At 72.9% G+C, this 57,671-nt stretch carries 47 protein-coding genes (2 of these 47 running past the window's edge); 22 read left to right on the forward strand and 25 right to left on the reverse strand.

What is annotated here, in order from left to right:
* The 5 genes in view from ACWED2_RS13560 to ACWED2_RS13580 are tightly spaced (at most 38 nt apart) and all read left to right on the forward strand, a layout consistent with a single transcriptional unit that may run on beyond the window.
* Window positions 1-402 carry the final stretch of a PLP-dependent cysteine synthase family protein gene (locus ACWED2_RS13560; RefSeq protein ID WP_449690753.1) on the forward strand. The gene continues 648 nt to the left of window position 1, outside the view, so the window shows 402 of its 1,050 coding nt (coding positions 649-1,050); the start codon falls outside the window, past its left edge; it ends in the stop codon at window positions 400-402.
* The gene (locus tag ACWED2_RS13565; protein ID WP_449690754.1) at window positions 399-1,934 is read left to right on the forward strand and encodes an argininosuccinate lyase; all 1,536 of its coding nucleotides are present in this window, start codon (window positions 399-401) and stop codon (window positions 1,932-1,934) included. Before ACWED2_RS13560 ends, ACWED2_RS13565 begins: the two co-directional genes overlap by 4 nt.
* Window positions 1,931-3,193, forward strand: coding sequence for an ATP-grasp domain-containing protein (locus tag ACWED2_RS13570; RefSeq protein ID WP_449690755.1), 1,263 nt, complete (start codon window positions 1,931-1,933; stop codon window positions 3,191-3,193). The genes ACWED2_RS13565 and ACWED2_RS13570 overlap by 4 nt, the downstream gene beginning before the upstream one ends.
* 38 nt (window positions 3,194-3,231) lie before the next feature.
* Window positions 3,232-4,293: a GntG family PLP-dependent aldolase gene (locus ACWED2_RS13575; RefSeq protein WP_449690756.1), complete on the forward strand. Its 1,062-nt coding sequence runs from the start codon at window positions 3,232-3,234 to the stop codon at window positions 4,291-4,293.
* Window positions 4,294-4,330: 37 nt separating this feature from the next.
* Window positions 4,331-5,551, forward strand: a complete 1,221-nt coding sequence (locus ACWED2_RS13580) for a helix-turn-helix domain-containing protein (protein ID WP_449690757.1) — start codon at window positions 4,331-4,333, stop codon at window positions 5,549-5,551.
* A gap of 13 nt (window positions 5,552-5,564) precedes the next feature.
* Here ACWED2_RS13580 and ACWED2_RS13585 read toward each other — a convergent pair whose 3' ends face one another.
* From ACWED2_RS13585 to ACWED2_RS13615, 7 genes are read right to left on the reverse strand one after another with little or no spacing between them, the layout of a single operon-like run.
* Window positions 5,565-6,671 carry a branched-chain amino acid aminotransferase gene (locus ACWED2_RS13585; protein WP_449690758.1) on the reverse strand — a complete coding sequence of 369 codons (1,107 nt, stop codon included), beginning with the start codon at window positions 6,669-6,671 and terminating at the stop codon, window positions 5,565-5,567.
* Between the two features lie 38 nt (window positions 6,672-6,709).
* On the reverse strand, window positions 6,710-7,093 hold the full coding sequence (locus ACWED2_RS13590) for a nuclear transport factor 2 family protein (RefSeq protein WP_449690759.1): 384 nt from the start codon (window positions 7,091-7,093) through the stop codon (window positions 6,710-6,712).
* A 49-nt stretch (window positions 7,094-7,142) separates the two neighbouring features.
* Window positions 7,143-8,759, reverse strand: a complete 1,617-nt coding sequence (locus tag ACWED2_RS13595; protein ID WP_449690760.1) for an amino acid adenylation domain-containing protein — start codon at window positions 8,757-8,759, stop codon at window positions 7,143-7,145.
* Window positions 8,756-10,048 carry a glutamate synthase-related protein gene (locus tag ACWED2_RS13600; protein ID WP_449690761.1) on the reverse strand — a complete coding sequence of 431 codons (1,293 nt, stop codon included), beginning with the start codon at window positions 10,046-10,048 and terminating at the stop codon, window positions 8,756-8,758. The genes ACWED2_RS13595 and ACWED2_RS13600 overlap by 4 nt, the downstream gene beginning before the upstream one ends.
* Window positions 10,045-11,049, reverse strand: a complete 1,005-nt coding sequence (locus ACWED2_RS13605) for an asparagine synthetase A (RefSeq protein ID WP_449690762.1) — start codon at window positions 11,047-11,049, stop codon at window positions 10,045-10,047. Before ACWED2_RS13605 ends, ACWED2_RS13600 begins: the two co-directional genes overlap by 4 nt.
* Window positions 11,050-11,073: 24 nt before the next feature.
* Entirely contained in the window at window positions 11,074-12,369 is a 1,296-nt protein-coding gene (locus ACWED2_RS13610; RefSeq protein ID WP_449690763.1) for a methylaspartate mutase, read from the reverse strand.
* Entirely contained in the window at window positions 12,366-12,860 is a 495-nt protein-coding gene (locus tag ACWED2_RS13615; protein WP_449690764.1) for a cobalamin B12-binding domain-containing protein, read from the reverse strand. The genes ACWED2_RS13610 and ACWED2_RS13615 overlap by 4 nt, the downstream gene beginning before the upstream one ends.
* Window positions 12,861-13,136: 276 nt before the next feature.
* Between ACWED2_RS13615 and purF the strand changes: the two genes are divergently transcribed.
* Window positions 13,137-14,507 carry an amidophosphoribosyltransferase gene (gene purF, locus ACWED2_RS13620; RefSeq protein ID WP_449690765.1) on the forward strand — a complete coding sequence of 457 codons (1,371 nt, stop codon included), beginning with the start codon at window positions 13,137-13,139 and terminating at the stop codon, window positions 14,505-14,507.
* 26 nt (window positions 14,508-14,533) lie between these two features.
* Here purF and ACWED2_RS13625 read toward each other — a convergent pair whose 3' ends face one another.
* Window positions 14,534-15,355: an AfsR/SARP family transcriptional regulator gene (locus tag ACWED2_RS13625; RefSeq protein WP_449690766.1), complete on the reverse strand. Its 822-nt coding sequence runs from the start codon at window positions 15,353-15,355 to the stop codon at window positions 14,534-14,536.
* 421 nt (window positions 15,356-15,776) lie between these two features.
* Here ACWED2_RS13625 and ACWED2_RS13630 point away from each other — a divergent pair, with 421 nt between their 5' ends.
* Window positions 15,777-15,971 (forward strand): DUF6229 family protein, encoded by a 195-nt coding sequence (locus tag ACWED2_RS13630; protein ID WP_449690767.1) that lies wholly within the window; start codon window positions 15,777-15,779, stop codon window positions 15,969-15,971.
* Between the two features lie 94 nt (window positions 15,972-16,065).
* Window positions 16,066-18,885 (forward strand): type 2 lanthipeptide synthetase LanM family protein, encoded by a 2,820-nt coding sequence (locus tag ACWED2_RS13635; protein ID WP_449690768.1) that lies wholly within the window; start codon window positions 16,066-16,068, stop codon window positions 18,883-18,885.
* Between the two features lie 314 nt (window positions 18,886-19,199).
* On the opposite strand, the gene ACWED2_RS13640 is transcribed toward ACWED2_RS13635, so the two are convergent.
* Window positions 19,200-19,646 (reverse strand): COG4315 family predicted lipoprotein, encoded by a 447-nt coding sequence (locus ACWED2_RS13640; protein WP_449690769.1) that lies wholly within the window; start codon window positions 19,644-19,646, stop codon window positions 19,200-19,202.
* Window positions 19,647-19,867: 221 nt separating this feature from the next.
* On the opposite strand from ACWED2_RS13640, the gene ACWED2_RS13645 reads away from it, so the two are divergent.
* From ACWED2_RS13645 to ACWED2_RS13675, 7 genes are all read left to right on the forward strand, one after another.
* Window positions 19,868-21,145 carry a CHRD domain-containing protein gene (locus tag ACWED2_RS13645; RefSeq protein ID WP_449690770.1) on the forward strand — a complete coding sequence of 426 codons (1,278 nt, stop codon included), beginning with the start codon at window positions 19,868-19,870 and terminating at the stop codon, window positions 21,143-21,145.
* Window positions 21,146-21,495: 350 nt separating this feature from the next.
* The gene (locus ACWED2_RS13650) at window positions 21,496-22,146 is read left to right on the forward strand and encodes a winged helix-turn-helix transcriptional regulator (RefSeq protein ID WP_449690771.1); all 651 of its coding nucleotides are present in this window, start codon (window positions 21,496-21,498) and stop codon (window positions 22,144-22,146) included.
* Between the two features lie 282 nt (window positions 22,147-22,428).
* Window positions 22,429-23,376, forward strand: coding sequence for a DUF1702 family protein (locus tag ACWED2_RS13655; protein ID WP_449690772.1), 948 nt, complete (start codon window positions 22,429-22,431; stop codon window positions 23,374-23,376).
* Between the two features lie 121 nt (window positions 23,377-23,497).
* The gene (locus ACWED2_RS13660; protein WP_449690773.1) at window positions 23,498-25,387 is read left to right on the forward strand and encodes an FG-GAP repeat domain-containing protein; all 1,890 of its coding nucleotides are present in this window, start codon (window positions 23,498-23,500) and stop codon (window positions 25,385-25,387) included.
* Entirely contained in the window at window positions 25,384-26,385 is a 1,002-nt protein-coding gene (locus ACWED2_RS13665; RefSeq protein WP_449690774.1) for an enediyne biosynthesis protein UnbU, read from the forward strand. The genes ACWED2_RS13660 and ACWED2_RS13665 overlap by 4 nt, the downstream gene beginning before the upstream one ends.
* Window positions 26,382-31,751, forward strand: a complete 5,370-nt coding sequence (locus tag ACWED2_RS13670) for an SDR family NAD(P)-dependent oxidoreductase (RefSeq protein WP_449690775.1) — start codon at window positions 26,382-26,384, stop codon at window positions 31,749-31,751. The genes ACWED2_RS13665 and ACWED2_RS13670 overlap by 4 nt, the downstream gene beginning before the upstream one ends.
* The gene (locus ACWED2_RS13675) at window positions 31,748-32,161 is read left to right on the forward strand and encodes an acyl-CoA thioesterase (protein ID WP_449690776.1); all 414 of its coding nucleotides are present in this window, start codon (window positions 31,748-31,750) and stop codon (window positions 32,159-32,161) included. Before ACWED2_RS13670 ends, ACWED2_RS13675 begins: the two co-directional genes overlap by 4 nt.
* A gap of 67 nt (window positions 32,162-32,228) precedes the next feature.
* On the opposite strand, the gene ACWED2_RS13680 is transcribed toward ACWED2_RS13675, so the two are convergent.
* From ACWED2_RS13680 to ACWED2_RS13695, 4 genes are all read right to left on the reverse strand, one after another.
* Window positions 32,229-32,939 (reverse strand): DUF899 family protein, encoded by a 711-nt coding sequence (locus ACWED2_RS13680; RefSeq protein WP_449690777.1) that lies wholly within the window; start codon window positions 32,937-32,939, stop codon window positions 32,229-32,231.
* 20 nt (window positions 32,940-32,959) lie between these two features.
* The gene (locus tag ACWED2_RS13685; RefSeq protein WP_449690778.1) at window positions 32,960-34,708 is read right to left on the reverse strand and encodes a hypothetical protein; all 1,749 of its coding nucleotides are present in this window, start codon (window positions 34,706-34,708) and stop codon (window positions 32,960-32,962) included.
* Window positions 34,709-34,827: 119 nt separating this feature from the next.
* Window positions 34,828-36,363 (reverse strand): DUF6239 family natural product biosynthesis protein, encoded by a 1,536-nt coding sequence (locus ACWED2_RS13690; protein WP_449690779.1) that lies wholly within the window; start codon window positions 36,361-36,363, stop codon window positions 34,828-34,830.
* Entirely contained in the window at window positions 36,360-37,367 is a 1,008-nt protein-coding gene (locus ACWED2_RS13695) for an NAD-dependent epimerase/dehydratase family protein (RefSeq protein WP_449690780.1), read from the reverse strand. The genes ACWED2_RS13690 and ACWED2_RS13695 overlap by 4 nt, the downstream gene beginning before the upstream one ends.
* A gap of 133 nt (window positions 37,368-37,500) precedes the next feature.
* On the opposite strand from ACWED2_RS13695, the gene ACWED2_RS13700 reads away from it, so the two are divergent.
* A complete protein-coding gene (locus ACWED2_RS13700) occupies window positions 37,501-38,769 on the forward strand; it encodes a nucleotide disphospho-sugar-binding domain-containing protein (protein WP_449690781.1) in 1,269 nt (422 codons plus the stop codon).
* A gap of 17 nt (window positions 38,770-38,786) precedes the next feature.
* On the opposite strand, the gene ACWED2_RS13705 is transcribed toward ACWED2_RS13700, so the two are convergent.
* Together ACWED2_RS13705 and ACWED2_RS13710 are read right to left on the reverse strand one after the other, a co-directional pair.
* Window positions 38,787-39,635: an ABC transporter permease gene (locus tag ACWED2_RS13705; RefSeq protein WP_449690783.1), complete on the reverse strand. Its 849-nt coding sequence runs from the start codon at window positions 39,633-39,635 to the stop codon at window positions 38,787-38,789.
* Window positions 39,632-40,615, reverse strand: coding sequence for an ATP-binding cassette domain-containing protein (locus ACWED2_RS13710; RefSeq protein ID WP_449690784.1), 984 nt, complete (start codon window positions 40,613-40,615; stop codon window positions 39,632-39,634). Before ACWED2_RS13710 ends, ACWED2_RS13705 begins: the two co-directional genes overlap by 4 nt.
* A 132-nt stretch (window positions 40,616-40,747) precedes the next feature.
* On the opposite strand from ACWED2_RS13710, the gene ACWED2_RS13715 reads away from it, so the two are divergent.
* Window positions 40,748-41,110, forward strand: coding sequence for an ArsR/SmtB family transcription factor (locus ACWED2_RS13715; protein WP_449690785.1), 363 nt, complete (start codon window positions 40,748-40,750; stop codon window positions 41,108-41,110).
* Here ACWED2_RS13715 and ACWED2_RS13720 read toward each other — a convergent pair.
* The 10 genes from ACWED2_RS13720 to ACWED2_RS13765 are packed head-to-tail and all read right to left on the reverse strand — an operon-like array spanning window position 41,015 to window position 53,022.
* Window positions 41,015-41,557, reverse strand: a complete 543-nt coding sequence (locus ACWED2_RS13720; RefSeq protein WP_449690786.1) for an N-acetyltransferase family protein — start codon at window positions 41,555-41,557, stop codon at window positions 41,015-41,017. The genes ACWED2_RS13715 and ACWED2_RS13720 overlap by 96 nt on opposite strands.
* Window positions 41,554-42,588, reverse strand: coding sequence for a methyltransferase (locus ACWED2_RS13725; protein WP_449690787.1), 1,035 nt, complete (start codon window positions 42,586-42,588; stop codon window positions 41,554-41,556). The genes ACWED2_RS13720 and ACWED2_RS13725 overlap by 4 nt, the downstream gene beginning before the upstream one ends.
* Before the next feature lie 34 nt (window positions 42,589-42,622).
* Window positions 42,623-44,572, reverse strand: coding sequence for a KedN5 family methylcobalamin-dependent radical SAM C-methyltransferase (locus ACWED2_RS13730; RefSeq protein WP_449690788.1), 1,950 nt, complete (start codon window positions 44,570-44,572; stop codon window positions 42,623-42,625).
* Window positions 44,569-45,378 (reverse strand): sulfotransferase-like domain-containing protein, encoded by an 810-nt coding sequence (locus tag ACWED2_RS13735; protein WP_449690789.1) that lies wholly within the window; start codon window positions 45,376-45,378, stop codon window positions 44,569-44,571. Before ACWED2_RS13735 ends, ACWED2_RS13730 begins: the two co-directional genes overlap by 4 nt.
* On the reverse strand, window positions 45,375-46,418 hold the full coding sequence (locus ACWED2_RS13740) for a class I SAM-dependent methyltransferase (protein ID WP_449690790.1): 1,044 nt from the start codon (window positions 46,416-46,418) through the stop codon (window positions 45,375-45,377). The genes ACWED2_RS13735 and ACWED2_RS13740 overlap by 4 nt, the downstream gene beginning before the upstream one ends.
* Window positions 46,415-47,818 (reverse strand): M20/M25/M40 family metallo-hydrolase, encoded by a 1,404-nt coding sequence (locus tag ACWED2_RS13745; RefSeq protein WP_449690791.1) that lies wholly within the window; start codon window positions 47,816-47,818, stop codon window positions 46,415-46,417. Before ACWED2_RS13745 ends, ACWED2_RS13740 begins: the two co-directional genes overlap by 4 nt.
* 2 nt (window positions 47,819-47,820) lie before the next feature.
* Entirely contained in the window at window positions 47,821-49,191 is a 1,371-nt protein-coding gene (locus tag ACWED2_RS13750; RefSeq protein WP_449690792.1) for an alpha/beta hydrolase, read from the reverse strand.
* A 16-nt stretch (window positions 49,192-49,207) separates the two neighbouring features.
* Window positions 49,208-50,707 (reverse strand): alpha/beta hydrolase, encoded by a 1,500-nt coding sequence (locus tag ACWED2_RS13755; RefSeq protein ID WP_449690793.1) that lies wholly within the window; start codon window positions 50,705-50,707, stop codon window positions 49,208-49,210.
* Window positions 50,708-50,756: 49 nt separating this feature from the next.
* Window positions 50,757-51,887, reverse strand: a complete 1,131-nt coding sequence (locus ACWED2_RS13760) for a nucleotide disphospho-sugar-binding domain-containing protein (protein WP_449690794.1) — start codon at window positions 51,885-51,887, stop codon at window positions 50,757-50,759.
* A gap of 28 nt (window positions 51,888-51,915) precedes the next feature.
* Entirely contained in the window at window positions 51,916-53,022 is a 1,107-nt protein-coding gene (locus ACWED2_RS13765) for a DegT/DnrJ/EryC1/StrS family aminotransferase (protein WP_449690795.1), read from the reverse strand.
* A 195-nt stretch (window positions 53,023-53,217) separates the two neighbouring features.
* Between ACWED2_RS13765 and ACWED2_RS13770 the strand changes: the two genes are divergently transcribed.
* The 5 genes in view from ACWED2_RS13770 to ACWED2_RS13790 are tightly spaced (at most 40 nt apart) and all read left to right on the forward strand, a layout consistent with a single transcriptional unit that may run on beyond the window.
* Window positions 53,218-54,612: an NDP-hexose 2,3-dehydratase family protein gene (locus tag ACWED2_RS13770; RefSeq protein ID WP_449690796.1), complete on the forward strand. Its 1,395-nt coding sequence runs from the start codon at window positions 53,218-53,220 to the stop codon at window positions 54,610-54,612.
* 5 nt (window positions 54,613-54,617) lie between these two features.
* Window positions 54,618-55,604 carry a Gfo/Idh/MocA family protein gene (locus ACWED2_RS13775; RefSeq protein ID WP_449690797.1) on the forward strand — a complete coding sequence of 329 codons (987 nt, stop codon included), beginning with the start codon at window positions 54,618-54,620 and terminating at the stop codon, window positions 55,602-55,604.
* Entirely contained in the window at window positions 55,601-56,905 is a 1,305-nt protein-coding gene (rfbH, locus tag ACWED2_RS13780) for a lipopolysaccharide biosynthesis protein RfbH (RefSeq protein ID WP_449690798.1), read from the forward strand. The genes ACWED2_RS13775 and rfbH overlap by 4 nt, the downstream gene beginning before the upstream one ends.
* On the forward strand, window positions 56,887-57,468 hold the full coding sequence (locus ACWED2_RS13785) for a dTDP-4-dehydrorhamnose 3,5-epimerase family protein (protein WP_449690799.1): 582 nt from the start codon (window positions 56,887-56,889) through the stop codon (window positions 57,466-57,468). The genes rfbH and ACWED2_RS13785 overlap by 19 nt, the downstream gene beginning before the upstream one ends.
* A 40-nt stretch (window positions 57,469-57,508) precedes the next feature.
* Window positions 57,509-57,671 carry the start of a methyltransferase domain-containing protein gene (locus tag ACWED2_RS13790; RefSeq protein WP_449690800.1) on the forward strand. It continues 1,052 nt past the right edge of the window, so only the first 163 of its 1,215 coding nucleotides appear in the window; the start codon lies at window positions 57,509-57,511; the stop codon falls past the right edge of the window.

Raw genomic sequence — 57,671 nt, forward strand, 5'->3', positions numbered from 1 at the left:
AGCCTGATGCCGGCCAACCTCGACCACACGCAGTTCGACGAGGTGCACTGGCTCGGCGCGGCCGACGTCTACGCCGCGACCCGGGAGCTGCACCGCCGGCACGCGCTGTTCATGGGCCCCACCGCGGGCGCGGCCTACCTGGTCGGTTCCTGGTGGGCCCGGCGGCACCCGGACCTGCTGACCGTCGTCGTGCTGCCGGACGAGGGGCACCGCTACCACGACACCGTCTACGACGACGGGTGGCTGGCGGCCAACGGGCTGGAGCTCGGCGGCCGGCCCGACGGCCCGGCCGAGGTGGCCGCCCCGCGGGACGCGGTCGACGGGTGGTGCCGGTTCGCGTGGCGGCGTCGTTCGCTGGCCGAAGTGGGCGACGCCGTGGCGCTCGCCGAGGTCGTCCGGTGACCGCCGGACCCGGCGCCCTGCGCCAGGGCCGGTCGGCCTCGACGCTCTGCGCCCGTGCGGCCGGCATCGTGTTCGGCGCGGACACCGGTCCCGCGATGGCGGCGGAGCTGGACCGCATCACCGCGGTCGACCAGGCGCACGTCGTCATGCTCGCGGAGCGGGAACTCATCGGGACGGCCGCGGCGGCCGAGTTGCTGAAGGAGATCCAGTTCCTGCGCGCCGGCGACTTCGCCGAGCTGCGTGGCCGCCGCGCGCCACGGGGGCTGTACCTGCTCTACGAAAGCCATCTGATCGAGCGGCTCGGCCCCGAGATCGGTGGCGTGCTGCACACCGGCCGGTCCCGCAACGACCTGAAGGCCACCGTCCACCAGCTGCGCCTGCGTGCGGTGGTCGCGGGCCTCGTCCGCGAGCTGCTGCGCCTGCAGGCCGTGGCACTCGGCCGGGCCCGGCGGCACCGCGACACCGTGATGCCGGTCTACAGCCAGTTCCAGCCGTCGGTGCCGGGCAGCTACGGCTGGTACCTGCTCGGCATCGCCGAGGCGCTCGACCACGACATCGACGGCCTCGTGCGGGCCGCGGACGGGCTCCGGGAGTGCCCGCTCGGCGCGGCCGGCGGCGCGGGGACCGACGTGCGGCTCGACCCGGCCCGCACAGCGGACCTGCTCGGGTTCACCGAGCCGGTCCGCCACGCCGGATTCGCGATCGCCTCGCGGGACACCCTGCTCCGGATCCTCTCCGCCGCCGTGCTGGCCGGGCTGACCCTCTCCCGGCTGGCCACCGACCTGCAGCTGTGGAGCACACCGGAGTTCGACCTCGTCGAATTCCCGGACCACCTCGTCGGCATCAGCTCGGCCATGCCGCAGAAGCGGAACCCGTTCCTGCTCGAAGTCGTCAAGGGCGCCTCGGGCGGGCTGATCGGGGCGTGGACCGCGGCGGCCGCCACGACGAAGAACACCCCGTTCGGCAATTCGGTCGAGGTGAGCACCGAGGGCGTGGCGCCCGGCTGGGCGGCGCTGGACAGTTTGGGGGACCAGGTGCAGTTGTCGATCTCGGTGCTGGCCGGCGCCCGGCCGCGGCCGGACCGCATGCTCGCCGGGGCGCACCACGGGTTCACGGTGGCGACCGCGATCGCGAACCGCCTGGTGGCCCAGGGCGTTCCGTTCCGCTCGGCGCACACCGCGACCGGCAGGCTGGTGACCGAGCTGATCGGCGAAGGCGTCACCTCCTTCGCCGCGGTACCGGCCGGTGAGCTGGCCACCCGCCTCGGCGCCTCGCTCGGCGCCGAGGTGCGGCTGGAACCGGCCGACCTCGACCCGGCCGCCGTGGCCCGGGCCACGGACTTCGGCGGCGGACCGGGACCCCGGTCGTTCGCCCTCGCCCACGCCCGGCTGGCCCGCCGGTGGCGGGTCCAGGTGCGGCAGCTGACGGCCGAAGAGCGGCGGCGCCGCACGGCTGGGCGGCGCCGGGCGCGGGCGGTCGCCGCCCTGATCGACGGGCGGGCCCGGTGCCCGGGGAACGGAGGCCGCCCGTGACCGAGCCGTCGATCGAAACGTCCGCAGCCGGCCGGCCGTGGCTCGTGCTGGTGGAGAGCAACACCACCGGTACCGGCCGGGACTTCGCCGAGGCGGCCGTGCGCCGCGGGCTGCGGCCGGTGCTGCTGACCCGCGATCCGCGCCGCTACCCCTACGTCGCCGAGCTCGGCCTCCCGGTCCGGGTGGTGGACACCGGCGACCTGGCGGAGGTCGAGGCGGCCTGCCGGGCACTGGACCCGCCCGGGCCGGCCGGGATCCTCAGCAGCAGCGAGTACTTCGTCCCGGCCGCCGCGCGGGTCGCCGCCCGGCTCGGCCTGCCCGCGCAGGATCCCGCGGCCATCGAACGGTGCCGGGACAAGGCGGCGCAGCGGCGGTGCCTGCGCGCGGCGGGAGTGCCGGTTCCGGACTTCGTCGCCTGCGACACCGCGGCGGCGGCCGAGCACGCGGCCCACCGGCTGGGTGGACCGGTGGTGGTCAAGCCCGTGTCCGGCTCCGGTTCGGCGGGCGTGCGCCGGTGTGCCAACCCGGGTGCGGCGCGCTGGTGGGCCACCCGGATCCTGACCGACGGGCGCTCGTTCCCCGCCGCGCGGCTGCTCGTGGAACGCGAGGTGCCCGGCCCGGAGTTCTCGGTGGAGATCCTCGACGGCAAGCCGGCCGGCGTCACCCGCAAGCACGTCGGCGAGCCGCCGTACTTCGTGGAGACCGGCCACGACCACCCGGCGCCGCTGCCGGCCGGCGAGATCGTGGCGCTGCACGAGGTGGCCGCGCGAGCCGTCCAGGCGGTGGGCCACTCGGTGGGCCCCGCGCACGTCGAGCTGCGGGTCCCACCGGGTGGCGAACCGACCGTCATCGAGATCAACCCCCGCCTGGCCGGTGGCCTGATCCCGCGGCTGGTCCGGCACGCGACCGGCCGGGACCTGGTCGACGAGGTGGTCGCGGGCGCCGTCGCCCTGCCCGTGCCGGGTTCCCCGCCCGCCGGGCGGTTCGCCTCGATCCGCTTCCTCGTGCCCCCGCGCCGGGGCCTGGTGGCCGGCGTGGCCGGGCTGGCGCGGGCCAGAGCCGTGCCCGGGGTCGTCGAGGCGCACTGCCCGCTGGCCCCCGGCGCGGTCATCGCGTTCGAGCACTCCTTCGAGGATCGGAAGGGGCACGTGATCGCGGTCGCGTCGTCGCCGGAGGCGGCTGCCGCCCTCGCCGGCCGTGCGCTCGCGGAGATCCGGATCGGCTACGCGGACGAGCGGGCCGGTGCCCCGGCGCGATGACCGGTGCCACAACGTCCACAACAGACAGAGGAGGGACCGTGCGGATCGTCGAGCTGCGCAGCGACACGTTCACCCTGCCGACCGAGGCGATGCTGGGTGCGATGGCCCGGGCACCCCTCGGCGACGACGTCTACGGCGAGGACCCCACCGTCCGCGAACTGGAGGAGAAGGCGGCGGGCGTGCTCGGCATGGCGGCGGCCTGCCTGATGCCGAGCGGGACGATGGCCAACCTCGCCACGCTCATGGCGCACGCTCCGCGCGGGAGCCGGGTGCTCACCGGAGCGGACTCGGACATCCACGTCTACGAGGCGCACGGGGTGTCGGTGTGCGGCGGAGTCGCCCTCGAGCCGGTCGCGACCGACGACCGTGGGCTGCCGTGCGAGGAGGCGCTGGAGGGCGCCCTGCCGGAGGACCCCGCCGACCCGCAGTTCTCCCGCCCGTCGGTGGTGTGCGTGGAGAACACCGCCAACCGCGCCGGCGGCGTGCCGCTCGGTCCCGCCGACCTGGCTCCGGTCCGGGCGTTCGGCCGGCGCCACGGCCTCGTCGTGCACGTGGACGGTGCGCGGATCTTCAACGCCGCCGTGGCGTTGGGTGTCGGCGTGGCCGAACTCGCCGCGGGTGCCGGCTCGGTGCAGTTCTGCCTGTCGAAAGGCCTGTCGGCGCCGGTCGGTTCGGTGGTCACCGGCTCGGCCGAGCTGATCGGCCGGGTGCGCCGGGTGCGCAAGATGCTCGGCGGCGGCATGCGGCAGGCGGGGGTGATCGCGGCGGCCGGGATCGTGGCGCTGGACACCATGGTGGACCGGCTGGCCGAAGACCACGAGCACGCCCGGGTGCTCGCCGACGGCCTGGCCGGCATCCCGGGGGTCGAGGTGGACCGGGTGGCCGTGCGGACCAACATGGTCCGGTTCCGCGTGGCCGGCCCGGGGATCACGCACCAGGGACTGATCGACCTCGCGGCCCGGGACGGCGTCCGGCTCGCCGAACTCGGCCGCGGCACGCTGCGCGCGGTGACGCACCGGGGGGTCGAGGCCGGCGACGTCGGGCGGGCGGTGGCCGTGGTCGCCGGAATCGTGCGCGAGCACCGGAAGGCGGCGTCGTGAGCGCGTCCCGGCGTCCCGGAGTGCGTGGGGAGTCTCCGTGACCGAAGACTTCGGCCGGTTGCTGCGCGAGCACCGGAAGCTCTCCGCGCTGACCCAGCTCCAGCTCGCGGATCTGTCCACGCTGAGCGTGCGGGCGATCCGTGATCTGGAGCAGGGCCGGGCCCAGCGGCCGCGGCCGAACACCGTGCGGCTGCTCGCCGACGGCCTGGAGCTGCGGGGGAGCCGGCGGGCGGCGTTCGAGGCGGCCGCCGGGGCCGGGGACGCCGCCGTCCGGGCGCTGGCGGCCGAGCTGCACTGCACTGACCCGCCGGCCGCGATGAACGCCTTGCTCGGCCGGGAGGAGCAGGTGCGGGTGCTGGCCGACCTGGTGCTGGTGGACCGGCACCGGGTGGTGACGGTGACGGGGATCGCCGGGGTCGGCAAGACCCGGCTGGCGATCGAGGTGGCCGGCCGGGTGGCCGAGTCCGGGCTGCACGTGCTGTGGAAGCGGTGCGACCGCGGCCCGGTGCCCGGGGCCGAACTGCTGCGGACGGCGGAGCTGGCCGGCGACCGGGACGTCCTGCTCGTCCTGGACGGGATCGCGGTGCCCGCACCGGACCTGCCGATCCCGGAGCTGCTCCGCCGCTCCCCGCGCCTGCGGCTGCTGGTGACCTCCGACGCACCGCTGGACCAGGGGGAGGAGCGGGTGGCGCCGTTGCCGCCGCTGCCGGTGCCCGAGGCGGCGCGCTCCGGCGACCTGGTGGCCGTGGGCCGGTCGCCGTCGGTGCGGCTGCTGCTGCGCCACATCCGGGCGCTCAACCCGGCGTTCCGGCTCGGTGACGGCAACGTCCGGGCGATCGCCGAGATCTGCCGCCGGTGTGACGGCCACCCGCGGGCCGTGGAGGTGGCCGGGATCTGGTGCGCGCTGTGGTCGCCGCAGCAGGTGTGTGCCCAGCTCGCGCAGGACCCGATCACCCGGCCCCGGCCGACGGTGATGGAGGTCCCCGAACTGACCGCGGCCGTGCACCGGAGCCTGGCCGCCCTCGGTGCCCGGGAGCGGCAGCTGCTGGTCCGGCTGCTGCCGCTGCGGTCGGCGTGGTCGGTCGAGGAGGTGGCGGCGCTGACCGGCGGTGAACCGGCCGAAACCACCGCCGTGGTGCACAACCTGGTGCTGCGCGGGCTGGTGCGCGGCGGCGACCGTCCCGGCGGGACGGAGTTCGAGGTGCTGAACCTCGTCCGGTCCTGTGTGGCCGGTCGTCCCGAGCCGCTGTCCGTGTAGCCGGGCCGGCCGCTCAGCTGCCCGCGGAAACCGTGCGGCGGGTGGCCGGCGGGACGGGGTGCAGCCAGCCGTCCGGATCGGCCGACCGGCCGCGCTGGACGTCGGTGAGGGCCGTCCGAAGGTGGGCGGTCACCGGCCCCATCGTCCCGTCGCCGACCGTCCAGGAATCCCGGCCCTGGTCCACCACCCGGCCGACGGGCGTGAGCACCGCCGCCGTGCCGCAGGCGAACGTCTCGGTGACCAGCCCGGCGGCGCACTCGGTCCGCCACTGGTCCACCGAGACCCGCTCCTCGGTCACCCGGTAGCCGTGCCGGGCGGCGAGCACCAGCAGCGAATCCCGGGTGACGCCCGGCAGCAGCGTGCCGGTCAGCGGGGACGTGACCACCTCGGCCGACGAGCCGGTGCCGCGGACGAAGAACAGGTTCATCCCACCCATTTCCTCGATCCAGCGGTGCTCCACCGAGTCCAGCCACACCACCTGCCGGCAGCCGGCCGCGGCGGCGGCCCGTTGGGCCACGAAGGACGGCCCGTAGTTCGCGGCGCACTTCACGTCGCCGGTGCCGCCGGGCAGCGCCCGGCTGTGGTCGTGGCTGACGAACACCGAGACGGGCGCCACCGGGTCGCCGAAGAAGCCACCGGCGACGAAGGCGAGCACCAGGAATTCGTACTCCTCGGCTGGGCGCAGCATCAGGTTCGCCTCGCTGCCGTACATGAGCGGACGCAGGTACAGGCTGTGTTCGGGATCGTCCGACAGCGCGGCGTGATCGGCGGCCACGACCTCCTCCAGCGCCAGCAGGAAGTCCTCGGCCGGCAGTTCGGGCATCGCGAGGCGGCGCGCCGAACGCTGGAACCGCAGGGCGTTGAGCCGTGGCCGGAACATCGCCAGGTGGCCGCCGGGCTGGCGGAACGCCTTCAGGCCTTCGAAGATCACCTGGCCGTAGTGCAACCCGAGGGTGCCGGGGTGGACGGAGAGGTTCGCCAGCCGCCGCAGCCGCGGGGCGTGCCAGCCGCGTCCGGCCGTCCAGCTCATGGTGTACATGTGGTCGGTGAACGCGCCGCCGTGTCCCGGCCGGTCGGCCGGCGCGGGCGCGGCGGCCCGTTCTTCGAGTACTCGTGCCATGGTGGGGGCTCCCCGGTTCGTGGTCGGCTGGGTGGAGGTCACGTCAGTGGGGCGAAGAAGAAGGTGTCGCGCCGGGTGAACAGGTGGTCCGGGCCGACCTCGAAGAAGTCGGCGAACCGCAGGTCGACCGGGCGCCCGTCGCGGCCGACGCCGTGGAACTCGCCGCGCACCGCGACGTCGCCGCCGACGGCGAGCACCGTGGTCAGGACGTGCCGGCCCGATCGGATCGCCCGGTCGCGGGTGTAGAACCGGAGGATCCCCTCCGGGCCGGCATAGGGGTCGTAGCCGGGACGGTGGTAGGTCGCGTTCGCGGCGAACAGCGCGGCCGCGCCGGCCGCGTCCGCGGCGTCCACGCAGTCGTAGAAGTGCCGGGTCATGGCGAGCACAGCGGCTTGCCGGGTCGGTGCCTCGCTCGGGGACACGCTTGCCTCCTCGGTGGTTTCGGCTGACGGGCGGCTGATTCGGCGGAGGTCAGGTCCGCGGGCGGCGAGGCCGGGCGGGGCGGACGGGCGCGGGCAGTGCCGCGCGGTCGAGCTTCCCGTTCGCGGTGAGCGGCAGCGTCTCCAGCGGGACGAACGCGGTGGGCACCAGGTGGTCGGGCAGCGACCCCTGGAGGTACCGCCGCAGCTCGCCGGTGGTGATCTTGGCGCCGTCCACCGGCACGACGTAGGCGACCAGCCGTTTGTCGCCCGGCCGGTCTTCCCTGGCGATCACCGCGACCCTGCGCACCGCCGGGTGCCTGCCGATGGCGGTCTCCACCTCGCCCGGCTCGATCCGGAAGCCGCGGATCTTGACCTGGTCGTCGGCCCGGCCGAGGAACTCCACGACCCCGTCGGCCCGCCGGCGCACCAGGTCACCGGTCCGGTACATCCGGTCGCCGGGTGCGCCGAAGGGATCGGGCAGGAACCGGTGCGCGGTCAGGCCGGGCTCGTTCAGGTAGCCGTGGGCGAGGCCGGCGCCGGTCATGTACAGCTCGCCGGTCACGCCGTCCGGCACCGGGTCCATCCCTTCGTCCAGGACGCGGATGCCCTTGTTGGCGATCGGCCTGCCGACGGGGATCGACGCCGCGGCCAGATCGTCCTCGGTGACGGTGTGGCACAGCGTGAAGATCATGTTCTCCACCGGGGAGTACCCGTTGACCAGCCGGATGCCGGGGTACTCGCGCAACACCTTGGCGACGTGCGCCACGGACGCCGGCTCGCCACCGGTCATCAGCTGCCGCACCCCGGTGAACGTGCCGGGGTAGGCGTCCAGCATGAAGTTGAGCAGGCTCGCCGAAAGGTGCAGGGTGCTCACCCGGTGCGTCCGGACCAGCTCGTTGATCGCCGGGGGATCCGGGCGCCGGCCCGGCTGCAGCACGCACGTCCCCCCGAACAGCAGCGCGCCGAACAGCTCGAGGACGAAGGCGTCCCAGGAGACCGGTGAGCACTGCAGCACCACTTCCCGTTCCGAGAAGTCCACATAGGACTGGTTGGCCAGGGTGGCGACGATCGCCCGGTGCGGCGACGCCACGCCCTTGGCCCGGCCGGTCGAGCCGGAGGTGAACATCACGCAGGCCAGGTCCTCACCGCCGGCCGCGGCCCGCGGCTCCACGGGCGGGCCGGCGGCGATCGCGGCCGCCTGCTGGTCCAGCACGAGCAGCCGGGCGCCGGTACCGCGCACCAGCCCGGTCAGCGAGCTGCTGGTGATCACCAGGGTGCTGCCGGCGGCGGTGAGCACCTGGCCCAGCCGCCGGGCGGGGAAGTCCGGGTCCAGCATGGTGTAGGCACCGTCGGCCTTCAGCACCGCCAGCAGCGCCACGACCAGCTCCGGGCCGCGCTCCAGGCAGATGCCGACCAGCTGACCGGCGCAGGGCAGCCACCGCACGAGGTGGTTCGCCAGCCGGTTCGCGCGCGCGTCCAGCTCGCCGTAGGTGAGCCGCTGGTCCTGGAAGACCAACGCGGTTGCGCCCGGCTGCATGGCGGCTCGTGCGGCGAACAGGCCGCAGACGGTGATCGGTGGGCAGGGCCGGCCGGTGTCGCGCGCGGGGCGTCGCTGCCCGGCGGCCGGCTCAGGCGCAGCACCCGCGGTGCCGGTGGGCGGGGTCACGACACGGTCCACGGCTCGGCCGGGGCCGGCTCGGCGACCCGGAACGCGGCCGGCTCCGGCGCCCAGACGTCGTCGGGGGTCAGCTCGGCGGTGTGGTACTTGCCGAGGGCGCTGGTCAACAGCTGCAGCTCCAGCGCCAGGCAGCGGACCAGCCGCACGAGGCCGTGGTCCGGGTCCTCGTCCACCGCGATCAGCGCGGCCCGGCCGAGCCCGGCCGCGTTCGCGCCGAGCGCCAGGCACTTGGCCACCCGGACGCCCTCCCACATCCGGCCGGACACCAGCAGGCAGGACGCGTGCGGGCCGATCCGGCGCAGGCATTCGGCCAGGGGCAGTCCGACGTGGTGCAGGAAGGACGTGGGTGCCCAGCCGGTGCCCGCCTCGGCGCCGTCGACGGTGACCGCGTCGGCTCCCGAGTCCCACGCGCACCCGGCCGCGTCCCGGACGTCCCGTGCCGGGGGCAGCTTCACCCACACCCGCGCCCGGGGGTAGTTGTTGCGCATCAGCCTGATCTGCTGGCGCAGGATCTCGACGGTGAACGTGCCGGGACTGCTGCTGCGCAGCACCGTGCCGTCGCAGCCGAACACCGGGTCGGTGGCGAACACGCCGGCCAGCCGTGCCGCGGCGTCGCCTTCGAGCACGGTCATCCCGCCGAGCCCCGGCTTCGCTCCCTGGCCGATCTTCAGCTCGAACGCCAGCCGTCCGGATTCGAGCAGCGGCCGGACGTTCGGGTCGCTGTAGACCAGGTTCCACACCTCGGCGTCGGCGTCCTCGGTGCTCTGCTGCACGACCAGGCCGCCGGAGGTGTCCGGCAGCTCCTCGGCGTAGGCCCCGAGCCGGGCGAGCAGCGACTGCCCGGCGTCGTCCTCGAGCCGGCCGTACCCCTTGACGGGCACCATGTTCTCGCCGATCACCATCGGGATGCCCAGCCGGCCCGCCTGGCGGGCGGCGGCGACGCCGAGGTCGACGCTGGCCGCTTCGGTCGACCCGAGCGCGGACAGGTACAGCGGCAGCGGCGAGGTGAACCCGCCGAGCGTGGTCTCCAGCCCGACGTCGCGGTACACCGGCTCCCGGCCCAGTTCGACGAGCTTCTCGAGCCGCTGTGGCACGAACACCGGCGGCACGAGCCGCAGGGCGTCGATCGCGTCGGGGGTGCGGCGGTCGCCGGTGCGGTCGGCGCCGAAGAGCACCCGCCCGTAGGAGGCGAGGTCCGGGAAGGCTTCGGCGGTACCGGACCGGGCGCGGTCGCGGATCGGTTCCACGGGGAAGCCCGGTGCGCGCAGGCCGCTCACGGCGACACCGTCCCCGCCACCTTGGGAAAGGCGCTGGCCTCCCGGATCGAGGCGAGACCGCCGAGGTACCTCGTGAGCCGTTCGAGCCCGATGCCGAAGCCGGCGCTCGGCGGGATGCCGTCCCGCACCATCCGCAGGTACCAGGCGTACTTGGCCGGGTTCTCGCCGGTCTCCCGCATCCGGGTCACGATCGTGGCGTAGTCGTGCTCGCGCTCGCTGCCGCTGCACAGCTCGCCGTACCCCTCGGGCGCGATCAGGTCGAAGTTGCGCAGCCGGCCGGGGTCCTCCGGGTTCTCCCGGTCGTAGAAGCCCCGCGAGCCCTTGGGGTAGTCGGTGACGAAGAAGGGCTTGCTCGCCTTGCGCGACAGCAGGGCTTCGCCGGCCCAGTCGAGTTCGCCGTCCGGGTTCTGGTCGTGCCCGAGGTCGCGCAGATCGGCGACCGCGCACGCGTGGGTGCGCCGGTCGAACGCGCCGGTGAGCAGGCCGGTGAAGGCGCCGGTGTCGCGGCCGAGCCGGTCGAAGTCGCCGGGCAGCGCGGCGGTCACGGCCCGGATGGCCGACCGGACGAGGTCCTCGACCAGCAGGGTGATCTCGTCCCGGCTCGCGCCCGCCACCTCGACGTCGATCTGGTGGAACTCGACGAGGTGCCGGTCGGTGGCCGCGGTCTCCACGGGTTCGAGCCGCACATTGGGCGCGATGCAGAAGATCTTCTCGAAGGTGGTGAGCGCGGCCTGCTTGTACAGGATGGCGCTGGTCATCAGCTTGTAGCGGTGACCGTAGAAGTCGATGTCGACCTGCTTGGCGCCGCGCGCGCCCGGGTCGGTGACCGGCCCGATGACCGGCAGCAGCAGTTCGGTGAAGCCCCGTGCGGACAGGAACTCGCGGACCGCGGTCAACAGCCGGTGCTGGATCCGGAGCACCGAGCGGGTGACCGGGGACGACAGGTGCTCGCGTGGGCTCCTGGGCGTGGCGGGTTCCGCGGCGCGGTGGTTGCTGGTCATCCTTGGCTCCCTCGGTGGTGCTCGCTAGCGGGCGGCGGCGCCGACGGCGCCCGGATCCGGTCCCGCGTCGTCGAACCGGCGCTGGACGAAGGACAGCGAGGCGAGCAGGCCGGCGGCGGTCTGCTCGGTGCCCCGCAGCGGCCGGGTCTCCGCCCGCACCGGCATCGAGCCGGTCTGCGACCAGTGCAGCCGCCCGTCCCGGTCCAGGTAGCTGCGGGAGCGTCCGGCGTTGTCCGGGTGCAGGCAGTACGGGACGTCGAGGTGACCGAGCCGGAACGCGTCCGCGAGTGCGCGGCCGAGGTCGTCGCTCGACCCGGTCACCGCGCCGACCAGTTCCCTGGCCTCGGAGTAGATGCCGCTGTCGGCCACCGGCCCGTCGGTGGCCGGCGCGCACTGCCGTGCGGCGGCCGCCGCGACCTCCAGCGCCCGGAGGTTCTCGGCGACGGTGGGAATCCGGTGCGCCTCGGCGAGCGTCTTCACGACCAGCCGGGCCGCGCCCGTGCGGACCGCCAGCCCGGCGGCTTCCCGCAGCAATCGGGTGCCACCGGCCGAACTGCGGGGGTACATGCCCATGTACGTGTAGAGCACGATGTGCCAGTCGAGGTCGGGCATCAGCTCGGTGGCCAGCCGGCGCAGCGCGAGGATCGCCTCGCGGTCCTGGTCGGCGTTGCTCTGCTGGGCGTAGCTGAGCGAAATGCTGCGCAGGCCGTGCTGGCGGAAGAACAGCCCCTCCAGCACGCTGACCGCGACCAGCAGGCTCGGCGGGCACAGCATGCCGAGCAGGCAGCCGCCGAAGCTCTCGAGGTGCGGCTCGACGCCGTCGGCGCGCAGGGCGGCGAGCCGTTCGCAGCTGCGCACCCAGTTGCGGACCGAAGTCTGCACGGGCACCCGGCCGTAGGGCAGGCAGTAGGAGATCGGCCCGCCTTCGGTCGCGTGCAGGCCGACGCCGACCAGGGTGCGCACGATGTCGTCGGGCACGGCGGAGCCGTGCCGGACCTGGACCGGGAAGCCGGGGCCCGCCACTCCGTCGAGCATCGCGCGGGTGGTGGCCGGTTCGTGCGCCACGATCGGGTAGCCGTTGAGGTCGCCGCCCGACGCGAGCGCCGCGCGGGCGGCGTCGTGGTCACCGGTCCTGGTGTAGCTGTCCAGGGTGATCGTGCCGACCGTGGTCGCCGCGGCGTCGCGGGTGGCGAGCAGGCCGGCGCGCATCGCGCCCGGATCGCTGACCCCCATGCGCGGCTGGACGACGAGCTGCCCGGCGCGGTGCATGTCGGCGACGAAGCCGCCGAACCACCGCGACGCCGGTCTTGCGGTGCTCACGGTCGCACGCCGGCCGCGAGCACGCCGAGGAAGTGGCGGAACGAGGCCGTCCCGGCGCCGTCGGCCACGACCAGGTCGAACCCGGCCGCGCGCAGCAGGTCGCCGCGATCGCGGGCGGCCGGGCCGTCGATGCCCAGCTTGCCGCCGATGACCACGGGCACGGCGGCCAGCTCGCGCTCGGCCCGTAGCCTGCGGATCAGCCGCAGGCCGTCGGTGAACCCGTGCCCGTTCAGGCTGCTCACCACGACCAGGTCGGGGCGCCGCCGCAGGCATTCGGCGACCAGCAGGCCGTCCGGCACACACGCACCGAGGTTGGTCACCCGGTGGCCGAGTTCCTCGAGGAGAAGCTGGACGTAGACGAGGTTCCAGGTGTGCGAGTCGGATGCCACGGTGGTCACCACGACGTCGAGTTCCGCCTTCCCGGCCGACGCCGGGAGCCGGTCGGTACGCCCGGCGCGGGTACCGCCGATCGGCGCGGCTGTGCTCCGCATCCGGGGACTCCCTTTCCAGGATTCGATTTGTGCGAAAAATGCTCTTCGGCGAAGGGTAGCCGCCGCACACCGCGCCGATCGGCAACTCGACCGGCAAAATGGCGGCAGTTTGCGCTCCGATTTCCGTCGGTGCGGTCCGGATCGCCGAACAATAGCTCGCCGATAGGCCCGTCCAGCATGCTGGCGGCACCGCGGTGAACACCTGCAGGAGAAACCGGTCGGAAACACCCCGTACTGAACAGGCCGTCGTGCCTGATCCTTCATGCAGGAGCGCACGTGATCGATGGAGACGCTGGCGAGGAATGCGGTGTCGTGGGTATCTGGGCGCCCGGGGCCCAGGTCGCGGACCTGCTCACCGACGCCCTGTTCACCCTGCAGCACCGTGGCCAGGAGTCCGCGGGCCTTTCGGTCGGGGACGAGACCGGCATCGCGACCCACCGGGGGATGGGGCTCGTCACCGAGGCGCTGCCCGCCGCGGCGACCCGGCACCTTTCCGGGCACGTCGGCATCGGGCACGTCCGCTACTCCACCTCCTCGGATTCCTCTTTGGACAACGCGCAGCCGTTCGCGGACCGCACCGCCGGCGGCGTGGACTTCGCGCTGGCCCACAACGGAAACCTGACCGTGCTGCCCGTTCCCGTCGAAGTCGGCGCGGTCGGCGGGCCGGCCGTGGACCGCGCCCACGCGCAGTCGGACACCGCACGGCTGGCGGCCCTGCTGAAGGACGAGCCGGGCAGCCTGAGCGACGCGATGGCGCGGATCCTGCCGCGCACCCGCGGTGCCTACTGCTTCGTCGGGGTCTCGGCGGGAGGGCTGTTCGCCGCGCGTGATCCGCGCGGTTTCCGGCCGCTGAGCATCGGCCGTCTCGCGGGTGGTGGCTGGGCGGTGGCGTCGGAGACGGTGGCGCTGGAGAACCTCGGCGCGACCGCGCTGCGGGACGTGGCACCGGGCGAGATCGTCGAAGTCGGCGCACACGGGGTCCACTCGCGACGGTTCGGGGCGGCCGAGCAGGCGCTGTGCGTCTTCGAGCACGTGTACATCGCCCGGCCGGACTCGACGATCGGCGGCCGGTCGGTGTTCGACGTGCGCCGGGCCCTCGGGGTCGCGCTCGCCCGCTGCGCCCCGGCCGAGGCCGACCTGGTGATCCCGGTGCCCGACACGGCCCGGATCGCCGCGCTCGGTTACGCGGCGGGGAGCGGCATCCCGTACGGCGAGGGCCTGTTCCGCAGCTCCTACGCCAGCCGGAGCTTCATCCAGCCCTCGCCGGGCCGTCGACGGCAGGTGGTCCGTGCGAAGCTCAGCCCGATCGCGGCGGCGGTCGCCGGGCGCCGGGTGGTCGTGGTGGACGACTCCGTCGTGCGGGCCAATTCCATCAAGCACGTGGTCGCGATCCTGCGCACGGCCGGCGCGGCCGAGGTGCACGTTCGGGTGGCGTCGCCGCCGGTGCGCTGGCCGTGCTTCTTCGGCGTCGATATCGGCACCTCGGACGAGCTGGTCGCGGACCGGCGCAGCGCGGAGCAGATCGCGGATCTGGTGAACGCGGACTCGCTCGGTTATCTGCCGGCGGAGGAGCTGCTCGAACAGGCCCGCGGGACGACGGGTTTCTGCGCCGCGTGCTTCACCGGCGAATACCCTGCGGAATGGTGACCGGAACGGTCGTTCCCGGCGGGGTCTCATCTCGCCGCCGAGAACCGGTCTTGAGCGGTCACGGGCGCGGTACCGGTGAGGATGTCCTGCTCCAGCTCGCGCAGGACGGGACCCGGTTCCATGCCGAGCTCGCTGACGAACAGCCGCCGCGTCTCGTGGTAGACCCGCAGCGCCTCCATGGTGCGGCCGGTGCGGGACAACGCGATCATCAGCTGGGCGCGAAGGCGCTCGCGGAAGGGGTACTGCGCGACGAGCGGGACCACGTCGCTGATGATGTCCGCCGACCGGCCGAGCATGATCCGCACGTCGAAGTGGTTCTCGCTCAGGGTGATCCGCCGTTCGCACAGCCGGGCGGCGATCGATTCGATGTGCTCGTTGCGCAGTCCGGAGAACGGGTCGCCGCGCCACAGCCGCAGCGCCTCGGTGTAGTACCGGTCGGCGTCGCTCAGCCGGCCCGCGGCCATCGCGGTGCGTCCCTGCTCGGCCAGTTCGTCGAACCGGTGCGCGTCGAGCTTGCCGGGGCCGATCCGGGCGAGGTAGCCCGGTGGCTCGGTGTCGATCAGCTGGTGCAGGCCGGATCTGGCGAGGCGCTTGCGTACGCCGGACACGCTGATGTGCACCTGGCTGCGCGCGGTGGACGGCGACGCGGTGCCCCACATCACGTCGATCAGCGAGTCGATCGGCACCACGCGGTTGGCCTGCCAGACCAGGGCCCCGACCAGGATCTGCTGCCGGCGCGCGGTGAGCCGGACCGGGCCGCGCGGACCGGTCAGCTCCAGCGGGCCGAGGATCGAGACCACGGGCTGGTCGTCGAGCTCTCCGGGTCGCGCCGGTCGGTGATCGAGCATGGTGTGTCCCCTCGTCGATGCCCCAGCGGGCGGCCGTGAGCTGCCACGGCCGGCCGAGAGCCGAACGTAGGCGCCGGTCCTCACACCCCGCTCTCACGGCGCTCTCACGCGTCTCTCCGCACGTGTCTCGCGCGGCGCCACCGGACTGTCGACGGTTTGTCGACGGCACGTGGGACCGTCCACGGCGAGGGAGCGGGTCACCGCCGCAACCGCCGTGACCGCGCCGGAGGGTGCCGGAACGGTGACCCGCGAATGGGTCCCGCTGTTTGGCGTGCCGATTTTCGGAAATCGGACATGAATCGATCTTTGTGGAATTACGCGTGCGGCCGAAACTGCGTCCGAATGGCCGTGTGGGCATCGTCGCGCAAATGCTTACACTGAGCTCGAAGTGTTCGGCTCCTTCGGCAAACTGGAGGTTTACATGCAAACTGTGGATTCCGCGGCCGTTTTGGAAGGCTGGTTGTCGGGTTCGGAATCGGTACACGGCCTGGCGAACCCGGCCGGTCCGCTGTACGTCGGCGGGAACGCCGCCGAGGCCGCGCTGGTCGACCCGACCGACATGCTGTACGCGTTCTGTTCCAGCCCGACCGGCTCCCACGGCAGCTGGTGCTGCTGACGGGGTAGCTCAGCGGTACGCGCCCGCCGTTCCCCTCGGGGAGTGCGCGGGCGCACTCGGATCGGAACAGGCGTCGGATCAGGCGGAGGCCGGCATGCTCGATTCAGCAGACAGTGAAACCCTCCCGTTCGGGGCCCCGGTGGAACGGCTCACCCAGCCGTGGCGGAACAAGCTGGCGGGCGAGCTCGACGCGGTTCCCGGCCTGGCCCCGGACGAGCGCGCCCTGGTCCTGGCGGCCGGGAGCGCCGCGTTGGCGCAGTCCTTGCACGCGAAGCTGTCCCGGGTGTTCCTCATCGAGCTGCACGCGCGGCGGCTGGCCGCCGGCTCGGCCGGAGACGGCGAAATCTGGTCGGACTACGTCGAAGAAGCGACGCGCGATGGCTACCTGACGAGCATCGAAGGGCGCTACCCGGTGCTGCCGCGGCGAGTCGAGCGGGTGGCGACGTCGTCCGTGGCCGCCGTCGCCGGCTTCGCCGCCCGGCTGGCCGCGGACCGCCCGGCCTTCGCCGAGGAGCTGCGCGGACCGCTGAACGCCGTTGTGTTCGGGCGGGGTGACACGCACCGGGGCGGCCTGACGGTCAGCCGGGTCGACGTCGGCGCCGGGACCGTCATGTACAAGCCGCGGAACTCGGCGATCGACGTGGCGCTCGCGGCGCTGATCCGGGACGTCTACGAACAGTTCCCCGGCGCACCGGCGCCCGCCGAGCGGATCCGGGTGCCGCGGGTGCTGCCGCGCGAGGGCTACGGGTGGGCGGACTTCGTCGAGCCGCGCTACTGCGCCGACGAGCGGGAACTGGGCGTCTTCTACCGCAACATCGGGCATTGGCTGGCGATCCTGCGGCTGTGCGGCGGCACCGACATGCACGCGGAGAACATGATCGCGGCGGGCCCGGTACCGGTCGTCGTGGACGCCGAGACGTTGTTCGACGCACCCGCGGAGTTCCCGGCCAGCGGGCAGGGCGACGCCGTGGACGTCGCGACCGCGGCGATCCGCCGGACGGTCCTGCGCACCGGCCTGCTCCCGGTGCGCGGCACGGGGTATGCGCTGGGCGGGGTGGACATTTCGGGGATCGGCGCGCTGCCCGGGCAGCAGCCCCGTATCCCGGCACCGGTGATCGCCGACGTGGGCACGGCCGCCGCGCGCTTCCAGGTCGACCTCGTCGACGTGCCGTCCGCGGGCAACCACCCCAGCCCGAAGCCGGTGCTGCACGCGCACTGGGACCGCGTGCTCGAAGGGTTCCGGGAAATGACCGCGCACCTGCGCCGCCTCGATACGCGGCCCGGCGGCGACGTGCACCACCTGCTGCGGCACTTCGACGGCGTCGAAGCCCGCCGGCTCCTGCGGCCGACGCAGGCCTACGTCGACATCGGCCGGATGCTGTGGCACCCGGCGTCCCTGCACGACGAAGCGGCCGCGGTCGAACGCGGGCGGGACATCCTGCTCCGCAACGCGCAGGTCCTGCCCGGCGCGCCCCAGGACCGGCCGACCATCGACGCGGAGATCGGCGACCTGCTGGCCGGGGACGTCCCGTTGTTCAGCTTCACCGTCGACGACGCGGCGATCGCGGCGTCGGTGGCCGACTGGCGCGGGGCGGACCTGCCGTTCGAGGAGTCGATCATCCAGGACGCTCTCGTCGGTGCCTACCTCAACGAACGCACCCTGCCCTCGCGCCGCCAGTACCCGGCGCACCAGCCGCACGGCCGGGACCGGGACCGCCGCCGCCGGACCCTGGCCGCGCGGCTGGTCCGGCAGCTGTGCGACGGCGGGGTGCGCGGCGAGGACGGCACGGTCACGTGGATCAGCCCGGTCTTCACCCCGGCGGGCTGGTCGATCCGCGTCCTGCCCGCGGATCTCTACACCGGCCAGGGCGGGGTGGTGCTCACGCTGGCCGAATACCTGGCCGAGGTCCGCGCCGGCCGCGCCGACGAGGTCGCCGGGGTGCAGGAGTGCTTCGACGGGGCGCTGCGGGTGCTGATGAGCGTCGAGGAGCTGACGGAGACGCCCTCGGCCGGGGCGTTCAGCGGTGCGGCGTCGCAGGTGTGGACGTGGCTCGCGCTCCACCGCGTGCTGGGCTGGGACTGGCTGCCGGACCGGGCGGCCGAGCGGGCCGGGCAGTTCTCCGACGGCCGCAGGATCGCCGAAGACCGCGAGGTGGATCTCCTCAACGGCGTCGCGGGCGCCGGGGTGCCGCTGCTCGGCCTCGCCGCGACCGGCCGGCCGGAGTGGCTGCCGGTGGCCGCGGCGGTCGGGAACCGCCTGGTGGAGCTGGCCGTGCACGAGGACTACGGAGCGCGCTGGCCCACCCGGCTCAACCCCGAGGGCATCGGCGGCTTCGCCCACGGCGCGACCGGCATCGGCTGGACCCTGATGCGCCTCGCGCTCAGCGATGCCGGTACGGCAGCGGAGCGGACTACGTGGCGGGAGCTGGCGGAGCGGGCGTTCGCCTACCAGGAGTGGCTGTACCGCCCGGAGGAGGGCAACTGGTTCGACGCCCGCATCGGCAGCGAAGAGGACTTCTTCACCAGCTGGTGCCACGGCAGCGCCGGCATCGGGCTGGCGGCGCTCGACCTGCACCGCCGCACCGGCCAGGAGCGGTGGCTGGAGATGGCGACCCGCGCCGCCCGCGCGAGCGCCGCCGAAGGCTTCGGCTGGAGCCACACGCTGTGCCACGGAGACATGGGCATGTGGGAGATCCTCGACGCCATCGGGCGGGCCGAACCGTCCTGGAGCGGCCCGGACCGCGACGAGATCGACGCCGAGCTCCTGACCGGCCTGGAGCAGCGCGGCCCGGTCGGCGGCCTGGCCCGCGAGGCCTTTTCCCCGAGCCTGATGTCCGGCTTGGCCGGGGTGGTGCACGGGTTGCTCCGCATGCATCCCGAGCAGTGCCTGCCCTCCCCGCTGCTGCTGGACTAGGAAGTCCCCGTGGCGGCACCGGGGAAGACGATCGAACTCGGGTGGTGTGCCGGTGTGCCGCGGGTGGTTCTGGTCGAACCCGCGCGCGCCACCGCCCCGTTCACAGGCGCGGCGTCGCGGCCGGCAACTCCCGCGTGTACGCGTGCGACGGCGCGGCCAGCACCTCCCGGACCGGCCGTTCTTCGACGATCGCGCCGCCCTGCAGCAATGCTCGGCTCACCTGTATCGAGAAATGTTGCCGTTGACCGAAGTTGCGATCGACCTTGACTGATGGGTCAGTCGGGCTCAACCCGCAGAGCCGTTCCCGCCCCGGTTCAGGACTGGTTGCGCACCAGCGAACCGTCCGGCGCCACCGGGAACCATTCGTCGTCGACGCCGGCGCCGTTGGCTTCGCCCGGCACCGCGTCGCCCACGTAGTAGTAGAGCGGCCAGCCGTTGTAGGTCACCTGCGGTGTCGCGTCGCTCGCCGGTGATTCACCGAGCAGCGCGGTCTTCGCGCCGTCGCCGGCCACTGCGCCCTTTCCGGCGAGCGCCGGCCAGACCGCGACGCAGCCGGCGTCGCAGGCGGCCGCCTTTTCCTTGTCGCGCGTGAATCCGTAGAGCACGCGCCCTGCCTGGTCGGTGAGCACCGGACCGAGGTCCGTGTGCCCCACCTTCACCGTGGTCGCCGGCGCGCCCGCGGGCTCACCCGGCCCGCCGCCGCACGCGGCCAGGCTCAGCACCAGCAAGGGCACGACAAGCAGAACTTTCCGAATACGCATGATCAGCTCACCCCGTTTTGTCTCCACCGTTTCCCACCAAGGACACGGCGGCGGGGGCGAGCCGGTTCACCGCAGATTGGATTTCTTCAAGTTTGGCTGAACCGCCGCGCGAGCCGGCCCGTGTCTGGTGCATCGGGGTGCGCCGAACCGCTGCGCCCCCGGCCACCGGGCGGGGTGCCCGGTCAGTGGGAACCAGAAATCCGACCATGGAGGGGAAATCCATGTCCGTTGTCCGATCCATTGTGGACTCCAGACGACTCGTCACGGCCGCCGTGCTCGGCGTCGCCGGCGCTCTTTCCGCCGGCGTCGCCACGCCCGTGCTGGCCGCCGACGGCCCGGCGGTGACCGTTTCCATCACGCAGAAGGGCGGCTACACCGCCGCGCTCTGCGCCGCCGACGTCCTCACCGGCACGTGCCAGGACGGCGCGAAAGCCGGGCAGACCAAGAAGTTCACGGTGCACCCGAAGCCGGGCAGCCCGGTCGAGGTCCGGGTCGTCGTCGAGGGCGGCGGCTCCGATATCAAGACCGTCCCGCCGACCGGGAACGCGCTGGCGTTCGAAACCGGTGGCAGCGCGGCGAAACCGACCATCACGCAGGTCGGCGCGCCCGGTGGCGGACACGGGTCCATGCCGGGCATGGACCACGGTGCCCCGGCGAGCGGGACGCCGTCGGACCCGGCGCCGACGACTCCCGCCAAGGGCCCGGCGACGTTCCTCACCGCCGAGCTCACCGGCGCCCAGGAAGTGCCGACGCCCGGCGGCCCGGCCGTCGGCGACCCGGACGGCCGCGCGAGCGCGCTGGTCGAGGTGAAGGGCGACCGCGTCACGTTCGCCTTCTCCTGGCAGGGGATTTCGGCACCGACGCTGGGGCACGTCCACGAAGGCGCCGCGGGCGCCAACGGCCCGGTGCGGATCGGGCTGTTCGGCACGCCGATGCCGGACACCGTGACCGCGGCGGCCGGCCAGGTCACCGTGACCGACGCGGCGCTCGCGCAGCGGCTGCGGACGAATCCGGCCGGGTTCTACGTCAACCTGCACACCGCGGAGTTCCCCGGCGGCGCGGTGCGCGGCCAGCTGAAGGTGACGAAGAAGCACCTGAACGTGCTGTCGATCGTCCACGGCGGCAAGCTGCGTTCGCTGGACACCGGCGGCCAGGAGGTCCCGGTGGCGGGCGGCCCCAAGGTGGGTGACCCGGACGGCGTGGCGGCCGGCTTCGTCGACGCGCACGGCAGCACGGTCGACTACTCGTTCGCGTGGCTGAACATCGCCGCGCCGACGCTGGGGCACATCCACCAGGGCCGCGCCGGCAGCAACGGCGACGTCAAGGTGCCTCTGTTCGGCTCACCCGTCCCGGCGAACGTCTTCGCGGTCTCCGGCACGGTGGCGAAGGTCGACCCGGCACTGGTCCAGCAGCTCCGCCGGGACCCGCGCGGGTTCTACACGAACCTGCACACCGCGGAGTTCCCCGGCGGCGCCGTGCGCGGCCAGCTGATCGGGTGACCCATGCCTGGGGCGCCGCGGGGAACGGGTGAGGCGCGGCACCCCGGAATCGGGCCGCGACGACCAGGGGGTCGTCGCGGCCCGATGTGTTTCGGCCGGCTCCGCTCGGCCACCTCGGCGCCGGGCGACGACCGCGGTCCAGCACCGGCATTCGATCCATCCCCCCGACGGCCCGATCGCTGGCCGGTTTGCAAGGTACTTTCACGCCTTGATGGCGCCTCGTCTGTACTAGGGGTAAACGAACCAGGCTTCCACCAGCGGGTTTGCTTGAGTACCGCCGCTCAGGTGACTACTAGTGTTACTATCTACATGAGTGTGAACGGATCTTGGTACGGAAGGCGCGAGGTGGCATGGCCGGCAAACGGGACTACGGGCAGTTTTGCGGGCTGGCGGCAGGCTTGAACGTCGTGGGGGAGCGGTGGACGCTCCTCATCGTCCGCGAGCTGCTCATCGGGCCGGTCCGCTTCAGCGAGATGATCGACAACCTCCCCGGCATCGGGCCCAACCTCCTCGCCGACCGGCTGCGTGGGCTCACCGAGCACGGCGTGATCGAGCAGTTGCCGGTGCCGGGTGACGGGCGTGGCAAGCTGTACCGGCTGACCGAGCTCGGCCAGGAGCTGCGCGTCCCGCTGCTGTCCCTGGCGAAGTGGGGGATGCAGTTCCTCGGCGAGGGCGACCGCGACGGCTCGGTGCGGGCGGAATGGGGCTTTGTCGCGGTCCAGGCCATGGTGATCCCGGAGCGCATCCCCGATGTGGATGAGTCCTACGAATTCCGTGTCGGCGACCGGGCGTTCACGGTCGAGGTGAGCGGCGGCGCGGTCGGCTACCACATGGGAGCCGGGATCGATCCCGCGCTCGTGATCACCAGCGATCCGGAGACTTTCGTGCGCATCGGGGCCCGGATGATCAGCCCGTTCGACGCGCTCGCCGCGGGCGAGATCAAAATCGAGGGCGCCACTGAAGCCGTGCAGCGCTGCACCAAGATGCTCGGCCTCAGCTGACTCCGTTTTCCGAAGCATTTTGCTGGTGCCGCCAAGAATTTCGCGCCGCACGGCGAGGTGGCAGCATAAGGCCGGGGCGGAGTACGGGCAATCCTCTGAAAGAGTTAAGTTTTAGATAGTGACTTGCCTCAGGTGTCCTGACCTGCGAACTCTTGACAAGTGGGACGCCGCGCTCTTGACGGGTGAGATGCGGCGATGGTAGAAAGACACGATCCAGGTGTCTGAAGTGTCTAGATCTGACTCCTATTTAATGTAGCGACCGGGCTGCGCGGGGGACCTGTCATGAGGCTGGGCGAATCGAAGGGGATATCGCGATCCGTCCGACCCGCAATCGGCTCGCTTCCGCTGGGACTCGCCGACTTCTCGAAACGCGGTTTCCGACTGGACCGACCTGACGCCCGACAGTTCTTGGAGCGGCACGCGCGGAGTTTTCTGCACGGATTCAATATTGTCGCGGGGCAGGTCGACCCGCACTCCGTGCTGGCGACGGTCGCCGACGAAGAACGAGGCTTCGCCTACGAAGGCGCGGCCATGCGGGCCGGGCTCGTCGACCTCTTCACGGCCGGCCGCCGCCGGGCCCTCGCGACGCTGCTCGCCGGACCGGGGCAGCGCTACGTGCACCTCATCCACGTGGGACACGGCTGGGGCCTGGTCCCCACCCGGGTCCCCGCGCCGGTCCTCGTGCCCCCGACCCCGTTGCTGCGCTGGCTGGCGCTCGATGGCGCCGGGTTCGCCGAGACCTTCTTCGGTGGACACCGCGCGTTGCGGGCTCGGTGCCGGCGTTTCCCGACACCGCGCTGGGAAGCGAGGGTAGCGGGCTGCGGGCGCGCGCTGTGGTTCCTGGAGGCCGGGAACGTGCCTACCATCGGGCAGGTGATCGAGTCCGTCACGCCGGCGGCGCGGGCTCATCTGTGGGCAGGGGTGGGGTTGGCGGCCTGCTACGCCGGTCGTTCCGAAGGCGTGTCGGCCGTCGAGGAGCTGGTCCTCGCAGCCCGCCCGGCCGGCGCGTACCTGTTGCAAGGAGCGCTTTTCGCGATCGCGGCGCGGGTGCGCGCCGGGATCGTGCCCGTACACACCGAACTCGCCTGCCGGGACCTTTTCGCGGTCGGCTGCGAAGAGGCTTCGAGCTGGACCGATCGAGCCGCCGACGGCTTGGGCGAATCGATGGAGCCGGCCGCCTTCCTGGAATGGAAGGCCCGCCTTCGGGCGAAGGCCGCCCAGTACCTCTGATCCGCCCAGTACCTCTGATCCGCGCAGCACCGCCGTTCGCCGCGTCTGAACAACCCGTGCCGGGCCCGAGCGCCCGCCGGGGAAATCGTCGTCCCGTGAATCGCGATCGTGGGGGAGCATCATGTCCTTTTCCTGGCGTGCCGTCGTGTTGCCGGTGGTCGCCTTGCTGCTGGTGGCCGGCACCGGACTGCTGACCGTCCGGCCGGCGCCGGGCGCGGAGGGGGCGCGCGAGCTCGCCGCCCGCTTCGCGTTCGAGAAGATCCCGCTCAACACGCGGCCACCGGCCGCCCGCGTCCAGCGCGACGTGGCGCCGGACCTCGTCCCCATCCGGGCGTGGATCTCCGCGGTCGGGGCCGCGGTCGCCCTCGCCGACCTGCGGCGGACCGGCAGGCCCGGTGACGCCTGTCTCGTCGATCCACGCGACGACTCGGTGACTGTGCTCCCCGTGCCGGGCACCGCCGACCCGTACCCGAGGTTCCAGCTGCGGCCCGACGGCCTGCCCTACGACGGAACCATGGCACCGATGGGCTGCGTGCCCGTCGACCTGAACGAGGACGGCGGGCTCGACTTCCTGGTCTACTACTGGGGCCGTTCTCCCGTCCTTTTCCTGAACCAACGGACATCGGCCGCCCCGTCGGCCGCGGGCTTCCGTGCGACGGAACTGGTTTCCCCCATGCAGGTGTGGAACTCCGGCACGGCGAACGTCGGCGACATCGACGGGGACGGGCACCTGGACGTGCTGGTGGGCAACTACTTCCCGGACGGCGCCCGTGTCCTCGACGTCACGGCGGCCGGCGACGGGCGCATGCAGATGCAGGACTCGATGGGCAAGGCCCGCAACGCCGGGACCAACCGGCTGCTGCTCACGCGGCCGACCGGCCGCCCGGTCGAGGCCCCCGTGGTGACCGACGCGAGCACCGCTTTCCCCGCCGACTCCGCGAACTCCTGGACGCTCGCCTTCGGATTGCAGAAGCTGGCCGGCGCCGGCGTGCCGGACCTGTACGTGGCCAACGACTTCGGCCCGGACCAGCTGCTCCTCAACACCTCGAGCCCGGGGCGCGTCCGGTTCACCGAGGTCGAAGGCACCCGTGACCTGCTCACCCCGCGGTCGGAGGTGCTCGGGCACGACTCGTTCAAGGGCATGGGCATCACCTTCACCTATCCGGACGGCACCGGGTTGCCGATGATGGTCGTCAGCAACATCACGACGCCGTTCGCCCTGCAGGAAAGCAACTTCGCGTTCGTGCCGACCGGGAACGCCGCCGATCTGACGGCCGGGCGGCTGCCCTACGACGAGCGCAGCGAGGACCTCGGTCTGGCCCGCAGCGGCTGGGCGTGGGATGTGAAGGCGGGAGACTTCGACAACTCCGGCACCGATGAGATCATGCAGGCCACCGGGTTCCTCAAGGGCGACACCGACCGGTGGGCCCTGCTGCAGGAGCTCGCCCTCGGCAACGACCAGCTGGTGCGCCACCCCGAAGCCTGGCCGCACTTCCAGGTGGGGGACGACCTGTCAGGCCATCAGCCGAATCCGTTCTACGTCCGCGGTGGTGCCGGCCGCTACGCCGACCTGAGCGGACCGGTCGGGATCGCGGATCCGTGGAACACCCGAGGGCTGGCGTTCGGTGACGTGGACGGCGACGGCCGGCTGGACGCACTGGTCGCCAACCAGTGGGAAGACTCGGTACTGCTGCACAACGTCTCCCCGCGTAGCGGGCAGGGTGCCGACCTGGAGCTCGTGCAACCCGGGGCGGCCGGTGGGCTGCGGGCGGCGATCGGTGCGACCGTCGAGGTGGGCGGACCCCGGCCGCAGAAGGCCCAGCTGTACCCGGCCAACGGCCACGCGGGAGTGTCGGCGGCGACCATCCACCTGGGACTTGCGGGTGGTACGCCTCAGCCCGTCACGATCACCTGGCGGGAAGGGACGCGAGTGCTGAGCGCCCAGACGCAGCTGACGCCCGGGCACCACACGGTGACCCTCGGGCCGGACGGAACGGTGGTGACCCGATGACGAACACTGCGAAGCCCCCGGCGTTCGACGCGCTCCGGGAGCGCCAACCACGCCCCGTCGCCGGGACCCCGGCGGCCGCGGTGGCGAAACCACCCGTGGACAAGCGGGTGAAGGCGCTGATGCGGTTCGCGATGTCGCTGACCGCGTTCAACATCGCCGGTCACCTGATCCTCGGGTTCGAGCAGTCCCCGATCACCCCGCTGCTCGCACTGGTGACCAGCTACGCCGCGGCGCTGCTGTTCGAGGCCATCGACAGCTGGGCGCACGGCCGCCGCCCCCAGTACGCCGGCGGGGTGCGCAACCTGATGATCTTCCTGCTGCCGCCGCACATCACCGCGCTCGCCTGCGCGATGCTCCTCTACGGCAACGCCTCGGTCTGGCCCTACCTGTTCGCGATCGTGGTTTCGCACGCGACGAAGTACCTCGTGCGCGTTCGCCTCGGCGGCCGGCTCAAGCACGTGCTGAACCCCTCGAACGCCGGGATCGTCGTCACGCTGCTGCTGTTCCCGTGGGTCGGCATCGCCCCGCCCTACCACTTCACCAACAACGTCACCGGTGCCTTCGACTGGCTCATCCCGCTGTTCATCCTGGCGGCCGGGACCATGCTGAACATCGGGCTCACCGGCAAGATGCCGCTGATCGTCGGCTGGCTGGGCGGGTTCCTGGCACAGGCCGTGCTGCGCTGGCTGCTGCTGGACCACGCGCTGGCCGGTGCGCTGCTCCCGATGACCGGGCTGGCGTTCGTGATCTACACCAACTACATGATCACCGACCCGTCGACGACGCCGGTCAAGCCCCGCAACCAGGTCGTCTTCGGCGCGACCACCGCGCTGGTCTACGGCCTGCTCGTGGTGTGCGGTGTGGTGTTCGGCCTCTTCTTCGCGCTGGTGATCACGTGCGTGCTGCGCGCGGTCGTGCTGGTCGTCGTCGAACGACGGAAGCACCGGGACGCGGTGCCCGCGCAGAAGGAGCTCGCCGCCGCCGGGGCATCGAGATGACGGGCGAGCGGATCGCGATCGTCGGGCTGGCCTGCCGGTACCCGGACGCCGTGTCCCCGGACCAGCTGTGGCACAACGTGCTGGGCCGGCGACGGGCCTTCCGGCGCCTCCCGGACACCCGGCTGTCGGACGCCTACCGCGGCGACCGCGCCGACGCCGAACTGAGTTACCTGACCCACGCCGGGGTGCTGCGGGACTGGGAGTTCGACCGGGGACGCTTCGGCATCCCAGGGCCGCTCTTCCGGGCCGCCGACCTCACCCACTGGCTCGCGCTGGAGACCGCGGCCGACGCGCTGGCCGACTCCGGCCACCCGGACGCCGAGGGGCTGAACCGCGACACCGTCGGCGTGATCCTCGGCAATTCCCTCGGCGGCGAGTTCACCCGCGCGGCCACGCTGAGGTTCCGCTGGCCGTTCATCGCCGCCGCGGCCACGACGGCGCTGCGCGACACCGGTGCGGAATCCGAGCTCGCCGGCGAAGTGCTGATCCGGCTGGAAGAGCTGGTGAAGCAGCCGTTTCCGGTGCCGGGGGACGAAACCCTGATCGGCGCGCTGGCCAACACCATCGCCGGCCGGATCTGCAACCATTTCGACCTGCACGGGACAGGCTACACCGTCGACGGGGCGTGCTCGTCGAGCCTGCTGGCGGTGATGAGCGGCTGCCGCGCGCTCGTCGACGGCGAGTGCGACTACGTGCTGGCCGGAGGGGTCGACATGTCACTCGACCCCCTGGAACTGGTCGGGTTCTCCCGCCTGGGCGCGCTCGCCCGCGAAGAGATGCGGGTCTACGACACCGACCCCACCGGGTTCCTGCCGGGGGAGGGGTGCGGCGTCGTCGCGCTGATGCGGGCGGAGGACGCCGACCGCGCCGGGATCCGCAGCTACGCGCACATCGTCGGCTGGGCGTCCGCTTCGGACGGTGCCGGCTCGCTGAGCCGCCCGGAGCGGCGCGGCCAGGAGCTCGCCATGCGGCGTGCCTACCGGAAAGCCGGCTTCGCGCCCGGCGCGGTGCAACTGGTCGAGGGCCACGGGACCGGAACCGAGGTCGGCGACCGCACGGAGCTGGACGCCCTGACGGCCGTCCGCGCCGGCGCGCCGGCGGCCGCACTCGGCTCGATCAAGGCCAACATCGGGCACACCAAGGCGGCGGCCGGGGTGGCCGGGCTGATCAAGGCGGCGCTGGCCACCGCGCACCGCGTCCTGCCGCCGACCACCGGGTGCGTCCGCCCGCACGAGCTGTTGCGCGGCTCCGCCCCCGCGCTGCGCGTGCTGGCCGAACCGGAAGCCTGGACGTCGGACGTGCCGAGGGCCGCGGTGTCCTCGATGGGGTTCGGCGGGATCAACACCCACGTCGTGCTGGAAGGGGAGCCGGTCGCCGTGCCGCCGGTGCTGCCCGCCCAGGTCCGGCGGCTCTCGGCCCGCCCGGGGCCGGCGGAGATCGTGGTGTTCGGCGCGGTCAGCCCGGCGGCTCTCGCCGACCGCCTGCGCGGGCTCGCCGGCACCGCCGCCCGGCTCAGTTCCGCCGAGCTGGGCGATGTCGCGGCCACGGCGTGGCGCGAAGGCACCGGTGGCGAACCGTTCCGGGTGGCCCTGGTGGCGGTCCGCCCGGAGGACCTCGCGGCCGCAGCGGCGGCCGCCGCGGCCGCAACGGAGGATTGGGACGGCCGGCTGCTGCTCGACGAACGAGCGGGCTTCACGCTCGCTTCCGGCCGCCCGGCGCGGGTCGGGCTGCTGTTTCCCGGGCAGGCGGCCCCGGTCCGGCACACGTTGCCGGCGTGGACGGCCCGGTTGGCCACCGCCGCCGGGCTCGCGGCCGCCCCGGCCACGCTCGACGAGCACCGTGGTCGTGGCCCGTCCGGGGAGCCCAGGGCCGGATCGGGCACTGCGCCACCCGAGAACGGCGGCCGCTCCACCGGGGCCGAGACGGACACCGCGGTGGCGCAGCCCGCCGTCGTCCGTCAGTCGCTGGCCGGGCTCGCCTGGCTCGACGCGCTGGGCACCGTGGCCGTGGCGGCGTGCGGGCACAGCCTCGGCGAGCTCACCGCCCTGCACTGGGCCGGCGCCTGGTCCGCGGCCGAAGTCCTGGACCTGGCGCGGACCCGCGGGCGGCTGATGGCCGAACACGGCCTGCCGGGCACCGCCATGGCGAGCATCGGCTGCAGCGCCGAGGACCTCGGGCCGCTCCCGTCCGGTGCGGTGATCGCGGGGTACAACGCGCCGGCCCGGGTGGTGGTCGCCGGGGCCAGGGGTGCGGTCGGCACCGTCGTCGCCGACGCCGGCGCGGCCGGGATCGACGCCACCTGGCTGCCCGTCTCCCACGGCTTCCACAGCCCGGCCATGCGCCCGGTCGAAGGCCCGTGGCGGGCCGCCCTGTCCGAGGTGCCCACCACCGAGCCGCGGCGGTGGGTGGTCTCCACGGTCACCGGAAAGGAACTGGCCTCCACCGTGGATGGGCTCGTCGACCTCCTCGTCGACCAGCTCACCCTGCCGGTCCTCTTCGCGGCCGCGAGCACGGCGCTGGCCGCCGACTGCGATCTGCTCGTCGAGGTCGGGCCGGGCACCACCCTGGCCGGTCTGGTGCGCGCCAACGAGATCGACGTCCCCGTGACGAGCCTCGACTGCGGTGGTGATCCACGCCGGCACGCCTTCGCGACCGCGGCGCTCGCTGCCGCCGGGGCCGCCGATCTCGACCCGTGGTTCGCCGGCGGGGTGTTCCGCAGGCTCCCGCTGGACGCGGTCCCCACGTTCGTGACCGGGCCGTGCGAGAACCGTGCCGGCTGGGCCACGGCGCCGGGCCGACCGCCGGAACGTCCACCGGCGCGGGCGGCCGCGGCACCGGTCGCCGCGGCGGGATCCGGCGCGCCGCTCGAGGTGCTGACCACCCACCTGGTGAACACCCTGGAGCTGCCGGAAAGCGCGATCACCCCGGACAGCTCCCTGCTCGCCGACCTGCACTTGAACTCGCTGCAGGTCGTCCAGCTGGTCAGCACCGTCGCCACGACGCTCGGCCGCAAGCCACCCGCGTCCCCGATGTCACTCGTCGAGGCCACGGTCGGGGACGCCGCGGCCGCGCTGTCCGGGCTGCCCGCCGTCACCGGTGAGCCCGACGACGACCGGGTGCCCGGTGTCCGCGACTGGGTGCGTCCCTTCGAGACGGTGTGGATCCCGTTCGAACCGGCCGGGAACGGCCCGGAGCCGGACGTCGTCAGCACCCTCCCGGACGACGCCGGGGCGGCCGAGATCGCCGCGCTGTGCCGCCGGTTCGCCGCCGATCCGCCGGACCGGCTGCTATTGGTCCACAATGGACATCCAGCGGCCGCCGGACTGGGGCGCAGCCTCGTCGTCGAACTGCCGGCGACGACGGTCGTCGTGGCCGACGTCGCCGGACCGCTGCCGGTCGCCGCGGCCGCGCTGTCGGACGGTGGCCGATACCTCGAACTGAAGTACGGGCGCCAGGGCACGTGGTCCCGCGCCGAGCTGCGCGTCCGGCGCCCACCCGACCGCCGGAAGCCCGCGGCGTCGCTGCGCGCCGGAGACGTCTGCCTGGTGACCGGCGGGATCCTCGGGATCTCGGCCTTCCTCGCGGCGGAGCTGGCCGGGCCGGCCGGCGCCACCCTGGTGCTCACCGGCCGCACCCCCGCGGACGATCCCGCGGTGACCGCGGCCCTGGCCCGGCTGCGGGAGCGGGTCCCGGCGCACTACATCGCCTGCGACGTCACGGACGCGGGCGCGGTCGCCTGCCTGCTCACAGCCGCGCGCGGGCACGGCGAGCTGCGCGCCCTCGTCCACGGCGCCGCCGTCAACGAGCCCCGCCGCCTCGCCGATGTCACCGCCGCGACACTGGCGGAAACCCTGCGGCCCAAGGTGACCGGCCTCCGCACGCTCCTCGACCAGGCCGGCGACGGCCTGCGCCTCGTTCTGGGGTTCGGGTCGATCATCGGCCGCGCCGGCCTGGCCGGGCAGGCCGAATACTGCGTCGCGAACGACTGGCTCCGCGTCGACCTCGAACGATGGGCGGCGCAGCACCCGAGCGTCCGCTGCCACGTACTGGAGTGGTCGGTGTGGGCCGAGCTGGGGATGGGGGTGCGGATGGACGTACTGGACACCCTGCGCCGCACCGGCGTCGCCGCGATCGCGCCCGAACGGGGCGCGCAGGCCCTGACCGAGCTGCTCGCCGACGAAGACGCTCCGGTGAGCGTGCTGCTCACCGCTCGGTTCCCCGGCTCGCCGACGTTGCCCGCCGGCCCGGAGCCGGCCACCCCGCTCCGGTTCGCCGAACGGTCCCTGGTGCACGTGCCCGGTGTCGAGGTCGTCCGGGAAGCGGATCTCTCGCTCGGCGCCGACCCGTACCTCGCCGAGCACCGGATCGACGGCACGCCGGTGCTGCCCGCGGTCCTCGCGCTCGAGGCGCTCGCGCAGACCGCCGCGCCGTTGCGCGGCCGTTCACTGCCCGTGGCACTGGCCGACGTCGAGCTGCGGGTGCCGGTCACCGCCGACCGCAGCACGGGCGCGACCATCCGCACGGCCGCCCTCGCCGTGCCGGAGGGAGTGGCGGTCGTGCTGCGCGAGCGCGGTGACCGGTTCGCCACGGACCGCGTCACGGCCGTCGTGGAGCCGTCGGCACCGCGTCCGGACCCGGCCACGGCGGACCGCGGGGTGCCCGCGGAACCGGACCACGCCTGGTACGACTCCGGGTTGTTCTTCCACGACGGACGGTTCCGCCGGCTCGCCGGGTACGACCGGTTGTCGGCGTTCCGGGTCCGGGCCGCCCTGGTGCCGGCCCCGGACGTCTCCTGGTTCTCCGAATATCACGGCCAGGCCACAGTGCTGGGCGACCCGGGAGCCCACGACGCGACGCTGCACGTGCTGCTGGCGTGCGTTCCGCACCGGAAGGCACTGCCGGTCGGCGCGAGGCGGTTCACCGTCTGGGCGAGGCCGGACGGCCCGCTGGTCGTCGACGCGCGCGAAATCTCCCACGGTGACGGCGAATACGTCTTCGACGCCGACCTGCTCGACCAAGCGGGGAACGTCGTCGCCCGCTGGGAGCGGCTGCGCCTGCACGACGTCGGGGCGCGGCACTGGCCGGAAGGCCTGCCACCGAGCCTGGTCGGCCCGTGGCTGTCCCGGATCGCGATCGAGTGCGGCATCGACCGGCCCGCCGAACTGAGCAGCGCGCTCGTGGGGGCGGACCTGGAGATCACCGCGGCCGAGCCCGGGCCGACGCGGATTTCGGTGACCCCCGCGACGGCGGCCGGCCAGGCGCCGCGGGTCGAGCGCGCGGACGGGCACACCGTCCTCACCGCCGTCACCTCGGTACGCGGCGCCGGCCCGGTCACCATCAGCTTCGCGACGAGGAGCCGGGGATGACCCGCACCTACCGCTACCGGCACGTGGTGACACTTGACGAGACCAACGTCGTCGGGAACGTCTACTTCGCGCACTACCTGCACTGGCAGGGCCACTGCCGGGAACGGTTCCTCGCCGAGCACGCGCCGAACGTCCTGAAGGCCGTCCAGGAGGGCGAGCTGGCGATGGCGACCGTGTCGTGCGCGATGGACTACTACGCGGAGTGCTTCGCGCTCGACGAGATCGAAGTCGTGATGACGCTGCGGACGACGTCGGGCAACCGGATCGCGATGGATTTCGAGTTCCTGCGGGCCGGGGTGCTCGCGGCGCGGGGGAGCCAGTCGGTGGCGTGCCTGGCCAGGACCACGGCCGGGACCGAGCCGGTCGACATTCCGGCGGAACTGTCGTGGGCCCTTCGGGCATACAGCTGACGCCCGCGGCCGGTTTCGGCCGCGGGCGCCGCTCACCCGGTGCCGTCGGGGCGTGCCCGTCCCCGGGTCAGCCGCGGGTGCGACCGGCGTAGTCGTTGCCCGCGTACCAGTCGCCGCGGCCTGCGGGAAGCAGATCCAGGAGGTTCCACACCGGGGACAGCGGGTCGATGCCGCCTTCGGTGTCGTCGAGGAAGTTGGCCGGCAGGCTGTAGAAGTGCCGGACCCGGTCGTCCTCCGCGGTGAACACGCTGACCATCGGTCGCTGGCCGCCGCCGCGGTGCTCGCCGTTCATGTCCTCCGTGAACGTCGTCCCGTACGAGGAGAGCACCCGGAGCCCGTCCCAGCCGCGGCTGAGCGCCCAGCCGCGGACCTTCGGCAGCGGAGCCTTCGCCACCACCGCGAACGCCGCGTGCCGGGCGATGTGGTGCGCGACGCCGTGGAAGCCGTCCACCCACATCGAGCACATGGGGCAGGCCTCTTCCGCTTCCGGCTCGAACATCAGGTGGTAGACGATGAGCGTCTGCCGCTCGCCGAAGAGGTCGCGCAGCCGGGTCTCCCGCAGCGGGCCCTTCAGGCCGAGGTCGAGCGGGCCTTCGGCGAGCCGGTAGTCCGGCAGCAGCAGGCCGGGCGGCAGCCGGCGGCGTGCTGCCGCCACCTCTTCGATCCGGTCGTGCAGGAGCCGTTCGGCCTTGGCGAGCTCGATGCGGGCCGCGACGTACTCGGCGTCCGCGCCGACCGGCCACATCGGCTCCATTTCGCCGTTCTCGGTCGTGTCCATCGCCCGTCCGGGTCCCTTCGTCAGCGCAGGTCGGCGTCGGCCACCGCGAACAATAGCCCGTGCGGCCGCGCCGGGCCGGTGTCGCCGTGCGGCCAGGACTGCCGGTCGAAGGCGACGCACGAACGGTGGTTGACCTCGTCCCGGAACGACGGGTCCGGGCGCAGCCGCCCGTCGGGACCGAAGGAGGTCATGCAGATCCGGTGGTCGCCGTCCACCCCGGTCAGGGCGGCGAAGTAGTTCGACGTCGCGAGCCGGCCGATCTGCGCCGACTCGTGGTAACGGCCGTCGGCGCCGAGCCGGAAGTTGTCCATCGCGGCCCAGTGCGGACCGCCGGAGGTGACGTCGCGGATCGGCACGGCGTTGGTGAGCCGGGGGCAGTCCCGCTCCGCACCGCCCGCGGCGACCTCGGCGAGCGTGTCCACCACGCACTTCGGCGCCGGGCCCGACCGCAGCAGCGACTGGATGTCCAGTGCGAAGAGCATGCCGGTCTCGCGCTCACCCGGCGACTTCACGCCGCCGGTCAGCACGACGTGGAACAGGTAGCGGTCGTCGGGGGAGACGGCCAGCCAGCCGCCGCCGTCGCCGTCGGAGGTCGGGGTGTCCCGCGGGAACAGCGAGCGGAACGCGGCCTCGTCGTCGAAGACCTCCTGCCACTTCGGGTCCTTCGCGGTGATGTCCGGGGTGTAGAACACCGCACCGCCGCCGGAGGTCGAGGCGAACGCGCCGCGGTGCCCGGGCAGGTTGGTGACCGCCGGTTCCATCACCGCGCGGGGCTCGGCCGTGCTGAGGTCGGCGTCGTGGCGCGGGCCGACCGGCAGGTGCGAAACCGCGACCAGCCTCGGCCTGTTGCGGTCGGCGATGTCGAAGAACCGCACCGTGTCGCGCGCCAGGTTGGGGTCCAGCGGCGGGGTCGTCGGGGACAGCCCGATCAGGTTGCGGATCTCCGCGAAGTCGGTGGTGACGAGCCGGTCGAGGTCCTCGCGTGCCTGGATCCCGTGCGGGTTGGCGCAGCTGGGCTGCGGCAGCGCCGGCACGTTCGGGCAGCGCACCGGGTCCTCGCCCCGCGCGGTGGCGGCGGGCATCTCGCTGAGCACGCGCCCATCCGGTCCGATGTGGATGATCTCGCCGGGGGAGCCGGCGAACCCGTTGCCCGTGCGGACCTGGCCGTCGGAGTAGCGGCACTCGCCGGTGACGTCGGGGCCGCCCATGTTGGTTCCGTATGCCGTGCCGTCCTTCAGCACGGCGAAGGCGTCGGGCGCGGAGCCGCACGGGGTGTCGGTGGGCCGGACGACTCCGGTGAGGCCGAGCTGGGGCAGCCGGGTCGCGTCGAACACGTAAGTCGTGTCCGAGACCAGGCCGCCGGCGTAGATCTTCTGCCCCTTGTGCCACACGTACTGCATGTGGTGCGGCTCGTTGCCGGTCTGGCCGTCGATGGTGACGGTGTTGACGACCCGCCCGTAGCCGGGCGTGCCGGCGGTGGCGTCGACGACAGCGAGGAAGTCCGGCGCGTTCTCGGTCGCCGCGCCCGCCCAGACGAGCAGGTACTCGTGCCGGAAGCGGTGGTACGGCGCGGAAAACGTCTCCGCGGTCAGGTGGTTGGTGATGCCGTAGGCGGTCCCGTCCGCATCGACGAACCGGGAGCCGACGCTCACGGCCGGCGCGGCGGCCGCGGTCCCGGCGGAACCGGCGAGCACCCCGCTCGCGACGACGACGAGTGCGGTCCAGGCCGCCGTCGCCCGGATGGCCATTGATCGCGATCGGACCTGCATCGCTTCTCCTCGCGCGTGCGGTGGGGAACGGTGCCCGGAGTGGTGGTCGTCGGTCCGGGGACAAGCAACCAAAAATTACTTAGGTAATATATATCCACATTCACGGTTTGAAAACCCTGTCAGGGCGCCGCCAGAGGACCGCTGACCGCGGTCACCGCCCCGCCGGGCAGCCAGCCGCCCGAGGAGCCGTGCCGGTGGGCGGCCGTGCCCGCCGCGGTGAAGTCCACGTTGATCCTCGAGACGGCGTAGATCCGGACCGGCGGTGCCGGACCCCGGTGTTCGGCGCCGGACCACGCGGCGAGGCCGGACGACGACGGCGTTTCCCCGGCGTAGTCCGCGCCGAGAGCGGAGAGGTACCCGAGGGCGTCCGGGCCGGCCGGGGAGAAGTCGAGCGGCAGCAGCTGCCCGGCGGGAATTTCGAGCAGCGGCGGCGTCATGAGCCATGGTGCGAGGTAGCTGCCCCGGCCGGGCAGCCGTCCGGCGGCGACGTCACGCAGGACGGCTTCGGCGCGGCCCCAGCCGGCGACGACCACGAGCGGCCCGAGCGGCCGGTCCGGCGCGGCGACGGTGAGACCCAGCCGGGCGGCGGTGGCCCGGACCACGGCTTCGGCCGCGGCCGAGCGCGGCGAGCCGTCGGCGACGAGCGTGAAGGCGTGGTCGCCGCGACCGGCCAGGAATCCCAGCGCGGCCCGCAACGCCGCGGCGTCGGGGGCGCGAAGGCGATCGGCCGGACAGACGGGATCGCCGGGCGTACCGGCGAGCACAGTGCCCAGCCACGCGCCGGCGCACTCAGCCGCGTCGGGCCCCCGCAGGTCCGGCGCGAACGTCGGCGCACCGGTGGTGACCGGCACCGACGTCCACTGCCCGTTCCGTTCCGCCCACAGCGTTCCGTGCCCGGCCGGCAGCCGCACCTCCGCCCAGTCACCGGTCGTCCCGGGCCGCGGCGAAGGGGTGACGAGGGCGTCCGGCCTGGTGCCGATGCGCGTGCCGCCGGCGGTCGCGTGGACGAGTGCGCGGCCGTCCCGTCCCGGGATGACGAGCACCCTGGCGTCCCCGGCGGCGACCGGCAGGCCCGGCCGCTGGGGGAACGCCGCGCCGGGCACCGCCACGGTGGCCGCGGCGGCGATCAGCGCGACCGCGAGGCTCGCGCCGATCACCCCCGCCAGGACCCGGTACCGGCGCCTGCGGGGCAGGCAGACGGTGAGCCAGCCCAGCGCGGTGAGCCCGGCGAGCAGGCCGGAGCGCAGGTACTCCGCCTGGCGCGGCGGATCCCACGTCGCGAGGTAGGCGCCGGTCACCAGGGGTACGGCGGCGAAGGCGGCTGCCGCGAGCGGCCAGCCGGCGAACCGGGCGACGACGGCGAGCGCGGCGGGCCGGGCGCCCAGGACGAACACGGGCACGACCAAGGTGACCGCCGCGGCCACGGTGGCCGGTGCGGGGCCGGGGCCGGGGAGCAGGACCAGCCCGGTGGCCGCCGCGCTCACCGCGCCGGCCACCGCCAGCCGCTCGCGGCGGCTCGCCGGGGCCAGGAACGGTTGCAGCAGCGGGTAACCCGCGCCGGCGAGGGTCCCGGTGACCAGCAGGCAGCCGAGCAGCGCCCCCCAGGCACCGGGTGCCGCCGCACCACCGTGGCCGTGGTCGGGAGCCGGTGTCACCCGTGCTCCTGGACGAGACCGGCCGGTGCCGCGAGCGCCGGCGTCGCCAGCCACCACGGGTTGCGCCGGGCCCAGGAGATCGTCCGGGCCAGGCCTTCTCGCAGCGGTGTCCGGCAGTGCCAGCCCAGCAGCCCGCCGGCCTTGCGGGTGTCCGGCACCCGCCGGAGGCGGTCCGGCCGCCGATCGCCGAACCCGGTGTCCGTCTCGACCGGCTCGGGTGGCTCGGCGAGGCCGGTCAGCTCGCACACGGTGCGGATGAGTTCGCCGATCACCGTCTCCCGGCTGCTGCCGATGTTGAAGCACTGGCCGTCCGCCGCACGGCTCGTGCCGGCCAGCACGGTTCCCTCCACCGCGTCGTCGACGAAGGTGAAGCTCCGGCTCTGCGCGCCGCCGTCGTAGACGAGCGGGGCGAGCCCGCGCAGCGCGCGGTGCACCGTCTGGCTCACCACGTGCGCCGGCCGCTGCCGCGGTCCGTACACGTTGAAGTAGCGGACGATGACCACCGGCAGGGCACTGCCGCGCGCGAACGCGAACGCCATGTGCTCGGCGAGCGCCTTGCTGGAGGAGTAGGACCAACGATCGAGCGCGGTGCTGCCGAGCACCCGGTCGGCGTCCTCGCCCCAAGGCGCTTCGGGGTTCTTTCCGTACACCTCGCTGCTGCTGGCGAGGACGACCTTGGCGCCCGCGGCATCGGCGGCGCGCAGGACGTTCTTCGTGCCCGAGACGTTCACCTCGATCACCTCGAGCGGGTCGGCCAGGTAGCGGTCCACGCCGACGCGCGCGCTCAGGTGGTAGACGACGTCGACCCCGCGGGTGATCGGGCCGGCCAGGGCGGCCGCGTCGAGGACGTCCCCGCGGACGTGGCGGACCGGGTGGTCCGGGCGGAAGTCCGGCGGGGGCCCGGAGGGATCGAAGACCGTGACGTCGCCGCCGTCGCGGACGAGCCGTTCGACCAGGTGGCTCCCGATGAAACCGTGGCCGCCCGTGACGACGATCCTGGCCATCGGCTAACTCTTCGCGTCGAGCACGGGTGACCTCCTCGGCTGCCCTCAGCCTAGCATTGTAGGTATTTATTTATGAAGCATTCGCGGTAACATCCCGACGGAGACCGGCCTTTCCGGCAGCTGGAGGACTTCGATGCGCGTCCTGTTCACCATCATCCCGGCGCGGGGACACCTCTACCCGATCGTCCCGCTGGCCCGGGCCCTGGAGGTCGCGGGCCACCAGGTCCGCGTCGCCAGTCACCGGGGCGTGGCCGGGTTCTGGGACATGCGCGAAATGATCACCGCCGAGGCGCTGACCGCGGTCCCGCTCGGCGAGGACCTCGACGTCGCGGCGACCGAAGGACGGGTACCGGACGACCGGCTGAACGCGGCGATCGACGAGCTGTCCGCGGCCGGGGCGGACCCGGTGCTGCTGAACACCGCGCGCGACTTCCTGCAGTCCGCCCTGTGGGCCTACTATCCCGGCACGCCACCGGGTTCGGGGCGGCCGGCGGTCGACGACCTCGTCGAGGTGTGCCGGTCGTGGCGACCGGACCTCGTGGTCTGGGACCCCCTGTTCCTCGCCGCCCCGGTCGCCGCCCGCGACTGCGGTGCCGCGCACGCCCGGTTCCTGTCCACTCGCGACTACGTGGGCTGGCTGCGCGCCGCGCTGCGGGCCGTGGACCGGCCGGCGGACGACCCGGTCGCCGCGCGCATGATGCCGACGCTGCGGCGGTTCGGGCAGGACTTCGGCGAGGACCTGCTCGTCGGGCAGTGGACGATCGACCCGATGGTGCCGGAACTGCGCCTGCCCGCGGCCACCCGGACCGTCGCCGTCCGGCAGACCCCGTACGGCGGGGCCGCCGCGGTGCCGGACTGGCTGATCGAGCCCCGGCGGCGGCGCCGGGTCTGCGTTTCGATGGGTGTCACGCCGCGCGAAGACCTGATCGGCCGGGCGGTGCCATTGGCGGAGCTCTTCGAAGCCGTGGCCGACGTCGACGCCGAAATCGTCACCACGATGAGCGCCGAGCAGCTCGGCACGGTGGGTGCCGTGCCCGGCAACGTCCGCCCGATCGGTTACCTGCCGCTGGACCTGCTGCTGCCCACCTGCGACGCGATCGTGCACCACGGTGGCGCACACACGGTCGCGGCCGCGACCGCCCACGAAGTGCCGCAGCTGGTCGACCCGCAGGAGGGACTGGACTACGCGGCGATGGGCCAGTACGTGGCCGCCGCGGGCGCGGGCCTGGTGCTGGAGCCGGCCGGCGGCGGGGACATCGTGCGCAAGCAGCTGTGCCGGGTGCTCGACGAACCCGGTTTCCGGGCCGGCGCGGCGGAACTGCGGGCCCGGACCTTGCTGCTGCCGGGCCCGGCGGACATCGTGCCGCTACTCGCCGAGCTGACCGCGGGGCACCGCCGGTGACGGTGCCCCGCACCCGGTCAGCGCTTGCCCCGGGACAGGTACTTCACCATCGCGGCGGGGGCGAACAGCACGATCAGCGCGCCGCAGGCGACCGCCGCCCAGCCCAGTTGGCCGCTCGTGAGCGTGCCGTTCATCAGGCCGCGGGTGGCTGTGCCCGCCGCGCTGATCGGGTTGACTTCGACGATCGCGCGCAGCCAGCCCGGCATGGTGTCCGGTGAGACGAACAGGTTGCTGGCGAACATCAGCGGGAACTGGATCGCCGTGCTGAGCTGCTGCAGGGACGACGGCGTCTTCACCGTCATCCCCAGCAGGATCCACGCCCACGCCAGGCTGAACGCGAACACCTGCAGCACCAGCAGGGCGAGCAGGACGCCGACGAACCCGCCGCCCGGGCGAAAGCCGATCAGCAGCCCGAAGGCGACCACGACGGCCGAGCTCAGCAGGTACCGCACCGCGTCTCCGAAGAGCGCGCCCACCAGTGCCGACGGCTGCCAGATCGGCAGGGTGCGGAACCTGTCGAAGATGCCCTTGCCGATCTCGGTGTTGAGCGAGATCCCGACCTGCGGCGTCATCATCACGACCGTCATCACGACGACCCCGGGCAGCACGTACTGGAGGTACTCGCGGGTCGAGCCGGCGATCGCGCCCCCGAAGAGGTACGTGAACAACAGCGTGAACATGATCGGGAACAGGGCCAGGATCACGAGGTCCTGCGGTGCGTGACCGATCCGGAGCAGGGCGCGCTTGCCGAACGTCACCGACGCCGACAGGGCGCCGGGCCGGCGCGGCCGCTTCGCGGAGAACAAGGCCCGGCCGAGGGTTTCGTCGTTGGTGGCGATGTCGGAGTGGGTCTCGGAGACGGTCATGCCACGTCCTCCTCGGCGCCGGCGTCGCCGGCGGTCGTGTGTCCGGTCAGGGCCAGGAACACCTCGTCGAGACTGGGCGGGCCGAACGTGAAGTCCGTGACCGCGATGTCGCGCCGGGACAGCTCCGCCAGCGCGTCGGTGACGCGGCCGGGCGCGGAGGTGCGTCCGCTGAGGGTTCGGGTGCCGTTGTCGGCCGCGTCGACCGAGGTGCCGTCGACGTGCTCGCCGAGGACCTGCCGCGCTTCGGTGACCCGGCCCGCGTCGGCCACGGTGAGCCGGATGGTGGCCGTGCCGGTGGCGGCCTTGAGCTCCGCCGGCGTGCCCTCGGCGATCACCTTGCCGGAGTCGATCACGGCGACCCGGTCGCTGAGCCGGTCGGCCTCGTCGAGGTACTGGGTGGTGAGCAGGACCGTGGTGCCGCCGTCGACCAAGGTGCGGATGATCCGCCAGACCTGGTGCCTGCTCTGCGGGTCCAGCCCGGTCGTCGGTTCGTCGAGGAACAGCAGGTCCGGGGTGAGCACGAGGCTCGCGGCGACGTCGATCCGGCGCTGCATGCCGCCGGAGTACGTCCCGACGAGCCGTCCCGCCGCCTCCGTCAGGTCGAAGGCCGCCAGCAGCTCTTCGGCCCTCGTCTTGGCGGCGTGGCCGCGGAACCCGAGCAGCCGTGCCACCACGATGAGGTTCTCCAGCCCGGTCAGCTGGTCGTCGACCGCCGCGAACTGGCCGGTCAGGCTGACCCGGTCGCGTACCGCGGCGGACTCGCGAACGACGTCGTGGCCGAACACCTTCGCTGTGCCGGCGTCGGGGTGGAGCAGGGTGGCGAGGATCCGGGTGGTGGTCGTCTTGCCCGCCCCGTTGGGCCCCAGCACGCCGTACACGGTGCCGGGGGCCACGGCGAGGTCGATGCCGTCGACCGCGGTGACCTTCCCGAAACGCTTGACCAGACCGGACGCCTCGACGGCGAGGGAGTGCTCGGCCACTGCTGTCCTCCTGTGGTGAGGGGCGGGACCCGTGCTGCTTCCCGGCGATCAGTGCCGGTTTCCCGACGTGTACATACTAGGATGGTAATATAACTCACCGGGTATCGAGTCGGTCAATACCGGGAGGTGTGCGTGGGTACGGCCTTCGGGGTCCTGGCAGATCCCACGCGGCGGCGGATCCTCGCCCTCCTCCTCGACCGGCCCCGGTCGGTCGGCGAGCTCGTCGGGCTGTTGTCGCTCAGCCAGCCGGCGATCTCGAAGCACCTGCGGGTGCTGCGGGAGGCCGGCTTCGTCACGGTGCGGCAGGACGGTCAGCGCCGGTTCTACCGGCTGTGCCCGGAACCGCTGCGCCGGATCGACGAATGGCTCAGCGACTACCGGCGGTTCTGGACGGACCGGCTAGCCGCCATGGAACGGCACCTCGATGGGGCCGAGCCGGTCGAGCAGCAGCTCGAACAGCAGGCAATCGACGTAGTGCCCGCCGATTTCGACTAGCTCCGGCAGGTGCGCCACCTGCCGGAAGCCGAACTGCTTGGCGAGCGCGATGCTGGCCTCGTTGGTCGCCCAGACCCGGTTGACGAGCGCGTGCAGCCCGCGCCCGCGCGCTTCGTCGATCATGTGGCGCCGAAGCGCCGTGCCGACGCCGCGGTGCCGCTGCTCCCGGCGGACGTAGGTCGAGAAGGTGGCCGTCCGGTGGAAGCACGGTTTCGGGTCGTACGGTGCCAGCAGCACCCAGCCGGCCACCGTCCCGTCGAGGTCCGCCACCCAGACGCCGTGCCGGTGCCGGTGCCGCTCCAGCCACCTCGCCCGGTCCGCCGGGGCCACGTCACTGAGGTCGCAGGTCGCCGTCCCGTCCCGCACGGCCTGGTTGTAGATTTCGGTGATCGCGGCGACGTCACCGGTCCCCGCGGCCCGGATCCGGCCGGTGAACCGGGCGGTCACCGGAAGGCCGTGACGACGTCCGTGCCGACCCGCCGCCCGGGCAGCCGGCGCACGGTCGCGTCGACGAACCCCGCCTGGGCGAGTGCCCGCAGCTGGTCGACGGTCGAGTAGGCCGGCCCGGCGGTGGTCTCCAGCTCCATGGCCAGGCGCACGAGCGCCGACCCCGGCTCGTCGTCGTCGGGTTCGTGCAGCGGCGCGACCAGCACGACGAGCCCGCCGGGGCTGAGGGCGCGGTGGATCTTGCGCAGCAGCGCGGCCGCGGCGTCGGGGGCCCAGCTGTGCAGCACGCTGGCCACCAGCGCACCGTCGTACCCGCTCGGCAGTTCGTCGACCAGGAAGTCCCCGGTGGCCACCGTGATCCGGCCGGCCAGCCCGGCCTCGGCGATCCGGGCCCCGGCGAGGTCGCCCACCCAGGGCATCTCGTAGACGGTCGCGTGCAGGTGCGGGTGGTCGGTACAGAGGGCGATCGTGTAGGGGGCGCTGCCCCCGGCGACGTCGAGCAGCCGCCGCACCCCACCGAAGTCCACGACCCGGCCGAGCGCGTGTCCGGCTTCCTCCGAGACCGGGCGGACGGCGGGCCAGAAAGTGCGCACGAGGGCGGCGGTGGGGTCGTCCCACGCGGCCGCGGCGCCGGCCGCGGGCGGGCGGGCCCGGCACTCGTCGCTCCGCAGCAGTTCCGTGAGCCGGTGCCACGGCAGGTGGGCCGGCCGGCTGAGCAGCGAACCGAAGTTCCCGAAGTAGCAGGACGGGCCGGGCAGCAGGAAGCCGGAGGCCACCGGGCTGTCCCGGTAACGGCTGTCGTCGTCGCGGAGGAGCAGGCCGAGCTCGACGCAGGCGTCGAGGAACAACCGCCCGCGCAGCGGTGACATCCCGGTCTTCTCCAGCACCTGTGAGGTCGTGCGCGGCACGGAGAGCGTGGTGAACAGGTCGAGCTCGATCGCCGCCGCGAGCACGTTGGCCGCGAAGAACCCCGAAGCGATCGAAACCAGCGGTGTCACGTCCGGCGCCGCGCCCCGGTCCTCGGTGGTCATGGTCCAGGTCCCCTTTTCCCCTCGGTGCCCCGGGTCAGCCGGAAACCGCCCCGGCCGCCGCGTTGGCCAGCACGACTTCGGCCGGCATGCCCATGTAGTGGACGATCACTTCGTGGTTGGTCGAGTTGACCGCGTTCTCCGCGTCCACCCGGTAGTAGAGGTCGACCGTGACCGGGGACGGGCGCAGGTCCGGTTCGTGGCCGGCCCGCAGGTCGTCGAAGATCGCCGGGACGTCGAAGACCCACGGCACGCGCGGGCGCACGTAGTACGACTCGTCGCGCACGGTCGTGATCTCCAGCGGCTCCTGCCCCGCCGGGTCCTCCTCGTCGCCCTGAGCGCAGATGGGCTGGGTGAACAGGTCGTACCGGAACATCTCGTCCAGCACCGGGGTGACCGCGGCCGGCAGCCCCGGCCGGACGGATTCGGCCCACCACCGCCGGAGCAGCCCCTTGGCCGCCGGATTCGTGTAGAAGAAGCGGACGCCGTCGCCGAAGTGGTCCGCGCCGAACACCGCGTTGGCGGTGATGGCCTGCAGCGGTTCCGCGCCGGGGTCGTCGACCGCGTCGAACCAGGCGTCCAGGCTGCGCAGCACCGCGGACTGCGGCATCCCGGCGAGCACGCGCAGGCCCGCCCAGATGTGCCGGAACACGGCCATCTCGGCGACCACCCTGGCCCAGAACAGGAAGCGGTGCATCCGCCGGTTCTCCGCGATGGTGACGGTGTTGTTGGACAGCACGTACTGGAAGTCGTCGGTGTCGCCCCGGACCGAGATGATGCCGAAGTCCTCCTTCCGTTCGGTGTAGGCGGTGTTCGGCAGCATCAGCATGGGGTAGACCGCGATCCGCGACACCTTGGCCGCCAGCCGGTCGTAACCGTCCATGAAGGACTGCGGGGTTTCGCCGGGCGCGCCCCAGATGAGTTCCGCGTAGCAGTCGATGCCCTGCTCGCTCAGCCAGGCGAAGAGGTCCTCCCACTCGTTGACCTTCATGTTGCGCCGGTTCATCAGGTCCAGCGTGTCCTCGTCGAGGGTCTGCAACGAGAGCGTGAACGAGCTCTGCATGCCGGCGTTCTTCATCTTGGTGACGATCTCGTAGAACACCTTCGACTTGTTCTTCGCCCACGATGTCTCGAGCGCGCGCGGGAACCCGTAGCGGTCGCGCAGGTCGATCATGTCGTCGACGAACTCCACGTCGCTGCGGAGCATGCCGAAGTTGGCGTCGCAGAGGACGATCGTGTGCACCCGGTGCTTGGCGAACAGCTCGAGCTCGGCGCGCAGCCGCTCCCGCGAGAACGCGCGCACGCGCTGGCCGGTCGCGCCGCCCCAGAAGCAGAACGCGCACTTGTACGGGCAGCCCCGGTTCGTCTCCATCAGGGCGACGTCGTAACGGAACCGGCCGTCGGCACCGGTCAGCTCCATGGCCCCGCTGAGGAACGGCGAGGAGATCTCGTCGAGGTCCTGGATCCGTTCCCGCGCGGGGTTCCGCACCGTCCGGCCCGCGGCGTCCCGGTAGGAGAGTCCGGTGATCTCCCCGAGTTCACCGGGGCGTGCGCCGTCGAGGTAGGCGCGGAGGATGTCGCGGAAGACGAACTCGCCTTCGCCGTCGACGACGACGTCGACCTCCGGCCACATCCGGAAGACCCGCTCGGCCTGGTGGGCGACGTGGGTGCCGCCGAAGACCACCCAGCCGTCCGGCTTCAGCTGCTTGAACGTCTCCGCCAGCAGGCCGAACGTGCGGTGGTTCCAGCCCAGCACGGAGAACGCGAGCACGTCCGGCAGCTCGCCGCCGAACAGCTCGTGGGCCATGGTCGACGCGGTGGCGCCGCCCTTGAAGTTCAGGATCCGGATGTCGGCCCGTGGCCGGATGCGGTCGTCGGCGAGCGCGGTCGCCTTGAGGTACCCCGACGCGAGTGGCATCGACTCCAGCGGCGTCTCCCAGATTCCCTGCTGCACGAGGAAGACGCGGGCCTTCGCGGTGTTCGTCATGACGGCTCCTGGGCTCGGCCGGCGGTGAGCACCCGGGAGTCGGCGAGCACCTGCCGGTAGCGTTCGACGCAGTCCCCGACGTGCGGGCGCATCGAGGGCGGGAAGTCGGCGACGGCGGGGGTCTCCTCGTCCGGCGGTTCGAACCCGGTGCTCGCGAGCACCCGGCGGTACCAGGACCGCTGGCGGTCGCCGAGCTGACCGAGGGGGAGCCCGGTGGCACTCGGCCAGCCGAGCATGGCGGGGGTGAACTCCAGGCCGAGCCGGGCGCACAGCGCGGGCAGCAGCTCGGCCGGCCGGGCCCGCAGCCGGGTGAACTCCACGATGACGCACGAGACACCCACCCGGTCGGCGAGGGCGAGCTGGCTCGTCAGGTCGGCCCAGCCGGACTCGGCGGCCGGGAACTCGGCGGGTTCGCCGGAGCGGGCCCGTTGCCGCATCCGCGACCGGATCGCCAGCCGCGGGTCCCGGACGGTGACCACGACCGGGAGCGTGGCCGCGGTGAGCAGCTCGGCCGCCAGCGACCCGGCTTGGAAGGTCATCTCCTTGACCACGACCCCGCTTCCGGCGTTCCCGAGTCCGGTCGCGCCGTCGACGGCCCGGCCGACGGACTCCCGGTCCCCGCCGCCGTGGTAGATCCGGTCGTAGGGCTCGTGGACGTACCAGCCGAACACCGGGTGCCGCCAGAACGCCCGGGCCGTCGCGGTCGAGCCGCAGCGCGGCGGGGAGAGGATCACCAGCACCGGTTCGCGGCCGCGCACGGCCAGCCGGCCGGAGAGCCAGCCCGCCCGGGGCGCGAGCGCCGTCACGGCAGGTCCTTCGTGAAGGAGTACCAGCGCCAGACTCCGAGGCCGAACTGGCGCTTGACGGCGAACCCGCGCCGCCGCGCGTGGGCCAGCAGTGCGGCGGGCTCGGCGGGATAGCTCGGCGGGCGGCGCAGGGCGAACCGGAGGTTCACGATCTCCTGGTCGGCGGTACCGGTCACCGAGCGGACGTAACCGACGCAGAACGTGCCGCCGGGCCGCAGCACCCGGGCGACGGTGTCCCACAGCGGCCCGGGGTCGCGCAGGAAGTGGTAGGCGCCCATCATCACGGCGCCGTCGAAGAAGCCGTCCCGCAGGAAGTCCTGCGGCCGTTCGAGATCACCGCGCACGACCTGGACGCGGTCGTCGTCCGCGGTGCGGTCCAGCGCGCTCCGCACGTAGTCGGCGGTCAGTTCGATGCCGAACACCGTCGCGTCCGCGCCGGGGAGCCGCTCGGCCAGCTCGGCGAGGCCGTGGCCCGGCCCGCAGGCCAGGTCGAGCAGCCGGGTGCCCGCGTCGAGGAGCTCGCGGACGCCCTGAAGCCGGCAGTAGCGGTAGAACGGGATGACGAACATCTCGTCCAGCTTCGGCTGGTGTCCGGCGGTGAAGTCGACGGCGATCGGGTTGCCGGTGACCTTGAGCGCGGCGAGAATACCCGCGTAGCTCTGGCCGTGCTCGAGCTCTTCCACCGACCGCTTGCCGGTGGCGAGCCGGATCAGGTCCGGGTCGAGCTCACGCGGGGCCGGGGGGTCCTCGACCGCGGCGTACCGCGGCGGCGGACCAGGTGTCCGGCGGACGGCGCCGTGCCGGGCGAGCGCGTCGAGCAGGCAGCCGGCGGCGGCCAGCTTCTCGGGCACGACACCCATGCGGTCGCCGAACTCGGCCGGCGTCGCGGGGGTGCGCAGCAGGTCGAGCACGCCGTGGTCGAGGCAGTCGCGGTAGACGATTTCGTAGCAGGCCCGGCGGTACTCGAGGTAAGCCGCCTCCATCCGGGCGGGTGGTACGTCGGTCAGTTCGCCGGGATCGGTCAGCTGGTGGGCCGTCATGCGGCACCCTCCGGTTTCGACAGGGCCGCGACGGTCGCGGGACGGGCGTGGGCGGCGAGGATCTCGATCAGGCGGGCCACGGTGTGCGTACCGCGCCGGAAGAGCGACAGCTTCATGGATTCGTTGGGGCCGTGGTGGTTCTCGTCCGCGGGGGCGAAGGGCAGCATGATCGCCGGGAGCCCCAGGACGGTGGTGAAGACGTGGTCGGGTGTCGTCCCGGCGAGGCTCGGCACCCGCGCGGGGGGCCGGCCGAAGCCCTCGGCGACAGCTTCTTCGACGAGGTCGGCGTAGGGGTGGTCGATCGGGGTGCGCGACGGCGGTTGACCGAAGAGCAGGTCGACGGCGATGCCGCTGAAACCGTTGGCGGCGAAGGCGACAAGGGCGGCGTACGCCTCCTCCGGGTCCTGCGCCCAGACCAGGCGGAGATCGCCCGTCGCCGTGGCGGACTCCGGGATGAGCCCGGGGGCGCCGGACCCGCCGACGGTGATTCCCGAAACGGTGAGGCTCGGCTTCCGCAGCAGGCGATCGTGGAACCGCTCACCGAAGCGGAACGGCAGCGGGTCCACGCCCGTGTTCGCGCGGAACTCGCCGAGGTCCAGATCCAGCGCGTCGAGGGCCGCGCGTTCGGCGGCGCCCGCAGCCGGGATCCGGTCTTCGAAGCCGGGGATGCGCAGATCGCCGTTGGGCGCCACCAGTGCGGCGAAGAACCGGCTCAGCTCCAGCACCGGGTTCGGCACGACACCGCCGAAGTTGCCCGAGTGCAGCGGCCGGTCCGCGCCCGTGCTGGTGAACCGCAGGGCGATGCCGCCCCGGGCGCCGAAGAGAAGCGCGGGCCGGTCGCCGGGCAGCATCGGCCCGTCGGAGTACACGCAGAGGTCGGCCGCCAGCTCGTCGCGGTGCGCTCGGACGAAGTCCGGCAGGTGCCTGCTGCCGTTCTCCTCCTCGCCCTCCAGCAGGACCTTCACCTGGATGGGCAGGCCTCCGCCTTCTTCGTGCCACCAGCGCAGCGCGTTGAGGTGCGCGAGGAACTGGCCCTTGTTGTCGCCGGTGCCACGGCCGTACATCCGGTCGCCGGTCACCACCGGCTCGAACGGGCCGGTCCGCCAGCCCGGCTGGCCCTCGACCGGGAACACGTCGTAGTGGCCGTAGGTGAGCAGGGTGAACGGGGCGTCCCGCGGGCCCCCGCGGGCCAGCACGACCGGGTGACCGGCGGTGTCGTGGACCTGGGTCTCCAGGCCGGCCTGCGTGCACTTTTCCGCGGACCTGGCGGCCATCCGCCGCAGCGCGGGACCGCCTTCGGCCGCGACGGCCGGGATCCGGACGAACTCGGCGAGCTCGTCGACCATCCCGGCCAGTTCGCGGTCGAGGTAGGCGGCGATCCGCGGCCCGGCCGTCGTCATGATCAGCGGTCGCCCGGCCAGATGCCGGGGCAGGTCGCCGACGCCGGACGCCGGAGGGTGAGCAGGAAGTCGTCGATTGCCGCCCGGGCGCAGGGGCTTTCCCGGTAGGCGAGCGTGCCGGGGCCGAGGTACACGAGGTGGCTCGACCCGGGGATCTGCGCGGCGACCGAATCCGCCCACTGGGCCGGCTGCCCCGGCGCCTGGAACGCGTTGACGACCAGGACCGGCAGCGGCTTCGTGATGGCCAGGCGGTGCTGCGGGTTCCCGGTGCCGAACGGCCAGCCGAGGCAGCCGAGGACGTTGAGCCACTGGTTGAGGTTGACGCGCGTGTTCGGCGCGATCGCGCTCTGCGCCGCGACGATCCGGGTGAGCTCGGCGTAGTCGGCGACGGGCAGCTTCCAGTCCTGGCAGAAGCTGCCGTAGGAGAGGCCGCGCCGGAACCCCGCGGGAGCCACCGCACCCTGCAGGCTCATGGCGTGCACCGTGCGGTAGTACTCGGCGAGGTCGTGGAAGTAGACGTCGGGGTAGTCGGCCGAGCCACCGATGCGGGCCGACAGGTCGGCCGGGGTGATCGTGCCCAGCAGTCCCTGCTCGGCCTTGGTGCGCAGGTCGCCGTACAGCGCGCGGACGTCGGTGCCGTGCAGTGCGCAGTCCGGGGCCCGGCCGCACCAGTCCGCGAAGCCGTCGAAGCTCGCTTCCACCGACCACGCTTTCGTGGTCAGGTAGTCCATGGCGGTGGTGACGCTGTGGTCCAGATTCCCGTCGAGCACCAGCGCGCGGACGCGGCCGGGGAACTGCTCGGCGTACATCTGGCCGACGATCTCGTTCTCCCACGTGTGCATGAGGCTGATCTGCCGCTCGCCGAGCGCGTCCCGGATGGCGTCGACGTCGCGGGCTTCGTCGGCGCTGTTGTCGTGGAGGAAGGCGGGGCCGACGACCTTCGCGCACGCCAGGTACCAGTCCCGCATCCCCGAGACCACCCGGTCGAACTGGGCTTGGTCACTGGGGAACAGAGGGGTGTCGGGGTAGGCGACCCGGCAGATCTTGGCGGGTCTCGCCGAGTACGTGATGATGTCGAAGCGGTCCAGCAGGGCGGCCGAGGTGTTCGTCAGCGCCTGGGTGCCCGCCAGGACCAGCACGCCGATCCGGTCGGCGGGCGAAGCCGCGCGGTGGCGGGTCAGGTCGAGGGTGACCGCCGGGCCGCCGGGTGCCTGCCAGTCGACCGGCACGGAGAGCTCGGCGCAGTCCTGGGTGGCGGCCGGGGTGCAGGGTGCCCAGCTGAGCCGCGCGGGCGGCTGCGCGGCGGCCGAGGCCAGGCCCGCCGCGCACACGACCACGGCGCACGAGACCGCGATCAGGCTGCGGATACGCATGTCGTCTCCTCCTGGCTCATGGCCAGATCGCCGGGCAGGTGGTCCGCGCGGGTGCGGTTCGCGTGAGGAGGAAGTCCTCGGCGGCTTGCCGCACACATGGACTGCTCAGGTAGGCGCTGCTGCCCGGGCCCTCGTAGGACAGGGTCTTGGCACCGGGGAGCTGACGGGCGAGCGACGGCCCCCAGTCCGCCGGCTGGAGTGGGTTGAAGGCGCCGGCGACCACCAGGACCGGAACCGGCTTGGTGAGCGACAGCCGGTGCGGCGGGTTGGTGACCGGTCCCGGCCAGCCGACGCAGCCGAGCACGGTGCCCCACAGCAGCCCGCTCATCCGCAGCAGCGGCGCGGAGCGGGCCAGGGCGTCTCGGAGCCGGAGCAGGTCCGCATAGGACGAAAGACCGAAGTTCCAGTCCTCGCAGGCCGCCGGGGACGGTCCGGTGAACGGCGCGGCCGGCCGGGCCGTCCGGGGCGCGACCGGTCCCGCCGCGCGAGCGCTGCCGCCGGCCGCGGTGGCGGCCCGCGCCTCGGGCACCACGGGACGGCTCTGCAGGTCGCGGTTGTGGATGTCCCGCAGGTGCCAGCCGAAGTCCAGCCAGCCGTAGCGGGGGAAGAGCAGGAAGTACTCCGTCGCACTGGCGAGGCTCGGCAGGTCGATCGGATAGCCGCGGAGGTCGAAGAAGGCGTCCTGTTCCGTCTTCGCCCGGAGGTCGTCGTAGAACGCCCTGAGGTCGTGGCCGTACATCGGGCAGACCGGGGTACGGGCGCACCAGTCCGCGAAGGCGCCGTAGGCGCGTTCGGCCGCGCCCGCGAACGCGCTCAGGTAGCCGGCGGCGGTGCCGACGCTGTGGTCGGCGTTGCCGTCGAGCACCATCGCTCGCACGCGAGCCGGGAACCGCTCGGCGTAGAGTTCGCCGACGATGTCGCCGCCGGTGGTGCTGAGAAAACTGATCTGCGGTTCCCGCAGAGCGCCCCGGATGGTGTCGACGTCGTCCGCTTCGCTGGCGCTGTCGAGGCGGCGCCACAGGGCGCCGTAGGCCTCGGCGCAGCGGGTGAACGCGGCCCGGTTTTCGGTGCGCAGCTGGGCGAAGTCCGCTTCGTTCCGCGGAAAGTAGGTGACATCGGTGGGCTTCGCGCAGCCGGGGGCCGGCCGCGGCGCCGCGTCGAGACTGCGTTCGGTGTAGCCGACGACGTCGAACCGCGCCCGCAGTGCCGGGGACACCAGCTGGACAGGCTGGCCGGGCGGCGAGATCAGCACGCCGAGCCGGGTGCCGGGGCCGGTGGCGCGGGCCCGGGTGAGTTGCAGGGTGGTGCTGCCCTCCCGGGGGCGGGCGTGGTCGACCGGCACCCGCAGCGCCGCACAGTCCACTGTGGAGTCGGCGGCGCAGGCGGACCACCGGATTCCGGCCTGGTCGAAGGGTTCGGCACCGGCCGGGACGGGGGACGCGGTGAGCACGAGTGAAAAGGCGGTGACGGAGGAGATCAAGCCCTGCTTCACCGGAACCCCCGATCGTCGGATCACTATATTTACATTAAGTATGTTGTCCGTCAACGTGCGCTGCGAACAGACCTCAGGACAGGTGCCGGACGAGCCTGGCCGCGGTCTCGGCGGGGGAGGGCAGGGCGGCGATCTCGGCGCGGACCTCCGCCGCGGCGGCGCGCGGCCCGTCGTCGGTGAGCAGGGCGGCGATCATGGCGGCGTCGACCTCGTCGGCGGTGGTCACCCGCCCGATGCCGCGCTCGCGCACGGCCAGCCCGGTGACGTGCTGGAACTGGTCGCGCGGATCCGGGGCGAGCAGCTGGGCGGTGCCCGCGTCGACGGCTGTCAGCGTGCTGCCACCCCCGCCGTGGTGGATCACCGCGGCGCAGGTGCCGAGCAGGGGCCGCAGGGGTGCCCACCCGATCGAGCGGACGTTCGGTGGCAGCGGGAGCAACGGTCCGACGTCGATGTCGCCCAGCGCCAGCACGAACTCGGCGTCGACCTCGGCGGCCTCGGCGACCAGGCGTTTCAGCGTGCCGACCCCGAAGGTCTGCAGTTCGATCGAGCCCATTGTGACGGCGATCCGCGGCCGCTCGGGCGGGTGCAGCAGGTCAGGGGAGAGCAGCCCGCCGCCGTCGAAGGGCACCCAGCGCATGAACCAGCCCTCCGGCGGGCCGGCCAGCATGCTCGGCGGGAAGAACTCGATGGTCAGGGCCGGGGCCGGCAGGTCGATGCCGTAGCGGTCGACGAGGTCGGTGAGGTGGGCCGCGACCGCGGTGTGCAGGCCGTGGGTCCGGAAGCCGCCGAGGTTGCGCTGGACGGCCGGGATCCCGCGGTACGCGGCGGCGAACAGCCCGCTGGTGGCACCCTGGTCGTAGACGACCAGGTCCGGCCGCCACCGTTCCGCCGTGCGCAAGGTGCCCTCGATCAGGGGCCGGTTGACCCCGGCCAGCGCGACCGCCCACGGCACCAGGTCCACCGCGGGTTTGCTGGCCACGGTCCGCGCGAAGTCGGGGTGCTCGCGCGCGGTCCGTTCGAAAATCGCCACCGAGTCGTAGTCCGGGGCGACGTCCACGACGTCCAGGCCGGTGGCGGCGGCGCGGTCGACGTGTTCGGCGATGGCGACCAGCACCTCGTGGCCGGCCGTCCGCAGCGACCAGGCCAGCTGGACCAGCGGGAAGAAGTGGCCGAGCCCGGGAACCGAGCAGAACAGCACGCGCATGAGCGTCCTTTCCGAGGGATGGCCGGCCTCACCAGCCGGACCGGATGGCGTCGACCACATGGGCCCGGTCGTCTTCGGACAGCCACCAGCCGACGGGCAGGTGGACGATGCGGTCCTGCACCGAGTCCAGCCCGGGCAGCCGGCCGGCCGAGCCGGGCACGCAGCTGTGCAGGTCGTTGCGCCGGACCATGACCGTGGTCATCACGCCGGCATCGGCGAGCTTGCGCATGAAGTCCGCGCGCCGGTCGACCTTGAGCGGGTACATCCAGAAGGCGGGCTCGCGGTCGTCGGCTCGCTCGGTCTGCTCGAGCCCCGGCACGTCAGCCAGCTCCTTGTCGAAGAACCGGGCGTTGTCCCGGTGCTTGAGCAGCATCTTCTCGGCCGGTGCGAGGTTCGCCAGCCCGATGCCGGCGGCGATCTCGGTCATCTGGAACCGGTAGCCCCACTCGGTGACGTCGTAGCTGCCGGCGACCCGGTCGGCGCTGCGGTCGATGCCGAACCACCGGAGCCGCCGCGCGCGCCGGTGGGCCGCGGCGTCGGGGAACGCGACGAGGCCGCCGCCCGCCCCGCAGGTGAGGTGCTTGATCGCCTGGAAGCTGAAGACCGCGATGTTCCCGTGGGTGCCCAGCGGTGTGCCGTGGTAGGTGGCACCCCAGGCGTGTGCGCAGTCCTCGATGACGACCGGCCGCGTCCCGTGTTCGGCTTCGGCGCGGTCCAGCACCGCCGCGAGCCGGTCGAGGTCCACCGGGTAGCCCGTCCAGTGCACGACGACGACGGCCCGGGTGGCCGGGGTGATCTTCCGGCCGAGGTCGTCGAGGTCGACGTTCAGGGTCGCCGGGTCCACATCCACCCACCGGATCCGCAGGCCGGCGGCGCGGATCGCCCAGTTGGTGGCCTCGAACGTCAGCGGGGTGCTCAGCACTTCGCCCGGACTGCCCGCGGCCAGCCGGACCGCGAGGGTCAACCCCGAAGTCGCGCTGTTCACGGCCACCAGGTGCGGGTTCCCGATCCGGGTGCGCAGCGCGGCTTCGAACTGCTCGACCTTGCGTCCGTGTTCCAGCTGGCCGCTGGCGAGCACGGCGGCCACCTCGTCGAGCGCCGTCGGAGCCATCGCGACCTTGAACAGAGGGATCATCGCCGGCTCCCCACGGCCCTGAGCGAAGGAGATGAGAATATCTTTTTACAGCAAACCTGGAGGCAGCTCAATGGAGTGCGCGCATATGTCCTGTAAGAGTCGGCTCGCGCCTTCGTGGCCTTGTAGGGTAGATTGAATTAGATGTAGTCTTTGCGGGTTCGGAGATCACCGCGGGTCGCTGATCGAGGGGGACCGATGCTCCTGTCGAGCGCGACGTCGACGAGGCTGTTCACCACGCCCGGCGCGGACGCCTCGATCGGGTTCTCGAAGTCGGCGGCGGTGCGCGAAGGGGTGCGGACGCCGACCGACCGGTTCCACGAGTGGTTCGCCGAACGCGGCGCGCACACCCGCCACCGCGTCGAACGAGTACCGTTCGACCGGCTGAGCGGCTGGCGGTTCGAGGAGCGCACCGGCGATCTCGTGCACCACAGCGGGAAGTTCTTTTCGGTCGCGGGCCTGCGGGTCCGGACCGACCACCGCGAGGTTCCCGAGTGGACGCAGCCCATCATCGTCCAGCCGGAGATCGGCATCCTCGGCATCCTGGTGAAGGAGTTCGACGGCGTCCTGCACTGCCTGATGCAGGCGAAGATGGAGCCCGGCAACGTCAACCTCGTCCAGCTTTCCCCGACCGTGCAGGCCACCCGCAGCAACTACACCCGCGTGCACCAGGGCAGTGCCCCGCCGTACCTGGAGCACTTCATCGGCCGGCGCCGCGGCCGGGTGCTCGTCGACGTCCTGCAGTCCGAACAGGGCGCCTGGTTCCTGCACAAGCGCAACCGCAACATGGTCGTCGAGGCCGACGGTGACGTCCCGGAGCTGCCCGACTTCCGCTGGCTGACCCTCGGGCAGATCCACGAACTGCTCCACGTCGACAACCTGGTCAACATGGACTCCCGCACGGTCCTGTCCGGAATCCCGTACGCGACACCGGACATCGGCGATCCCGGCAGCGCGCTGCACGACGCCGCCACCGTGCTCAGCTGGTTCACCGAAGCGAAGTCCGAACACGAGCTGTGCCAGCACCGGCTCCCCCTTTCGGCGGTACGCGGCTGGACGAAGACCCCGGACCGGATCGACCGCCCCGACGGCCGGTACTTCAGCGTGATCGGTGTGGACGTCGAGGCCGGCAACCGCGAGGTGGCCCGCTGGAGCCAGCCGATGATCGCGCCGGCCGGGCGCGGCCTGCTCGCCTTCGTCACCAAGGAGATCGCCGGAGTCCGGCACCTGCTGGTGCAGGCCAGGACCGAGGCGGGCACGCTGGACGTCGTCGAGATGGCCCCGACCGTGCACTGCACCCCGGCCAACTACCGCGACGCCGCGCCCGGCCACCGGCCGCCGTACCTCGACTACGTGCTCGGCGTTCCCCGCCGCGCGATCCGGCACGACGTCGTGCACTCCGAGGAGGGCGGCCGGTTCTACCACGCCGAAAACCGCTACCTCGTGGTCGACGCCGGCGACGAGGTCGACCTCGCCGTGCCACCCAGCTATCTGTGGATCAGCACGGCCCAGGCGAGAGACCTGGTGCGCCACGGGAACCACTTCAACGTCGAGGCCCGCAGCCTGATCGCGGGCCTGCTGCCGTTCGGGTGACGGTGGTGTGCGCCTCCCGCCGTCCGCTCGCCTTCGGTGTCCTCGGCTGCGGTGACGTCGCCCGGCGCAGGATGTTGCCCGCGCTGGCCGTGACGCCGGAGGCGACCGTCGCCGCGGTCGCCAGCCGGTCCGCGGCGAAGGCGGCGGCGGTCGCCGCCCGGTTCGCCACGGCCGCGGTGTGCGGTTACCAGCCGCTGCTCGAACGCGGCGACGTCGAAGCCGTCTACATCGCGGTGCCGGCGGCACTGCACGCCGAGTGGATCCGGCGGGCGCTGCTCGCCGGAAAGCACGTACTGGCCGAGAAACCGCTCACCACGAGCTGCCCGGTGACCGCCGAACTGGTCGCGCTGGCCCGCTCGCTCGGGCTGGTGCTGCGGGAGAACTTCACGTTCGTCCACCACTCCCGCCACGAGTACGTGCGCGCGCTCGTGGCCGACGGCGGGATCGGCGAACTGAGGACGTTCCAGGCGACGTTCGCCGTCCCGGCCCGGCCACCCGGGGACATCCGGTTGTCCGCCGAACTCGGGGGAGGCGCCCTGCTGGACATCGGCGGCTATCCGCTGCGCGCGGCCGGCTTCTTCCTCGGCACCGAACTCGAGGTGGTCGGTGCCGTGCTGCGTCCGGACGTCCGGCACGGGGTCGACGCGGGCGGTGCCGTGCTGGCGCGCGCGCCGGGTGGGGTGACCGCGCAGCTCACGTTCGGCATCGACGACCAGTACCTCTCGGAGTACCGGCTGACCGGCAGCACGGGCCGGATCAGCGTGGAGCACGCGTTCACGACCCCGGCGACGCTCGCGCCCGTCGTGGTGCTCGACCGGGCAGGCCGCAGCGAACGACGGGTCCGGCCGGCCGAAGACCAGTGGAGGGCGGCGATCCGGGCGTTCACCCGGGCCTGCCGGAGCGGCGGTGGCGACGACCGGGTGATCACGCGTCAGGCGGCGTTGCTCGACGACGCCCGTGAGGCCGCTTCATCGAGGGGGAGGCTGTCATGACCGACCGGAAGGCCCGGATCCTGGACGAAGTCCGGGCGTACCACGTCGAAGCCGGGGCGTCCGAGTTCGTTCCCGGGGTGACGCCGATCCTCTCGTCGGGGGCCGTGCTCGACGCCGAGGACCGCGTCGCACTCGTCGAGGCCGCGCTGGACCTCAGGATCGCCGCCGGGGCGACGTCCCGGAAGTTCGAGCGCGAGTTCGCCGGCGTGTTCGGGCTGCGCAAGGCACACCTGACGAACTCCGGGTCGTCGGCCAACCTGCTCGCCCTCACCGCGCTGACCTCACCCCGGCTCGGCGACCGCCGCCTGGTGCCCGGCGACGAGGTGGTGACGGTCGCCGCGGCGTTCCCCACGACGGTCAACCCCATCGTCCAGAACGGCCTGATCCCGGTGTTCGTCGACATCGAGCTCGGCACCTACAACACGACCGCGGAGCGGGTCGCCGCGGCGATCGGCCCGCGGACCAGGGCGATCATGATGGCGCACGCGCTGGGCAACCCCTTCGAAGCGGCCGAGATCCGCGCGCTGGCCGACGAACACGGTCTCTTCCTCGTCGAGGACAACTGCGACGCCGTCGGGTCCACCTACCGCGGCCGGCTGACCGGCACCTTCGGCGACCTGGCCACCGTGAGCTTCTACCCGGCCCACCACATCACCACCGGCGAAGGCGGCTGCGTGCTCACCGGCGACCTCGGCTTGGCGCGGATCGTCGAGCAGCTGCGCGACTGGGGCCGGGACTGCTGGTGCGAGCCGGGGGAGGACGACACCTGCGCCCGCCGCTTCGGTTTCCAGCTCGGCACCCTGCCCCGGGGTTACGACCACAAGTACATCTTCTCCCACGTCGGCTACAACCTGAAGTCCACCGACCTGCAGGCGGCGCTCGGGCTCAGCCAGCTGCCGCGGATCGGCGCGTTCGGCGCCGCCCGCCGGCGCAACTGGGCGCGTCTGCGCGACGGGCTCACCGGCCTGCCCGGTCTCCTGCTCCCGGAACCCACCCCCCACAGCGATCCCAGCTGGTTCGGCTTCGTCCTCACCGTGCTCGCGGACGCGCGGTTCACGGCCGGCGAGCTCACCGGGTTCCTGGAGAGCCGGGGCATCCGGACGCGCCGGTTCTTCAGCGGCAACCTGACCCGGCACCCCGCCTACCTCGACGTCCCGCACCGGCTGGCCGGCACGCTGGTCAACTCCGACATCGTCACCGAACGCACCTTCTGGATCGGCGTCTACCCGCAGCTCACCACGGTGATGATCGACTACGTGATCGACTCGATCAGGGAGTGCGTGTGCGATTCCGACCGCTGAGGGTGCCGGGGAGCTTCCTGCTCATCGGCGACCGCGTCGCCGATGCCCGCGGTCACTTCGTCGAGGCCTACCGCCACGACGAAGTGACCGCCCACACCGGTATCGAGTTCGAGCTGGCCCAGGTGAACGTCTCGGTTTCGCGGAAGGACGTCCTTCGGGGAATCCACGCGACCCGGCCGCCCGGCCAGGTGAAGATCGTGACCTGTCACCGCGGTGCGATGCTGGACGTGGTGGTCGACATCCGCCGTGGTTCGCCCACCTACGGCGAGCACGCCAAGGTGGTGCTCGAACCCGGGAGCGGCCGGTCCGTCCTCATCGGACCCGGCCTCGGCCACGGTTTCCTGGCGCTGGCCGACGACACCTGCGTCGGCTATCTCTGCTCGACGCAGTACGAGCCGGGAACCCAGCTCGACATCGACCCGTTCGATCCGGAGCTCGCCGTCGACTGGGGCGCGCGGGACCGCCTGGTGCTGTCCGAAAAGGACCGCAACGCACCCCGGCTCGCCCAGCTGGCCGAGACCGGGCTGCTCCCGGCGTACCGGGAACTGCCGTCCGTGCCATGACCGGCCTCCGCCCGAACTTCGTCCCAGCCGGGAGGACACCATGAGCGACTGCCGGATCTGCGGCGGCGTCGTCACGCCGTTCTTCGACTTCGGGCGCCAGCCGATGTCCGATGCGTTCCTCACCCCGGAGGAACTGCCGGACGAGTTCTTCTTCCGGCTCGAGGTGGGGGTCTGTGGGTCCTGCACGATGGTCCAGCAGCTCG

This window comes from Amycolatopsis sp. NPDC005003, assembly GCF_053600695.1.

Bases quoted from the DNA above. Each gene is read 5' to 3' on its own strand.
- ACWED2_RS13585 (WP_449690758.1), bottom strand. From the start codon at position 6,671: ATGGCACGAGTACTCGAAGAACGGGCCGCCGCGCCCGCGCCGGCCGAC.
- ACWED2_RS13605 (WP_449690762.1), bottom strand. From the start codon at position 11,049: ATGACCAGCAACCACCGCGCCGCGGAACCCGCCACGCCCAGGAGCCCA.
- ACWED2_RS13615 (WP_449690764.1), bottom strand. From the start codon at position 12,860: ATGCGGAGCACAGCCGCGCCGATCGGCGGTACCCGCGCCGGGCGTACC.
- ACWED2_RS13625 (WP_449690766.1), bottom strand. From the start codon at position 15,355: ATGCTCGATCACCGACCGGCGCGACCCGGAGAGCTCGACGACCAGCCC.
- ACWED2_RS13630 (WP_449690767.1), top strand. From the start codon at position 15,777: ATGCAAACTGTGGATTCCGCGGCCGTTTTGGAAGGCTGGTTGTCGGGT.
- ACWED2_RS13635 (WP_449690768.1), top strand. From the start codon at position 16,066: ATGCTCGATTCAGCAGACAGTGAAACCCTCCCGTTCGGGGCCCCGGTG.
- ACWED2_RS13640 (WP_449690769.1), bottom strand. From the start codon at position 19,646: ATGCGTATTCGGAAAGTTCTGCTTGTCGTGCCCTTGCTGGTGCTGAGC.
- ACWED2_RS13645 (WP_449690770.1), top strand. From the start codon at position 19,868: ATGTCCGTTGTCCGATCCATTGTGGACTCCAGACGACTCGTCACGGCC.
- ACWED2_RS13650 (WP_449690771.1), top strand. From the start codon at position 21,496: ATGGCCGGCAAACGGGACTACGGGCAGTTTTGCGGGCTGGCGGCAGGC.
- ACWED2_RS13655 (WP_449690772.1), top strand. From the start codon at position 22,429: ATGAGGCTGGGCGAATCGAAGGGGATATCGCGATCCGTCCGACCCGCA.
- ACWED2_RS13660 (WP_449690773.1), top strand. From the start codon at position 23,498: ATGTCCTTTTCCTGGCGTGCCGTCGTGTTGCCGGTGGTCGCCTTGCTG.
- ACWED2_RS13665 (WP_449690774.1), top strand. From the start codon at position 25,384: ATGACGAACACTGCGAAGCCCCCGGCGTTCGACGCGCTCCGGGAGCGC.
- ACWED2_RS13670 (WP_449690775.1), top strand. From the start codon at position 26,382: ATGACGGGCGAGCGGATCGCGATCGTCGGGCTGGCCTGCCGGTACCCG.
- ACWED2_RS13675 (WP_449690776.1), top strand. From the start codon at position 31,748: ATGACCCGCACCTACCGCTACCGGCACGTGGTGACACTTGACGAGACC.
- ACWED2_RS13680 (WP_449690777.1), bottom strand. From the start codon at position 32,939: ATGGACACGACCGAGAACGGCGAAATGGAGCCGATGTGGCCGGTCGGC.
- ACWED2_RS13685 (WP_449690778.1), bottom strand. From the start codon at position 34,708: ATGCAGGTCCGATCGCGATCAATGGCCATCCGGGCGACGGCGGCCTGG.
- ACWED2_RS13695 (WP_449690780.1), bottom strand. From the start codon at position 37,367: ATGGCCAGGATCGTCGTCACGGGCGGCCACGGTTTCATCGGGAGCCAC.
- ACWED2_RS13700 (WP_449690781.1), top strand. From the start codon at position 37,501: ATGCGCGTCCTGTTCACCATCATCCCGGCGCGGGGACACCTCTACCCG.
- ACWED2_RS13705 (WP_449690783.1), bottom strand. From the start codon at position 39,635: ATGACCGTCTCCGAGACCCACTCCGACATCGCCACCAACGACGAAACC.
- ACWED2_RS13725 (WP_449690787.1), bottom strand. From the start codon at position 42,588: ATGACCACCGAGGACCGGGGCGCGGCGCCGGACGTGACACCGCTGGTT.
- ACWED2_RS13730 (WP_449690788.1), bottom strand. From the start codon at position 44,572: ATGACGAACACCGCGAAGGCCCGCGTCTTCCTCGTGCAGCAGGGAATC.
- ACWED2_RS13740 (WP_449690790.1), bottom strand. From the start codon at position 46,418: ATGACGGCCCACCAGCTGACCGATCCCGGCGAACTGACCGACGTACCA.
- ACWED2_RS13745 (WP_449690791.1), bottom strand. From the start codon at position 47,818: ATGACGACGGCCGGGCCGCGGATCGCCGCCTACCTCGACCGCGAACTG.
- ACWED2_RS13750 (WP_449690792.1), bottom strand. From the start codon at position 49,191: ATGCGTATCCGCAGCCTGATCGCGGTCTCGTGCGCCGTGGTCGTGTGC.
- ACWED2_RS13760 (WP_449690794.1), bottom strand. From the start codon at position 51,887: ATGCGCGTGCTGTTCTGCTCGGTTCCCGGGCTCGGCCACTTCTTCCCG.
- ACWED2_RS13765 (WP_449690795.1), bottom strand. From the start codon at position 53,022: ATGATCCCTCTGTTCAAGGTCGCGATGGCTCCGACGGCGCTCGACGAG.
- ACWED2_RS13770 (WP_449690796.1), top strand. From the start codon at position 53,218: ATGCTCCTGTCGAGCGCGACGTCGACGAGGCTGTTCACCACGCCCGGC.
- rfbH (WP_449690798.1), top strand. From the start codon at position 55,601: ATGACCGACCGGAAGGCCCGGATCCTGGACGAAGTCCGGGCGTACCAC.